At 69.9% G+C, this 55,947-nt stretch carries 53 protein-coding genes (2 of these 53 only partly in view); 28 read left to right on the forward strand and 25 right to left on the reverse strand.

The genetic code is table 11. The features are described 5' to 3' along the window. Positions 1 to 84, reverse strand: the 5' portion of a protein-coding gene (locus tag D3869_RS07465) for an ABC transporter substrate-binding protein (protein WP_137139531.1). The gene continues 1,029 nt to the left of window position 1, outside the view; only the first 84 of its 1,113 coding nucleotides appear in the window; its start codon is at positions 82 to 84; the stop codon falls past the left edge of the window. A gap of 181 nt (positions 85 to 265) precedes the next feature. Next, a complete protein-coding gene (locus D3869_RS07470; protein WP_137139532.1) occupies positions 266 to 2,761 on the reverse strand; it encodes an ATP-binding protein in 2,496 nt (831 codons plus the stop codon). Positions 2,762 to 2,955: 194 nt separating this feature from the next. On the opposite strand from D3869_RS07470, the gene murJ reads away from it, so the two are divergent. The 3 genes from murJ (at position 2,956) to D3869_RS07490 (ending at position 6,446) form a co-directional block, all read left to right on the forward strand. Then, complete coding sequence (murJ, locus tag D3869_RS07475; protein WP_137139533.1) at positions 2,956 to 4,530, forward strand: murein biosynthesis integral membrane protein MurJ; 1,575 nt, start codon at positions 2,956 to 2,958, stop codon at positions 4,528 to 4,530. A gap of 61 nt (positions 4,531 to 4,591) precedes the next feature. Then, a complete protein-coding gene (gene trpS / locus D3869_RS07480; RefSeq protein ID WP_137139534.1) occupies positions 4,592 to 5,590 on the forward strand; it encodes a tryptophan--tRNA ligase in 999 nt (332 codons plus the stop codon). A 238-nt stretch (positions 5,591 to 5,828) separates the two neighbouring features. Continuing rightward, positions 5,829 to 6,446: a pyrrolidone-carboxylate peptidase gene (locus tag D3869_RS07490; RefSeq protein ID WP_137139535.1), complete on the forward strand. Its 618-nt coding sequence runs from the start codon at positions 5,829 to 5,831 to the stop codon at positions 6,444 to 6,446. 129 nt (positions 6,447 to 6,575) lie between these two features. Here the strand turns inward: D3869_RS07490 and D3869_RS07495 are convergent, their stop codons facing one another. From D3869_RS07495 to D3869_RS07510, 4 genes are all read right to left on the reverse strand, one after another. Beyond that, positions 6,576 to 7,337, reverse strand: coding sequence for a YkgJ family cysteine cluster protein (locus D3869_RS07495; protein WP_137139536.1), 762 nt, complete (start codon positions 7,335 to 7,337; stop codon positions 6,576 to 6,578). 15 nt (positions 7,338 to 7,352) lie between these two features. After that, positions 7,353 to 7,832, reverse strand: coding sequence for a YchJ family protein (locus D3869_RS07500; RefSeq protein ID WP_137139537.1), 480 nt, complete (start codon positions 7,830 to 7,832; stop codon positions 7,353 to 7,355). 83 nt (positions 7,833 to 7,915) lie between these two features. Beyond that, on the reverse strand, positions 7,916 to 8,317 hold the full coding sequence (locus D3869_RS07505) for a winged helix-turn-helix transcriptional regulator (protein WP_137139538.1): 402 nt from the start codon (positions 8,315 to 8,317) through the stop codon (positions 7,916 to 7,918). Positions 8,318 to 8,710: 393 nt separating this feature from the next. Beyond that, entirely contained in the window at positions 8,711 to 8,911 is a 201-nt protein-coding gene (locus D3869_RS07510) for a hypothetical protein (protein ID WP_137139539.1), read from the reverse strand. A 317-nt stretch (positions 8,912 to 9,228) separates the two neighbouring features. Between D3869_RS07510 and catB the strand changes: the two genes are divergently transcribed. Beyond that, positions 9,229 to 9,864 (forward strand): type B chloramphenicol O-acetyltransferase, encoded by a 636-nt coding sequence (gene catB / locus D3869_RS07515; RefSeq protein ID WP_137139540.1) that lies wholly within the window; start codon positions 9,229 to 9,231, stop codon positions 9,862 to 9,864. 79 nt (positions 9,865 to 9,943) lie between these two features. Here catB and D3869_RS07520 read toward each other — a convergent pair whose 3' ends face one another. Continuing rightward, the gene (locus tag D3869_RS07520; protein WP_247895586.1) at positions 9,944 to 10,573 is read right to left on the reverse strand and encodes a TetR/AcrR family transcriptional regulator; all 630 of its coding nucleotides are present in this window, start codon (positions 10,571 to 10,573) and stop codon (positions 9,944 to 9,946) included. 196 nt (positions 10,574 to 10,769) lie between these two features. Between D3869_RS07520 and D3869_RS07525 the strand changes: the two genes are divergently transcribed. The 3 genes from D3869_RS07525 (at position 10,770) to D3869_RS07535 (ending at position 14,639) form a co-directional block, all read left to right on the forward strand. Further along, positions 10,770 to 11,522, forward strand: a complete 753-nt coding sequence (locus D3869_RS07525; protein ID WP_211114931.1) for an SDR family oxidoreductase — start codon at positions 10,770 to 10,772, stop codon at positions 11,520 to 11,522. Positions 11,523 to 11,727: 205 nt separating this feature from the next. Then, a complete protein-coding gene (locus tag D3869_RS07530) occupies positions 11,728 to 12,933 on the forward strand; it encodes an OpgC family protein (protein WP_137115406.1) in 1,206 nt (401 codons plus the stop codon). Between the two features lie 188 nt (positions 12,934 to 13,121). Further along, a complete protein-coding gene (locus D3869_RS07535) occupies positions 13,122 to 14,639 on the forward strand; it encodes an alpha/beta hydrolase (RefSeq protein WP_137139542.1) in 1,518 nt (505 codons plus the stop codon). An 18-nt stretch (positions 14,640 to 14,657) separates the two neighbouring features. Here D3869_RS07535 and speE read toward each other — a convergent pair whose 3' ends face one another. Next, complete coding sequence (gene speE, locus D3869_RS07540; RefSeq protein ID WP_137139543.1) at positions 14,658 to 15,533, reverse strand: polyamine aminopropyltransferase; 876 nt, start codon at positions 15,531 to 15,533, stop codon at positions 14,658 to 14,660. After that, positions 15,530 to 15,943 (reverse strand): adenosylmethionine decarboxylase, encoded by a 414-nt coding sequence (speD, locus tag D3869_RS07545; protein WP_236778146.1) that lies wholly within the window; start codon positions 15,941 to 15,943, stop codon positions 15,530 to 15,532. Before speD ends, speE begins: the two co-directional genes overlap by 4 nt. A gap of 306 nt (positions 15,944 to 16,249) precedes the next feature. On the opposite strand from speD, the gene D3869_RS07550 reads away from it, so the two are divergent. Beyond that, the gene (locus D3869_RS07550; RefSeq protein WP_137139545.1) at positions 16,250 to 17,011 is read left to right on the forward strand and encodes a gamma-glutamyl-gamma-aminobutyrate hydrolase family protein; all 762 of its coding nucleotides are present in this window, start codon (positions 16,250 to 16,252) and stop codon (positions 17,009 to 17,011) included. Positions 17,012 to 17,099: 88 nt separating this feature from the next. Here D3869_RS07550 and D3869_RS07555 read toward each other — a convergent pair whose 3' ends face one another. Further along, entirely contained in the window at positions 17,100 to 17,594 is a 495-nt protein-coding gene (locus D3869_RS07555) for a MarR family winged helix-turn-helix transcriptional regulator (RefSeq protein WP_014238979.1), read from the reverse strand. Positions 17,595 to 17,990: 396 nt separating this feature from the next. Here D3869_RS07555 and D3869_RS07560 point away from each other — a divergent pair, with 396 nt between their 5' ends. Together D3869_RS07560 and xth are read left to right on the forward strand one after the other, a co-directional pair. Further along, positions 17,991 to 18,674 (forward strand): fumarylacetoacetate hydrolase family protein, encoded by a 684-nt coding sequence (locus tag D3869_RS07560; RefSeq protein WP_137139546.1) that lies wholly within the window; start codon positions 17,991 to 17,993, stop codon positions 18,672 to 18,674. A gap of 25 nt (positions 18,675 to 18,699) precedes the next feature. After that, positions 18,700 to 19,494, forward strand: coding sequence for an exodeoxyribonuclease III (gene xth / locus D3869_RS07565; RefSeq protein ID WP_137139547.1), 795 nt, complete (start codon positions 18,700 to 18,702; stop codon positions 19,492 to 19,494). 9 nt (positions 19,495 to 19,503) lie between these two features. Here xth and D3869_RS07570 read toward each other — a convergent pair whose 3' ends face one another. The 5 genes from D3869_RS07570 to D3869_RS07590 are packed head-to-tail and all read right to left on the reverse strand — an operon-like array spanning position 19,504 to position 24,889. After that, positions 19,504 to 20,088: a histidine phosphatase family protein gene (locus D3869_RS07570; protein WP_137139548.1), complete on the reverse strand. Its 585-nt coding sequence runs from the start codon at positions 20,086 to 20,088 to the stop codon at positions 19,504 to 19,506. Further along, positions 20,085 to 21,308, reverse strand: a complete 1,224-nt coding sequence (locus tag D3869_RS07575) for a glycosyltransferase family 4 protein (RefSeq protein WP_137139549.1) — start codon at positions 21,306 to 21,308, stop codon at positions 20,085 to 20,087. The genes D3869_RS07570 and D3869_RS07575 overlap by 4 nt, the downstream gene beginning before the upstream one ends. Before the next feature lie 31 nt (positions 21,309 to 21,339). After that, entirely contained in the window at positions 21,340 to 22,320 is a 981-nt protein-coding gene (locus tag D3869_RS07580; protein WP_137139550.1) for a GGDEF domain-containing protein, read from the reverse strand. Between the two features lie 41 nt (positions 22,321 to 22,361). Beyond that, a complete protein-coding gene (locus D3869_RS07585; protein WP_137139551.1) occupies positions 22,362 to 23,636 on the reverse strand; it encodes a glycosyltransferase in 1,275 nt (424 codons plus the stop codon). Next, on the reverse strand, positions 23,633 to 24,889 hold the full coding sequence (locus tag D3869_RS07590; protein ID WP_137139552.1) for a glycosyltransferase family protein: 1,257 nt from the start codon (positions 24,887 to 24,889) through the stop codon (positions 23,633 to 23,635). The genes D3869_RS07585 and D3869_RS07590 overlap by 4 nt, the downstream gene beginning before the upstream one ends. Positions 24,890 to 25,082: 193 nt before the next feature. On the opposite strand from D3869_RS07590, the gene D3869_RS07595 reads away from it, so the two are divergent. From D3869_RS07595 to D3869_RS07635, 9 genes are all read left to right on the forward strand, one after another. After that, positions 25,083 to 27,722 (forward strand): ABC transporter ATP-binding protein, encoded by a 2,640-nt coding sequence (locus D3869_RS07595; protein WP_137139553.1) that lies wholly within the window; start codon positions 25,083 to 25,085, stop codon positions 27,720 to 27,722. Between the two features lie 28 nt (positions 27,723 to 27,750). After that, positions 27,751 to 28,206 (forward strand): cyclic nucleotide-binding domain-containing protein, encoded by a 456-nt coding sequence (locus D3869_RS07600; protein ID WP_014238969.1) that lies wholly within the window; start codon positions 27,751 to 27,753, stop codon positions 28,204 to 28,206. Between the two features lie 38 nt (positions 28,207 to 28,244). Then, positions 28,245 to 29,414, forward strand: a complete 1,170-nt coding sequence (locus tag D3869_RS07605) for a glycosyltransferase family protein (RefSeq protein WP_137139554.1) — start codon at positions 28,245 to 28,247, stop codon at positions 29,412 to 29,414. Between the two features lie 208 nt (positions 29,415 to 29,622). After that, the gene (locus tag D3869_RS07610; protein ID WP_247895587.1) at positions 29,623 to 30,429 is read left to right on the forward strand and encodes a polysaccharide deacetylase family protein; all 807 of its coding nucleotides are present in this window, start codon (positions 29,623 to 29,625) and stop codon (positions 30,427 to 30,429) included. A 3-nt stretch (positions 30,430 to 30,432) separates the two neighbouring features. Continuing rightward, positions 30,433 to 31,005 carry a hypothetical protein gene (locus D3869_RS07615; protein WP_137139556.1) on the forward strand — a complete coding sequence of 191 codons (573 nt, stop codon included), beginning with the start codon at positions 30,433 to 30,435 and terminating at the stop codon, positions 31,003 to 31,005. Continuing rightward, positions 31,002 to 32,912 (forward strand): ABC transporter ATP-binding protein, encoded by a 1,911-nt coding sequence (locus D3869_RS07620; protein WP_137139557.1) that lies wholly within the window; start codon positions 31,002 to 31,004, stop codon positions 32,910 to 32,912. Before D3869_RS07615 ends, D3869_RS07620 begins: the two co-directional genes overlap by 4 nt. Positions 32,913 to 33,183: 271 nt before the next feature. After that, positions 33,184 to 35,001 (forward strand): ABC transporter substrate-binding protein, encoded by a 1,818-nt coding sequence (locus D3869_RS07625; RefSeq protein WP_247895588.1) that lies wholly within the window; start codon positions 33,184 to 33,186, stop codon positions 34,999 to 35,001. A 4-nt stretch (positions 35,002 to 35,005) separates the two neighbouring features. Beyond that, positions 35,006 to 36,004: an ABC transporter permease gene (locus D3869_RS07630; RefSeq protein WP_137139558.1), complete on the forward strand. Its 999-nt coding sequence runs from the start codon at positions 35,006 to 35,008 to the stop codon at positions 36,002 to 36,004. Next, the gene (locus D3869_RS07635) at positions 36,001 to 37,185 is read left to right on the forward strand and encodes an ABC transporter permease (protein WP_137139559.1); all 1,185 of its coding nucleotides are present in this window, start codon (positions 36,001 to 36,003) and stop codon (positions 37,183 to 37,185) included. The genes D3869_RS07630 and D3869_RS07635 overlap by 4 nt, the downstream gene beginning before the upstream one ends. 3 nt (positions 37,186 to 37,188) lie before the next feature. On the opposite strand, the gene D3869_RS07640 is transcribed toward D3869_RS07635, so the two are convergent. Then, positions 37,189 to 38,001 (reverse strand): YcbK family protein, encoded by an 813-nt coding sequence (locus tag D3869_RS07640; RefSeq protein WP_137139560.1) that lies wholly within the window; start codon positions 37,999 to 38,001, stop codon positions 37,189 to 37,191. A 146-nt stretch (positions 38,002 to 38,147) separates the two neighbouring features. After that, positions 38,148 to 39,023 carry an MBL fold metallo-hydrolase gene (locus D3869_RS07645; RefSeq protein ID WP_137139561.1) on the reverse strand — a complete coding sequence of 292 codons (876 nt, stop codon included), beginning with the start codon at positions 39,021 to 39,023 and terminating at the stop codon, positions 38,148 to 38,150. A 267-nt stretch (positions 39,024 to 39,290) separates the two neighbouring features. Between D3869_RS07645 and D3869_RS07650 the strand changes: the two genes are divergently transcribed. Continuing rightward, positions 39,291 to 40,022, forward strand: coding sequence for a hypothetical protein (locus tag D3869_RS07650; protein ID WP_247895589.1), 732 nt, complete (start codon positions 39,291 to 39,293; stop codon positions 40,020 to 40,022). Positions 40,023 to 40,037: 15 nt separating this feature from the next. On the opposite strand, the gene D3869_RS07655 is transcribed toward D3869_RS07650, so the two are convergent. From D3869_RS07655 to D3869_RS07670, 4 genes are all read right to left on the reverse strand, one after another. After that, positions 40,038 to 41,399 (reverse strand): PQQ-dependent sugar dehydrogenase, encoded by a 1,362-nt coding sequence (locus tag D3869_RS07655; protein WP_137139562.1) that lies wholly within the window; start codon positions 41,397 to 41,399, stop codon positions 40,038 to 40,040. Further along, positions 41,396 to 41,839: a DUF2231 domain-containing protein gene (locus D3869_RS07660; RefSeq protein ID WP_137139563.1), complete on the reverse strand. Its 444-nt coding sequence runs from the start codon at positions 41,837 to 41,839 to the stop codon at positions 41,396 to 41,398. Before D3869_RS07660 ends, D3869_RS07655 begins: the two co-directional genes overlap by 4 nt. Positions 41,840 to 41,959: 120 nt before the next feature. After that, a complete protein-coding gene (locus D3869_RS07665; protein WP_014238955.1) occupies positions 41,960 to 42,649 on the reverse strand; it encodes a response regulator transcription factor in 690 nt (229 codons plus the stop codon). Between the two features lie 102 nt (positions 42,650 to 42,751). Further along, positions 42,752 to 43,255 (reverse strand): glycosyl transferase, encoded by a 504-nt coding sequence (locus tag D3869_RS07670; protein WP_137139564.1) that lies wholly within the window; start codon positions 43,253 to 43,255, stop codon positions 42,752 to 42,754. Between the two features lie 226 nt (positions 43,256 to 43,481). Here D3869_RS07670 and ribA point away from each other — a divergent pair, with 226 nt between their 5' ends. The 3 genes from ribA to D3869_RS07685 all read left to right on the forward strand — a co-directional run bounded on the left by ribA (position 43,482) and on the right by D3869_RS07685 (position 46,353). Continuing rightward, positions 43,482 to 44,654 carry a GTP cyclohydrolase II gene (gene ribA / locus D3869_RS07675; RefSeq protein ID WP_175426417.1) on the forward strand — a complete coding sequence of 391 codons (1,173 nt, stop codon included), beginning with the start codon at positions 43,482 to 43,484 and terminating at the stop codon, positions 44,652 to 44,654. Between the two features lie 179 nt (positions 44,655 to 44,833). Further along, complete coding sequence (locus tag D3869_RS07680; RefSeq protein ID WP_137139566.1) at positions 44,834 to 45,796, forward strand: hypothetical protein; 963 nt, start codon at positions 44,834 to 44,836, stop codon at positions 45,794 to 45,796. A 35-nt stretch (positions 45,797 to 45,831) separates the two neighbouring features. Next, entirely contained in the window at positions 45,832 to 46,353 is a 522-nt protein-coding gene (locus D3869_RS07685) for a L,D-transpeptidase family protein (protein WP_137139567.1), read from the forward strand. A 6-nt stretch (positions 46,354 to 46,359) separates the two neighbouring features. Here the strand turns inward: D3869_RS07685 and D3869_RS07690 are convergent, their stop codons facing one another. Then, positions 46,360 to 47,067, reverse strand: a complete 708-nt coding sequence (locus D3869_RS07690) for a YggS family pyridoxal phosphate-dependent enzyme (protein WP_137139568.1) — start codon at positions 47,065 to 47,067, stop codon at positions 46,360 to 46,362. A gap of 99 nt (positions 47,068 to 47,166) precedes the next feature. Here D3869_RS07690 and D3869_RS07695 point away from each other — a divergent pair, with 99 nt between their 5' ends. Continuing rightward, a complete protein-coding gene (locus D3869_RS07695) occupies positions 47,167 to 47,730 on the forward strand; it encodes a hypothetical protein (RefSeq protein ID WP_137139569.1) in 564 nt (187 codons plus the stop codon). A 73-nt stretch (positions 47,731 to 47,803) separates the two neighbouring features. On the opposite strand, the gene D3869_RS07700 is transcribed toward D3869_RS07695, so the two are convergent. Together D3869_RS07700 and D3869_RS07705 are read right to left on the reverse strand one after the other, a co-directional pair. Continuing rightward, on the reverse strand, positions 47,804 to 48,931 hold the full coding sequence (locus tag D3869_RS07700; RefSeq protein WP_137139570.1) for a porin: 1,128 nt from the start codon (positions 48,929 to 48,931) through the stop codon (positions 47,804 to 47,806). A 387-nt stretch (positions 48,932 to 49,318) separates the two neighbouring features. Beyond that, positions 49,319 to 50,491: a porin gene (locus D3869_RS07705; RefSeq protein WP_137139571.1), complete on the reverse strand. Its 1,173-nt coding sequence runs from the start codon at positions 50,489 to 50,491 to the stop codon at positions 49,319 to 49,321. Positions 50,492 to 50,835: 344 nt separating this feature from the next. Here D3869_RS07705 and D3869_RS07710 point away from each other — a divergent pair, with 344 nt between their 5' ends. The 4 genes from D3869_RS07710 (at position 50,836) to holA (ending at position 55,679) form a co-directional block, all read left to right on the forward strand. Further along, positions 50,836 to 51,375 (forward strand): DUF3576 domain-containing protein, encoded by a 540-nt coding sequence (locus D3869_RS07710; RefSeq protein ID WP_014238944.1) that lies wholly within the window; start codon positions 50,836 to 50,838, stop codon positions 51,373 to 51,375. Positions 51,376 to 51,486: 111 nt separating this feature from the next. Then, a complete protein-coding gene (leuS, locus tag D3869_RS07715) occupies positions 51,487 to 54,057 on the forward strand; it encodes a leucine--tRNA ligase (protein WP_137139572.1) in 2,571 nt (856 codons plus the stop codon). Continuing rightward, complete coding sequence (gene lptE, locus D3869_RS07720) at positions 54,044 to 54,607, forward strand: LPS assembly lipoprotein LptE (protein ID WP_137139573.1); 564 nt, start codon at positions 54,044 to 54,046, stop codon at positions 54,605 to 54,607. The genes leuS and lptE overlap by 14 nt, the downstream gene beginning before the upstream one ends. 49 nt (positions 54,608 to 54,656) lie before the next feature. After that, positions 54,657 to 55,679 (forward strand): DNA polymerase III subunit delta, encoded by a 1,023-nt coding sequence (gene holA, locus D3869_RS07725; protein WP_137139574.1) that lies wholly within the window; start codon positions 54,657 to 54,659, stop codon positions 55,677 to 55,679. Between the two features lie 24 nt (positions 55,680 to 55,703). Here the strand turns inward: holA and D3869_RS07730 are convergent, their stop codons facing one another. Beyond that, positions 55,704 to 55,947, reverse strand: partial view of an esterase-like activity of phytase family protein gene (locus D3869_RS07730; RefSeq protein ID WP_137139575.1) — the 3' portion only. 1,121 nt of this gene lie beyond the right edge of the window; 244 of the gene's 1,365 nt are visible here — the last part of the coding sequence; its start codon lies off the right edge, out of view; it ends in the stop codon at positions 55,704 to 55,706.

Genomic DNA, 55,947 nt, shown 5'->3' on the forward strand with positions numbered 1-55,947 from the left:
GATGTCGGCCTGGGCGGCCCCGGCCCACAGGCCGGCCCCCAGGGCGACGGCGGCGGCGGTCACAGCCAGCTTCGCACGGATCATGGGTGGATTCCTCTCTCCGGGAACAGGTTCTTTTTATCGAACGCTTTCGGGTCGGAGACCGCGGACGCTGCCTCCGAAACAGGCAAACAAGCAAAGGGACGGGTCCGGCGCAATGGGCAAACAGGCACAGGCTGCCGCACGCCCGGCGCATGACACGGGATCGGGGCGGGAAAAGGCCCGCTCAGTCGACCAGTTCGCGCGGCGCCTGTGGGGTCAATCTGGCCGGGGCCGGGGCCAGAGCCAGGGCGATGGCCCGGCGCAGGTCGTCGGCCAGGACGGGCTTGTGCAGGATGCTGAACTTGCCGGCTTCCGCCTCGGCCAGACGCTCCGGGGTGGTGTCGCCGGTCACCAGGATGCCGGGGATCGGGCGCTTCGACCGCCGGCGCACCTCGCGGATGGTTTCGGTGCCGGTGTGCCCCTCGCCCAGCCGGTAGTCCGCGATGATCACGTCCGGATCGGGGTGGCGGCGCAGGGCCTCCACCGCCTCGCCGAAGCTGTCGGCGGGAAACGCCTCGTGCCCCCATTGCCGGATCATCGCGCACAGCCCCTCGCGGACGATGGGGTCGTCCTCGACCACCAGCACGCGGGCACCGGCCCGCATGCGGGCGGTCACGGGAAAGTCCTCCGGCAGCGTCTCGGCCGGGGCCGGAGCATCGGCGAGCGGCACCTCCACCCGGAAGACCGACCCCCGCCCCGGTTCGGAGCGCAGGCTGACCGGGTGGTCCAGCATGCCGGCCAGCCGGCGCACCACGGCGAGCCCCAGCCCCAGCCCCTGGTCGCGGTCGCGGCTGGCGTTCCCGACCTGCACGAACTCCTGGAAGATGTCCTCCTGCCGGTCGGTGGGGATGCCGATGCCGGTGTCCCACACCTCGATCCGCAGCACCCCGCCGCGCCGCCGGCAGCCGACCAGGATGCGCCCCCGGTTGGTGTAGCGCAGCGCGTTCTCGACGAGGTTCTGCAGGATGCGGCCGAGCAGCATCGGGTCGCTGTCCACATGGGCGCCGCAGGGCATGATGTGCAGCAGCAGCCCCTTGCGCACCGCCACCGGGCGGCTGTTGGCGGCGATGCGGTCCAGCAGCTCGGTCACCGGAAAGACCGTGCGCTTGGGCTCCACCGCCCCGGCTTCCAGCCGCGACACGTCGAGCAGCCCGTCGAGCAGCATCTTCAGGGCGCCCAGCGCGCGGTCCATGGTGGTCAGGATCTTGCGCATCGCCGGATCGGTGGCGCGGGCGGACAGCGCCTCCATCAGCAGCATCAGCGACTGCACGGGCTGGCGCAGGTCGTGGCTGGCCGCCGCCAGGAACTTCGACTTGCCGATGTTGGCCCGGTCGGCCTCCCGCCGCGCCTCGGCCAGCGCGGCCTGGGCGGTCTTGTGCTCCGTGATGTCGCGGACGGTGGCGATCACGCTGACCAGCGTCCCCCCGGCGCCGCGCACCGGCGAGGCGCGCAGCTCCAGCCAGACCTCCGGCGCACCGCGTCCCACGGCGGCGCCCGGACGAACGAACTCGGCGCGCGTGTCCCCGGCACCCTCGGCGCCGTCGCACAGCGGGCACAGCCCCGCCTCGTCCTCCATCAGGCCGCCCAGCACCTCCCGCGCGGTGCGCCCGTCGGCGGCGCCGGGAGCGATCCCCATCAGCCGCGAGAAGGCGGGGTTGGTGTAGACCACCGGCACGCCCGGCCGGGTGGCGTCGGCGATCAGGATGCCGTCGCCGCTCCATTCCATCGCGCGGTTGCGGATGCGCAGCGCCCGGTCGCCGTGGCGCCTCCGCTGAAGCTCCACCAGGAAGGCGGTGGTGAACAGCAGGATCACCGCGGTGGCGGCGGCGGCCCAGATGATGGAATAGAAGCGGTTCTGCCGCCACGCGCCGAACACCGTGTCCACCGACTCCCCGACCACCGTCATCAGCGGGTAGTCGGCGGAGGCGCGGAAGGCGTAGATACGCTCCACCCCGTCCACCGGGCTGACGACGCGATGGTGCCGGACGGTTCCGCTGCCGGCCTCCGGCCACAGACCGGAGCCGCGGAAGCTGCGTCCGAACACCTGGTCCTGCAGGGCTTGGCGGGCCAGCAGGGGACCGTCCGCGCGGGCGATGGCGACCGAGCTGTCGCGCGGCAGGTCCAACCGGCCATAGAAGCGGGAGAAGATTTCCGCCGGGACGTCGATCACGGCGACGCCGCGGAACGTCCCGTCCGCCCCCTCCAGCCGGCGCGACACGGGAATGAACACGTCCGACGTGCCCGGGCTGACGAAGGGCAGGCCGATGACGAACCCCTTCTGGTTCCCCTTCCGGTGGGCGCCGGACTTGTGCCGGGCGAACTCCTCCCACTCCAGCACGGGATTGCGGGTGGTGGTCCGCCCCAACCCCATGGACAGCCAGCTGTTCGCGTCGTAAATCCGGATGGAGGCGGCCAAGCCTTCCTCGAACGACCGCCGGGTGGGGATCAGGAGCGGAATGTCCTTTTCGACATGGGAGGCGACGTCGATCAGAAGATCGTCCAGCCGGCGGAAGGTGGCGATGGCCTGTTCCTCGACCAACTGCGCCATCGCCGCCGTGTGCTGGCGGGTCGTCTGGTCGAGGAAGCGTTCCTCGCGGTCGATGCGGGTCAGCAGCGTCCACCACAGCGCCGCGATGGCGACGGCGACCGCGACGGCGGGAAGAACGAGACGGGCCTCCATTCCCCGCGGAAAAGCGATCCTTCGTCGCACTGCCGACCTCAAACACTGCCCAAAGGTCATTATGCGCCAGCCGATCTCCCCCTTCAATGGACAAACCGGCGACCAATGATACAAAAAGTAGAGAATAATCAAACTTTTGCGGGTTCTTTGGCAGCGCTGCCGCAGGGTTCGGCGGACAATCGGGCGGCTGCCGGATGAGTTTCGCCCGCGCCATCGCCACCGTCGGCAGCCTGACGCTGCTGAGCCGGCTGGCCGGCTTCGCCCGCGACATTCTGACCGCGGCGGTGCTCGGCGCCGGGCCGGTGGCCGACGCCTTCTTCGTGGCGCTGAAGCTGCCGAACTTCTTCCGCCGTCTGTTCGCGGAGGGGGCCTTCAGCGTCGCCTTCGTCCCGCTGTTCGCGGCGGAGCTTCAGCGCAACGGCCGCGCCGCCGCGGTGGCCTTCGCCGAGCAGGCGCTGACGATCCTGCTGACGGTGCTGCTGCCCTTCACCGCCCTGGCCATCCTGGGGATGCCCGCGCTGATGCACCTCCTGGCGCCGGGCTTCGTGGACGAGCCGGCGAAGTTCGCGCTGGCCGTGGACATGGCGCGGCTGACCTTCCCCTATCTGACGCTGATTTCGCTGGTGGCGCTGCTGGGCGGGATTCTGAACGCGCTGGACCGCTTCGGCCCCTTCGCCGCCGCCCCCATCGCCTTCAACCTGACGCTGATCGCCGCCTTGCTGACCGCGCCGCGGCTGGGGCTGGAGCCGGGGCGGGCGATGGCCGCGGCGGTGACGCTGTCGGGCGTGGTGCAGCTGGTCTGGATGGGCTGGGCCTGCCGGGCGGCGGGGGTGACGCTGCGCCTGACCCTGCCGCGGATGACCGAGGGGATGCGCCGCCTGTTCCGGCTGGTCGGGCCGGGGGCCGTCGGCGCCGGAGTCATGCAGATCAACCTGTTCCTGAACGTCGTGCTGGCCTCGCTGCTGCCGTCGGGGGCGGTGTCCTTCCTCTATTACGCCGACCGGCTGAACCAGATGCCGCTGGGCGTCATCGGCATCGCCATCGGCACCGCGCTGCTGCCCGTGCTGGCCCGCCACGCCGCGGCGGGGGACGAGCGCATGGTCCGCCACTACCTCAGCCGTGCCTTGGAATTCAGCCTGCTGCTCGGCCTGCCGGCGGCGGTGGCGCTGGGGGTGGCCGGGGCGCCCATCGTCTCGGTGCTGTTCGAGCGCGGCGCCTTCGGCCCGGCGGAGGCGCAGGCGACCGCCTGGGCGCTGGGCGCCTACGCCATCGGCATCCCCGCCCACGTCATCGTCAAGGCGCTGAACGCCGCCTTCTTCGCCCGCCAGGACACCGCGACCCCGGTGCGCGTCGCCGTGGTGGTCACGGTGGCCAATCTGGCCCTGGGCGTCGCGCTGATGCCGGTGCTGGGCCATGTCGGGATCGCGCTGGCGACCGGGCTGACCGCCTGGTTGAACCTCGCTTTGCTGGCCCACGCGCTGCGCCGCCGCGGATTCCTGCAGCTGGACGGGCGCTTCCTCGGCCGCGCGCCGCGCATCGCCGCGGCGGCGCTGGGCATGGGGGCGGCGCTGCTGGTCGGGGCGTCGGCCCTGGCGCCATGGCTGGAGGCGGCGTCCACCCTGGTCCGCTTCGGCGCGCTGGCCCTGCTGGTCGGCGCCGGCGTGGCGGTGTTCGGGGCGCTGGCGCAGCTGACCGGCGCCACCGATCTGGCCGACCTGAAGGGCTTCCTGCGCAAGGACACTCCGGAATTGGAGCCGCCCGTGTCTTGACCCCGCCCGGTTCCGGCGCGATAACAGCCGCCTTCCAGAAGTTTCGAGCGAGAGTCCTCCCGTGAACCGCATCTTCTCCGGCATGCAGCCGACCCGGCAGCTTCACCTCGGCAACTATCTGGGGGCGCTGCGCAACTGGGTCGAGCTGCAGAACAGCTACGAGTGCATCTTCTGCGTCGTCGACCTGCACGCGCTGACCATCGACCAGGACGCGGAGGTCCTGCGCAACAACATCCGCGAGGTCACCGCGGCCTACATCGCCGCCGGCATCGACCCGGAGAAGAACATCCTCTTCAACCAGTCCTTCGTCCCGGCCCATTCGGAACTGGCCTGGATCCTCTCCTGCCACACGCCGCTCGGCTGGCTGAACCGCATGACGCAGTTCAAGGAGAAGGCCGGCAAGCAGAAGGACATGGCGAACCTCGGCCTCTACTCCTACCCGGTGCTGATGGCCGCCGACATCCTGCTCTACAAGGCCACCCACGTCCCGGTGGGCGAGGACCAGAAGCAGCATCTGGAGCTGGCCCGCGACATCGCCGGCGCCTTCAACCGCCGCTACGACACCGAGTTCTTCCCGCTGCCCGAGCCGCAGATCCTGGGCGAGGCGACGCGCGTGATGTCCCTGCGCGACGGCACCAAGAAGATGAGCAAGTCGGACGAGTCCGAATATTCGCGCATCAACATGACCGACGACGCCGACACCATCGCGACGAAGATCCGCAAGGCCAAGACCGATCCGGAGCCGCTGCCGGACACTGTGGCCGACCTGGAGAAGCGTCCGGAGGCCGACAACCTCGTGACCATCTACGCCGCCCTGTCCGGCCAGACGCGCGAGCAGACGGTGCAGCAGTTCGCGGGCGCCCAGTTCTCCGGCTTCAAGGCGGCGCTGGTCGACCTGTCGGTCGCCAAGCTCGCCCCGATGACCACCCGCATGAAGGAGCTGCTGGACGACAAGGCGGAGATCGACCGCCTGCTGCGCCGCGGCGGCGAGCGCGCGGCGGCCATCGCCGAGGCGAACCTGAACGGCGTGAAGGACATCATCGGCCTTCTGCGTCCCTGAACCGTAACCCTCTCCCCTCCGCTCACGCGCAAACGAAGTTTGCGCTGACGCGACAGGCGGACCTTCGGTCCGCCGAAAGCGGGGAGAGGGTGGCCCGAAGGGCCGGTGAGGGGGGTGCGCTTTTGCCGGACACATCGACACGCGCACCCCCCTCACCCTAACCCTCTCCCCAGAGGGGAGAGGGGATTTGGAACGCGATAGCTTTGGTCCCTGCCCCACCGACCGAAAGGCGTCCGCCGTGACGGCTCCCATCCTGCTCACCGGGTTCCAGCCCTTCGGGGATCACGCCGTCAACCCGACGGCGCTTCTCATGGAGCGGCTGGCCGGCGAGCCGGGGATCGTCACCGCGGTCCTGCCCGTCGAGTACGACGCCTGCGGCGCGGCCTTCGCCGCGCTGCTGGAGGAGCACCAGCCCGCCGCCGCCCTGTGCTTCGGGCTGGCCGCCGGGTCCGAATACATCAAGATCGAGCGGCTGGCCTGGAACCGCGACGAGAGCGAGCAGGCCGACAACGCCGGGGTGGTGCGCACCGACGACGCCATCGAGCCGGACGGGCCAACCGCCTACGGCTCCACCCTGCCCGTCCCCACGCTGGTCCGCGAGCTGGCCATCGCCGGCCTGCCGGTGACCTTCAGCGACCATGCCGGCGGCTTCGTCTGCAACCACCTGTTCTACCGCGCCCGCCACCTGATCGAGACGGCGGACCTCGACATTCCCATGGGCTTCATCCACCTGCCGCCGCTGCCGGAGCAGGTCGCCGACCAGCCCGGCCGCTCCGGCCTGACGCTGGATCAGCAGGAACGGGCGGTGCGCGCGCTAGTCGGGCTGCTGCGCCAGGGGCTGGGGATCGCCGCCTGATTGAAAAGATGCGGATTTTTCACGGATTTCGCGGATTCAGGAACGGATGGACCGGATAAAGAGATTTCGTGAAATCCGTGTTCAAATCCACGAAATCCGTGAAGACCCTGTTGTCTGACGACGGAGCGATCACCCCCGCTGCGCCAGCCGCTCCATCTCCTTCGCCCAGCCCGCGTAGTTCTTGTGGAACTCCGCCAGCGCCGGATCGGTCCGGGTGCGCTCGGCCATCGCCTGCATCAACGGCGCCTGGGCCGCCGCCAATTCCCGCGCGTCGGTGCGCCGCGTCGCCGTCAGGAAGGAGGACAGGCTGGTGACCAGCTTTCCCCCCGCCGGGGCTGCCGCCATCTTCGCCAGATCGTTGACGATCCAGGGCATGTATTTCAGCACATAGTCGGCGTAGGTGCGCATGACCGGCGCCTGCTCCAGCAGGTCGGCACGCTCGCGGTCGAAGTCCTTGCGGTCGAGGATGGCGTGGTTGCGATAGACGACCGGTGCCTCCGCCGAGACGTCGCACTCCCAGCCCTTGCGCGGGACCAGCAGGTCGGCCTGATCCTTTTCCTCGCGGTAGGGGTAGAAGGGCATGGTCCGGCAACGCGACGGCTTGTCGGCGTGGATGCCGCAGAGGTTGTCGGCCTGGAGCGCCGGGCAGGGGAAGTGGTTCGGCAGATAGGCGGTGGGCTGGATCAGCACCGCCACCGTCTTGCGGTTGGGCAGCCGCACGCTGGTGCCCAGCCGGGTGGCGAGGTCGTAGGATTTCGCGTTCGACCGCACCACCGTCCAGACCAGCGCCAGCGGGAAGCGGACGGCGTGGGCCACCGCGTCCGTGAGCGTCAGCGGCAGCAGCCCGTGGCAGCATTTTCCGCAGGCGGTGCAGGCGAAGCGTGGTTCCATGGTCCGGGTCCGCCCTCAGCGGCCGCAGCAGGCCTTGAACTTCTTCCCCGACCCGCAGGGGCAGGGTTCGTTGCGGCCCACCTTGACGACCCGGCGCGGCTCGCCCTTCGGGTTCACCTCGCCCGCGCTGTAGAGCCACTGGCCGTCGACACGGCGGAAGGACGCGCGCTCGTGGTGGCGCATGTCCTGGCCGTCGCGGCGGAAATGGATGAGGAACTCGACAGTGCCCTCGTCGCCCTCCTCCGTCGCGCGCAGCACGTCGAGCCGCTGCCAGTCGCACTCCTCGGCCACCCGCTCCGCCTCGGCGCGGTTGAAGTCCTCGCGGATCTCCGGCGCGTGGGTGCGCTCCACATGGTCGAGGTCGTGGCGCACGAAGGCGGTGTAGCGCGACCGCATCAGCGCCTCGGCCGTCGCGGCGGGCGCGCCGGCCAGGATCGGGCCGCAGCAGGTCTCGAAGGAAAGGCCCGAACAGCAGGGGCAGGCGGAGGAGGTCATGGCGCGCGGGTCCGTCGGTGGGTCCGGGGCTGGTGTGGCAGGATGGGCCACCCCGGTCAAGCGCTGCTGACGGACAGGGTATTTCAGGCCGAACGGGCGCGGCGCGGTTCGGACGGGGTGTGGACGGTCGGCTTCACGATGGCGCGCAACTCCTCGAGGAAGGCGCGGCCGGAGTCGGTGAGCGTGACGATCTTGCGGCGGCGTTCGCGCGGGTCTTCCTGGGCCTGGACGAGGTCGAGCCCGGCCTTCCCGAAGCTGTGCCAGCGGCTGAGCGCGGCGACGTTGCGCGACGCGGAGGATTGGGCGATGCCCAGGCGTTCCGCAAGCTCGCCGATGGAAATCCCTTCGTTCTGCGCGATCGTCATGAAGGACAGCGCGTACTGGATCGGCAGGTCGGGATCGAGCTTGCGAAACGCCTCGAGCACATGGACGACGGTGGTCACCTCGTCAGGGCGAACCACGTCAGGGCGAATATGGGCCGGCATCAGCGACCCTCCCCGAGCGAGGACCCCATCGGGCCGGTGTGTAGATGATGTTCAGGCGTCCAAGCCATACCACGAATTCCCCGTTATCCCGCCGGGCGTCGAAAAAACGATCCGGAGAGGCCCAGTGGGCGTGCTCAACGAAGACCGAACGACCGCAAAACCCCAAAAAGACACACATGGCTTCCTCTCGATATCCGGAATTCGCGTTCCAATGCGCTGGGTTGAAGAAGGGAGCCGGTAGCTCGCTTGGTGGTATGGTTGGACCAATCGCCCTGTCGGCGATTCGGGGTGGTGGGTACGATGGCTTTCATCGTGGTCTCCGTGGGTTGAAGAAGGCAGGGGTTGAAGGAAGGCGCGGGCCCGAAGGGAAACCGCAGGATCGGGTATCGCCTGTCAGCGATACGCTTGCAACGTCAAAAATGACCGGGCATCCGAAAGGTTCCGTTCCCGGATATGTTGGGCCGGGACATAGCCCGCTTCGGTTCCGTCCAGCCCGATGTCGCGCCGCAGATGGGCGCTCAGCGTCTCCACGCCGGCATCGTCGCCGTCGCGGTCCAGCCACTGCCGCAGCAGGGCGTTCCACAAGGTCTGCATGACTCCTCTCCTTGGTGCAGAGGAGCAATTAATCCGTTATCGGATGATTTCCGTCAAGCGTGATTCCCGACTGCCGGACCAAACGGTTGGGTTGCTCCCCGTTCGCCCTTGTCGATCCGCCTTGTCGATCCGCTTTGCCCGCCCTATAGAGTTCCGTCATGAAGGCGAGCCCAAGTACCACCGGCATCCTGCTCTGACGCGCCCGACGCGCAGAGCCTGAACGCGCGCGCCCTGGATGGGAGCCCGCGGTGTGTGTCTGCGCCCGCGCGCAGGCAGAAAGCCGCCGGATCGGCGGCTCACAAGCCGTGAGTGGTTTGATGGAAAACGTCTTCGAAAGCCCGTTCAAGGGCATGGTGCTGGAGCAGCAGGTCACCAACCCGAACATCATCGTCGGCCGGTACAGCTATTATTCCGGCTATTATCATGGTCACAGCTTCGACGACTGCGCCCGGTTCCTTCTCCCGGACGAGGGCGTCGACCGGTTGGTGATCGGCAGCTTCTGCTCGATCGGGTCCGGCGCGGCCTTCATCATGGCGGGCAACCAAGGCCACAGGAACGACTGGGTCAGCACCTTTCCCTTCTTCTGGATGCCCGAAGTGCCGGCCTTCGCTGGCGCGCGGAATGGCTATCGGCCCGCCGGCGACACGGTGGTCGGCAATGACGTCTGGATCGGTTCGGAGGCCATCGTCATGCCCGGCGTCACCATCGGCGACGGCGCTGTGATCGGCACGAGGGCGCTGGTGACGCGGGACGTCGAACCCTACGCGATCGTGGGTGGCAACCCCGCCCGGGTAATCCGCAAGCGCTTCGACGACGATCTCATCGCGCTGCTGCTTGAGATGAGGTGGTGGGATTGGTCCGATGACCAGTTGCAGGAGGCGATGCCGATCCTGACCAGCGGCGACGTCGCGCGTCTGCACCGCCATTGGCAAGAGGTGATCAAAGCCACCTGACGGCAACCTTGTCGGCTTCGCCTGTTCATTGGCAGGCGAAGCCACTCCCCGTGGGTGACACCGGGCGCGTCCGGAACGCTCAAGCGGCCGGGCGGCCGCCGACGCGGGCGTCCCAGCCCAGCATCGCGACCTCGGCCACGGCCTCCAGTTCGGCGCGCTCCGCGCCGTCGCGGGCGAGGATCGACATGCCGGCCTGCACCGTCTGCACGAAACGGGCGAGCGCGTGGAGATCGACCGAGGCCGGGATCTCGCCCTCGGTCACGGCCCGCGCCAGACGCTCCGTCAGGATGCCGACCGCCGAGGCGCGCGCCGACCGCACCACCTCGCCCAGCTCGGCGTGCCCCTCGCTGCCGACCGCGGAGAGCGTCACCATGCAGCCGCGCGGGATGTCGCCGCGACAGCCGGTGAGCGCCGCGGCCGAGTCCATCAGCAGCGCCATCACCGCCTCGCGGGCCGTGGCGGCGGCGAAGAAGCGCCCCCAGACCAGACCCTCGTAGCTCTTGCGGTAATGGTTCACCGCCTCGACGTAGAGCGCCTCCTTGGAGCCGAAGGCGGCGTAGAGGCTGGGCGAGGCGATCCCCATGACCTCCGTCAGGTCGGCGATGGAGGTCGCCTCGTAGCCCTTGCTCCAGAACAGGCGGGTCGCCTGGGTCAGGGCGGCCTCGCGGTCGAAGGCGCGGGGTCGTCCGCGCCCGCGTGCGGGCGGCATTGCCGTGGTCCTGTCTTCGGTGGGCGGGGTCGGGGGTGATTTCTGCATCGATCACTATTTAATCCCGCCGCGGCGTGGGGGCAATGGCCGCGGGCGGCGGCGTTCCATTTTTGTATCGATCATCATAAAAATCATTGACCGGAGCACCGGCAGCCTCTAGCTATTTCTGTATCGAACGACACAGAAAGGATGGGTCATGGGTCAGCCGATGGGTGAATTGGTTGGAAAGCGCGCCCTGGTGACGGGCGGTTCGCGCGGCATCGGCGCCGCCATCGCTCTGGCGCTCGCCGACAAGGGCGCGGATGTGGCGATTTCCTACGAGCGGTCGGCGGAGCGCGCCGCCGAGGTCGTCCGGGCGATCGAGGCGAAGGGCCGGCGCGCCGTCGCCATCCAGGCCGACAGCGCCGATCCGTCGGCCATGGCGGTCCTGGTCGGCCGGACGGTGGAGGCGCTCGGCGGCCTCGACATCCTGGTCAACAACGCCGGCATCGCCCGCCAGGGCTTGGTCGCGGAGATGAGCCTCGCCGACATCGACGCGCTCCTGGACGTCAACGTACGCGCGGCGGTGCTCGTGGCGCAGGCGGCCATCCCGCATCTCAAGGACGGGGGGCGCATCGTCTTCATCGGCTCGTGCCTCGCCGACCGCATCACCGCCCCGGGCGTCACCGTCTATTCGATGACCAAGTCGGCGCAGATCGCCCTGACGCACGGCCTCGCCCGCGAACTCGGCCCGCGCGACATCACGGTGAATCTGGTCCAGCCGGGCGCGACCGACACCGATATGAATCCCGCGAACGGCGACCATGCCGAAATCCTGCGCTCGCAGACGCCGCTCGGCCGGTACGGCCAGCCGGAGGACGTGGCGGCGGCGGTGGCCTTCCTGGCGAGCCCGGCGGCGCGGCAGATCACCGGGGCCACCCTGACGGTGGACGGCGGCCTGAACGCTTAGCCGAATCCGGAACAGGTCCGGGGAAGCCTTTGGTTGAAAAGGCTCCCCGGACGGCAGCGGTCAAGGATTAACGATCCGTTAACGGCGAATATGGGGCGACCCGAGGAGCGCCAACGCCAGCAACGGAGACGCCACAGATGCGGCACGCACCGATGAAAACGGCCGATTCCCCCGCCACCCGGCCGCCGCCGCAGGGTGCCGCCCGATGAGCCGTTCCGCGACGCTCGACGGGCTGCGGGGGTATTTCCTCGTCTTCATGATGGTGAACCACGTGGTGCTGGCCGGCGGCGTCCTGCTCGCCAAGGTCAACCACGCCGAACTCGGCTATGTGCAGGACGCCCAGGGCTTCGTGCTGCTGTCGGGCATCGTCGCCGGGATGTACTACACCCGCGTCTGGACCCAGCGCTCGCCCGAGGCGGCGCGGCGCCGCCTGTTCGCCCGCGCCCGCGAGCTGTACGTCTCGACCATGCTGGTGATCGCGCTGGTCACCGCCATGGTGGTGCTGGTCCCCGGCGCGCGGGAGCCGCTGGGCGGCTTCCTCGGGCATCTGGCCTGGCTGGAGCCCGGCACCCTGCTGGCGAGCGCGCTTCTCCTGCACTCCCCGACCTTCACGGATCTGCTGATCCAGTACATCCTCTACCTCGCGGCGACGCCGCTGCTGCTCCGCCTGATCCTCGACGGCCATGCCCGCAAGGTCGCGCTGGGCAGCGCCGCGCTGTGGGCCGCCGTGCAGATGGGCCTGCATGTGCCGGTGCTGAGCGCGCTCGACGACGGGCTGGGGCGGCTCAGCGACGGTCTGGCGGTGCGCGGGCCGTTCAACCCGCTCGCCTGGCAGGTGCTCTACGTCGCCGGGCTGCTGATCGGCAGCGCGGTGCAGCGGGGCCGCTTCGACACCGACCGCTGGTTCCCGGTCGAGCGGCCGCCCTGGCTGGTTCCGGCGCTGGCGACCGTGGTGGTCTGCGCGGCCTGGCACCTGTCCTTCGTCCATGAGCTGGTCAGCCCGATCGTCGGCGAGCGTTTCCTGCGCTACGTCGACCGCACCGAGTTCAGCCTCGTCTACCTCGCGAACTTCGCGGCGCTGGCCTATGCCGTGTCCTGGCTGCTCATCGCCGGGCCGCGGTCGTCCCACCCGGTCGCCGCCGGCACCGCCCGGCTGCTCACCGCGCTGTTCAACCTGCCCTTCCTCCGGCTGCTGGGGCGGCACTCGCTGCAGGTCTATCTGTTCCACGTCCTGGTCGCCTACGCGATCCTGCTGATCGACCTGTTCGGCGGCCCCTTCAACCAGCTCACCAAGGCGGTCCTGCTGCTCGCCAGCGTCGCCAGCCTCGCCATCCCCGCCCTGTGGCGGGAGCGGAGCCGCGCCAAGCCGGCGGAGCGGGGCGCCGTCCGGATGGGCTCGTCGCGGGGCTGAACGCGCCCAGGCCCGGAGGGATGGGGGCCTGGAGGGATGGGGGCCTGGACGGACGGGACCCCTCTTGTCCTGGACAAGCCCGCCCCGCTGGGTCAAAGAGAAAGCATCAAAAGGGGTGGGACCGGTGGACGGGCCATCGCCCGGCCGATCCCCGCCCGCCCTTTCGCTGCTGAGGACAATCGACCCGCGTGACGAGACGCGCCCATCATCGGTGGTTCGGAACCCTGGCCGCCGCCCTGCTGGCGGTGGCGCTGGCGCCCACGCTGACCCCGGCGCCGGCCCGGGCCGACCCCCGCTTCGTGCCCGGCCCCTGCTCGTTCTCCGTGCCGGAGGGGGAGGCCGCGCTGTGCGGGACCGTCGGCGTGCCCGACCGGCGCGACCGGCCGGCGACGCGGGCCTTCCGACTGCCGGTCGTCGTCCTGCTGTCCACCGCCAAGCAGCCGTCCCCCGACCCGGTCCTGTTCCTGGAGGGCGGCCCCGGCGCCTCCCCCTTCGGCAGCGGCGAGGCGGTGGAGGAGCGGATGGAGGTGTGGTGGTCGCTGACCGCCGGGTTCCGCCGGTCGCGCCACGTCGTGCTGTTCGACCCGCGCGGCGCCGGGCGGGCCGAGCCGGACACCGACTGCCCGGAGCTGGACGTGCTGGGCGCCTCGCCCCGCCTGCGCCCGGTGTCGCGGGACCGCCGCGCCGCTCTGGAACGGACGGCCATCGCCGCCTGCCGCGACCGCTTCACCGCCGCCGGGCTGGACGGCGCCATGTTCACCACCCCCATCGCCGCCGACGACGCCATGGACGTCGCCGCGGCGCTGGGCGCGCAGCGGGTCAACCTGTTCGCCGTGTCCTACGGCACGCGGGTCGCGCTGGAGATCCTGCGCCGCCACGGCGGGCGGGTGCGCACGGCGGTGCTCGATTCCATCTACCCGCCCGACGTCAATGCGACGGAGGAGGCGCCTTGGCTGGTGCACCGCGCGTTCAAGCGGCTGTTCGATGACTGCGCGGCCAACCGCGTGTGCCGCGCCGCCTATCCGGACCTGGAGCGCCATCTGCTGGAGCTGGCGGAGCGGCTGGGCAAGGCCCCGGTGGACGTGCCGGTGGGCGATCCGGAGATTCCGCGCTGGGCGCGCATGGACAGCGCCGCCGCCCTGTCGGCCCTGCTGGAGGCGATGGCCGAGGGCGAGAGCGTGCCCCGCCTGCCCGCCTTGATCGAACGGGCGTGGCGCGGGCGGTACGACCGCCTGACCGACTGGGTGCCCGCCCCTTGGCTGGGCGACCCCGACTCGGCGGAGGGCATGGCCTTCTCCATCGAATGCCGGGAGACGGTGAATCCCGCCGACCCGCTGCGGCTGGCCGACGCCGCGCGCCGCTTCGCCCCCTACGGCGCCGTCACCGCCGACGACCCCGGCCGGCGCGTCTGCGCCCAATGGCCCGCCGCCGCGCAGGAGGCGTCGGAGCGGCTGCCGGTGGCCAGCCCGGTGCCGGTCCTCCTGCTGTCCGGAGCCTACGACCCGCTGACCCCGCCGGAGTGGGCGGAGCGCGCCGCGGCGACCCTGCCGAAAAGCCGGCATCTGGTCTTCCGCAGCGCCGGGCATCTGGTCACCGCATCGGACGACTGCGCGGTCGCAGCCGCCACCCAGTTCGTGGATTCGGAAACCCTGCCCGCCAACGCCTGCCCGGCGGCGGCCAAGCCGCCGGGGTTCCAGCCGCCCTGAGCCCTGTTTCAACGAGCCCTATTTCAATGAGCCCTGCTTCAGCGCGTCCAGCATGAAGGCCGGCAGGGCGAAGCAGGCGACGTGGATGTCGGGCGTGTAGTAGCGGGTGGCCAGCCCCGCCGCGGCGAAGCGCGGGCGGATCGCCTCCGCCGTCTGGCGGCGCAGCGCCGCGTCGTCGGTGGCCCAGCCGAAGGCCATGAAGCCGCCGTAGTAGCTGGGCACCGGCGCCACGAAGAAGCTCGCGTCCGCGAACAGCCGGCCCAGCCGCCGATGGCTGTCCGTCAGCTCGCCCGGCTGGAGGAACGGCACGCCGTTCTGGGTGACCAGCACGCCGCCGGGGGTCAGCCGGGCCTTGCAGTCGGCGTAGAAGTCCTCGGTGAAGAGGACGGCGCCCGGCCCGTGGGGGTCGGTGGAATCGACGATGATGACGTCGAACCGCTCCGCCGTCTCCTTGACGAAGGCGCAGCCGTCGGCGATCACCAGATCCGTGCGCGGGTCGTCGAAGGCGCCGGCGCTGATCGACGGCAGATGGGCAATGGACAGGTCGACCACGGATCGGTCGATCTCCACCATCGTCACCCGCTCCACCGCCTTGTGCTCCAGGCAGCGGCGCAGCATCCCGCCGTCGCCGCCGCCGACGATCAGCACGCGGCGGACGCGCCCATGCGCCAGGATCGGCACATGGGTCAGCATCTCGTGATAGACGAACTCGTCGCCCTCGGTGGTCTGGACGACGCCGTCGAGCGCCATCACGCGGCCCAGCACCGGGTTCTCGAAGATCACCAGGTCCTGGAGGCCGGTGCGGTCGCGGTGCAGGACGCGGCCCATGCGCAGGCGCTGGGCCACGTCCGTATGCAGCGTCTCGTCGTACCAGCCGGAGCCGGAGTCGCTCATGACCCGGTTTCGCCGCGCAGCAGCTCGTCGCACTTCACGCCGGTGGGCTTGAAGGCGCGCTCCAGCACCGGGATGGCCTTCATGGGCTGGGCGTCGCCGCACATGAAGATGTCCAGCGCGGCGTAACCGCGTTCCGGCCAGGTGTGGATGCTGATGTGCGACTCGGCGAGCACCGCCACGCCGGAGATGCCGCCGTTCGGCGTGAAATGGTGCAGGTGGATGTGCAGGAGCGTCGCCCCCGCCACCTCGACGGACTCGATCAGCGTGGAACGGACATGGTCCAGCTCGTCCAGACGTTCGGCGCCCCACAGATCGACGATCAGGTGGGTGCCGGCGCAGACCTTGCCATCGCGGACGATGAAATGGTCCTTGCGGTCGTCTTGAGATTCCCTCCAGGGACCAGAAGTCACGTTGGTCCGGTTGGAGTTTTGACCTTCCGTTTGGGCTTTCCTTGGATCGCTTCCCAAGTCCATCCCCAATTGGAAGAGAGAAGCGGTCTTCGCCATCGTTCTCCCCCATCAGCAGATGTTCCGCGCAGGTGGCGCGGAGGAGGGGGCATATGGGACAAATTCGCATGCGAATCAACACAATTCTGTCCCCGCATCCCCTTTGTGCTTGGCGGCGGGCCTCTGGCGCGGCGCGCGGCGGCGGCGCATAATCGCCTGTCCGCCGCCTTCCGGAGCGGTCCGGAATCCTGTCTGGAGGTCCTCCCCACCATGAACCGCAAGCCGCTGATCGGCGTTCCCGCCTGCGCCCGCATGATGGGCGAGCATCCCTTCCACGTCGTCGGCGACAAGTATGTCCGCGCGGTGTCGGACGGGGCCGGGGGCATGCCGCTGCTGATCCCGGCGCTGGGGACGGCGCTGGACATGGACGAGGTGGCCGGCCGGCTCGACGGGCTGCTGGTCACCGGAAGCCCGTCGAACGTCGAGCCGCACCGCTACGGCGGATCGCCCAGCGAGCCGGGCACCCTGCACGATCCGGAGCGCGACGACACCACCCTGCCGCTGATCCGCGCCGCGCTGGAGATGGGCGTTCCGCTGCTGGGCATCTGCCGCGGCTTCCAGGAGTTGAACGTGGCGCTGGGCGGCACGCTGCACCAGCGGGTGCACGAGGTGCCGGGCTATTCCAACCACCGCGAGGACAAGGAGGCGCCGCTGGCCGTGCAGTACGGGCCGTCGCACAGCGTGCGGCTGACCCCCGGTGGTCTGCTGGAACGGCTGGCCGGCGGCGAGGCGGCGGTGACCGTCAACTCCCTGCACGGTCAGGGCGTCGACCGGCTGGCCGACGGGCTGATCGTGGAGGCGATGGCCGAGGACGGGCTGGTCGAGGCGGTGCGGGTGGCGGGGGCGCCGGCCTTCGCGCTGGCCGTGCAATGGCACCCGGAATGGCGGTTCTGGGAGAACCCGCTGTCGGCGGCGATCCTGCGCGCCTTCGGAAGCGCCGCCGCCGACCGGGCGCGGCGGCGCCTTTCCTGAAAATTTGTTTCAGGACAATAGATTAGGTCAACAATCGGTGGGTGCCGCGTGCCCAGGAATTGGGCACGCCGCCCTTGCCCCGACGGCCTCAGCCGGCCCGCGAGATGCGGCGCAGGAAGTCGATGAGCTGCGCCTGCTCCTCGGCCGAGAGATCCTTCACCATGGCCTTGTCGTGGGCCTGGATGCGCGGAATCAGCTCGTCCAGCAGCTTCTCCCCTTCCGGGGACAGGCGGAGCGCGTAGGAGCGGCGGTCGTTGGGCGAGGGCGCCCGGATGACGAGGCCGCGCGACTCGAGCCGGTCGATGACCGCGACCATGGTCGAACGGTCGATGCCCACCGCCGAGCCCAGGTCGGACTGCGACAAGCCCTCGTTCTCCTTGATCATGATCAGGACGCCGAATTGCCCCGGCGTCATGTCGTGGGGCGCCACGGCGTTCTGGAAGCTCTGGAACACAGCCACCTGCGCCTTGCGCAGATTGTAGCCGACGAGCTCCGGCAGAGGGCCGAGGGCCATCTTTCCGGTCTTGCTCGGACGCTGGCGGGTGCGCCGGTCCGAGGGGGTGGGGCGGTCGATGTCGGTCAACGTGAAAGCCGTCGTTTATTGACTAGTCTATTGGTCGTGTAAAATGCAGGCAGGTGCCGATTTTGTCAGCAAGAACCACACAATCCGCATCATATGCATAGCACCCATTCCTGCTACGCATTGGTTCCGCCCGGAAGCGGCTCCACCTCTAGCCCTATGAAGTGATCGCGCTCCTGACCCCGGACCCCCGGAAACAGGCATGCCGGCGCGGTTGCCCGCCAACGGTTCATTCCCCTGCCGCAGACGGGTTCCGAACACGGAGCTTCCGACGCCCGGTCCCCCCCAGACCGGGCGTCTTCGCGCCAAAGCCCCGGCCCAACGGCTGGGGCTTTTTTCTGGTGCTCTTTCCGGTAGGGTGGTTGCCCGAACCGCACCCCTCCGAAAGAAAGGCGCGCCATGGCCTACGCCATTCCCCTGTGGCCCCAGCCCACCGTTCCGGTCGCCGGCGGCGATCCGTTCCCGGTCCGCCGCATCTACTGCGTCGGCCGCAACTACGCCGCCCACGCGCGCGAGATGGGCGCCGATCCGGACCGCGAGCCGCCGTTCTTCTTCATGAAGCCGGCCGACGCCATCGTCGCCGACGGCACCGCCATCCCCTACCCGCCCCGGACCGCCAACCTGCACCATGAGATCGAGCTGGTCGTGGCCATCGGCACCGGCGGGCGCGACATCCCGGTGGAGCGCGCGCTGGACCATGTCTACGGCTATGGCGTGGGGCTGGACATGACCCGCCGCGACCTGCAGAACGCGGCGAAGAAGGAAGGCAAGCCCTGGGACATGGGCAAGGGCTTCGACCAGTCCGCTCCCTGCGGCACGCTGCGCCGCGCCGCCGACATCGGCCACCCGGACAAGGGATCGGTGACGCTGTCGGTCAACGGCGAGCTGCGCCAGAAGGGCGATCTGGCCGACCTGATCTGGTCGGTGTCCGAAACGATTTCCTACCTGTCGGGTCTGGTCGAGCTTCAGCCGGGCGACCTGATCTACACCGGCACGCCGGAGGGCGTCGGCCCGGTGGTCGCCGGCGACCGGCTGGAAGGCGCGGTCGAGGGCGTCGGCAGCATCGCCGTCACCATCGCCTGACCTCGGCAATACGGATCACTGGACGATGCGCATCGCCACCTGGAACATCAACTCCGTCCGCATGCGGATGGACCTGCTGCTGCGCCTCATCGACGAGGCGCAGCCGGACGTCATCTGCCTGCAGGAGACCAAGGTCGTCGACCCCGACTTCCCGATGGCCCCGCTGGCCGAGAAGGGCTACGTCCACGCCCACATCCACGGGATGAAGAGCTACAACGGCGTCGCCATCCTGTCGAAGCTGCCCTTCGCGTCGCGCGACGTGCAGCACTGGTGCGGCAAGCAGGACTGCCGCCACGTCTTCGCCGAGCTGCCCGGCGGGATCGAGCTGCACAGCGTCTACATCCCGGCGGGCGGGGACATTCCGGACCCGGAACAGAACGACAAGTTCGCCCACAAGCTTCAGTTCGTGGACGAAATGACCGAGTGGTGGACGACCCGGCGCAGCCCGGACCGCCGCATGGTCATGGTCGGCGACCTGAACATCGCGCCTCTGGAGAACGATGTCTGGAGCCACAAGGAGCTTGTGAAGATCGTCTCCCACACGCCCGTGGAGGTGGCGAAGCTGACGGCGATGCAGGCGTCCATCGGCTGGGTCGACGCGCTGCGCCACTTCGTTCCGCCCACGGAAAAGCTCTACACCTGGTGGAGCTACCGCGCGAAGGACTGGGCGGCCTCCGACCGCGGCCGGCGGCTGGACCACATCTGGGTCACCCCGCCGCTGAAGGACGCGCTGACCGGCCACCGCGTCCTGCGCGAGGCCCGCGGCTGGGAGCCCAAGCCCTCCGACCATGTGCCGGTGATGGTCGATCTCGCCGTGTGATGGGCTGAGTTACATCACCGTCAGAGGCACGTTCATCGCCACGACCGACGGCGTCCCATCTTCCGCGACCCGGAAGCGATGGGCGCAGCCGTCGGTCAGGCGGTGGGTCGGCTTGCCCACCATGTCCCAGCCGGTGGCCAGCGCGTAGAGCGCCCGCATCACCCCGTTGTGGGCCACCGCCCCGGTCGGCACGCCGCCGGCACCGACCTCGGCCAGCCAGGGGATCAGCCGGCTCTGCACGTCGCGCGGGCTTTCCCCGCCCGGCGCCCGGAAGTCGAGGCCCATCCGCTCACGGTCCGCGGTCAGGGCGCCGCTCGACCGCAGCTCCTCCAGCAGGCGGCCTTCCCACTCGCCCCAGCCCATCTCGACGAGGCGCGGTTCGGGCGCCGGGTCGAGGCCGAGCAGCCGGGCGGTCTCCCAGGCCCGCCGCTTCGGGCTGGCGACCCAACGATAGCCCAACACGTCCGGCGGCAGCCTCCAGGTCGCGACTCGGGCGCGGCCCGCGTCGGACAGCGGCTCGTCGATGCCGCCCTGGAGACGGTGCGCGGCGTTCCAGGCGGTCGGCCCGTGGCGCAGGATGATGAGGTCGGTCATGGGTTCCCTTTCCGCACGGCGCGCCGGACGACGGTGTCCAGAACCTCCACCGCGTTGGTCAGATCGTGCTCCGCCGCGGCGATGCGGCGCGCCGCCTCGCCGAAGCGGCGGCGTTTCCCCGGGTCGTCGAGCAGCGCCCGGACGGCGGTGCCGAAGGCCTCCGCGTCGCCCACCGGCGGCAGCAGCCCGGTCACCCCGTCGCGCACGACGTCCGGAACGCCCCCGGTGCGCCCCGCCACAACCGGCAGCCCGGCGGCCTGGGCCTCCAGCAGGGCCATGCCGTAGGCCTCGTTCACCGCCGGCCAGACCATCAGGTCGGCGGCGGCGTAGAGCGCGGTGAGATCGGAAGAGCCTTGCTGGCCAAGGATCAACACGCCCTCCCCCGCCCAGCGGGGGAGGGCCGGGGGGAGGGCCGGGGTGGGGGCAGGTGCACCTCCCCCAAACAGCGCCTCGATCCGGGGGCGAGCGGGGCCGTCACCGGCTATGAGGAGGTGATGGGGAGGCAAGGCACTCGCCCCCACCCCGGCCCTCCCTCGCCGGGCGGGGAAGGGAGAGAGGGCTTCGGCCAGGATCTCGTAGGAACGCTCCTTGTCGCCGCCGCGCATCATGCCGACCGCCAGCAGCCACGGAACGTCCGGGTCCAGGCCGTAACGCGCCGCCAGCGCCGCCCGGTGCCGGTCGCGCTCCGCGGCGGCGTCCGCGAAGGGGCGCGTGTCGAGGAAGGGCCGCAGCCGCACCAGCCGGTCCGGCGACTGCAGCAGCGGCAGCACCCCCTCGGCGTCGTGGCCGGCGAGGTTGATGACCGCCGCCGCCTGCCGGATCGCCGCCTCGGCGGCGCGATGGCCGGCGGCGAAGGGGCCGGTGACCCGCTTGGCCGCGAAGGACGCCTCCGCCACCACATAGGGGATGCCGAAACGGCGGCTGACCGCCGGGCCGATCCAGTCCGGCGCCTTGTGGTACAGGTGGTAGGTGAACCAGAGGTCCGGCGGGTCGTCCCGCCAGCGCGCCGTCAGGCGGTCGGCGCAGCGCGCGCCCAGCGCGGCCAGACGCTCCGCCCGGCCCGGACGGCGCCCGTCGTCCCAACTGCGCAGGGTGCTGGCCAGGGTCACCCTGTGCCCGGCCCCCTCCAGCGCGGCCATCAGCAGCCGGGCCATGCGCCGGTCGCCCGAAGGCACCGGGTGGGTCGGGGATTTCAGCGGGGCGTAGAAGGCGATGCGCATCGCGGCCCCGGTGTCAGGGTGGAAAGGACGCTCAGAACGGGGTCGGTTCGCGCGCGCAGACGACCCGGTTCCGTCCGGCGGCCTTGGCGCGGTACAGCGCCTCGTCCGCGCTGGACAGCATGGCGTCCACGTCGCGCGTCCCGGCCGCGCAGCAGGCGACGCCGATCGATACGGTGAAACGCACGGTCTCCGCGCCCGATGGTACCGTCAGTTCCGCCGTGCGGCGCCGGATGCGCTCCGCCACCATGCGCGCCCCGGCGATGTCGGTCTCCGGCAGCAGGATGGCGAACTCCTCGCCGCCGGTGCGGCCCAGCAGGTCGTTCTCCCGCAGCAGGGCGCGGCAGGCGGCGGTGAAGGTGCGCAGCGCCTCGTCCCCCACGGCGTGGCCGTGGGTGTCGTTGATGCTCTTGAAATGGTCGAGGTCGAGCATCAGCAGGGTGACCGGCCGACCATAGCGGCGGGCGCGGGCCAGCTCCTGCTCCGCCGCTTCGACGAAGTGGCGGCGGTTGGACACGCCGGTCAGGGGATCGGTGATCGAGAGCCGGCGCAGCCGCTCCTCCGACTCCTTCAGCGCCGTCACGTCGTTGATCAGGACATAGATGACCGGCAGCCCGTCCCAGGGCAGGGGCGACATGCTGACCTGGACGCAGGTGCGCCGCCCGTCTGCGGACATCATCACCCCGTCCTGGGACCGCACCAGCTCGCGGTTGCGCAGGCAACGCAGAAAGGCGTCCCGCTGGTCGTCGATGCCCGATTCCTCGACGAAATCCAGGAAGTGGCGCCCGACCAGGGCGTCGCCGCTCTGGCCCAGAATGCGCGCGGCCTCCTGGTTGGCGAAGACGATGCCCATTTCCTGATGGATCAGGAGCCCGGCGGGCAGCAGGTCGAGCATGTCGCCCAGCTTGCTGCGCGTCAGCGACAGCTCGTGGCTGGTCGCCACGGCGTCCCTGTCGTCGTCGAAGTCGATGAAGGAGAGGGCGTCCGGTTCGGAAGAGGCGTACAGACTCGACATGACGTCGCAAAGGTGGAGCAAAGCCGCACTCTATCCCGTCATCAGCCGCCGTGCAATGCACAGCATCCTCCGAATGGCATAAGAGTTGTCTGGCTATTTCCGATTGTGAAACGATCGTGCAGCCGGTCGATGCCCGAATCGCTGCCGAAGTCACGCCGCACCCGCGCGGCACCCGCCGCACCCAGCGCCGCGCGGCGGGCCGGTTGGCGGATCAGCGACTCGAGCGCGCCGGACAGCGCGACGGGGTCTTCGGGGGCCACCAACGTGCCGGTGACCCCATCCTCGATCAGCTCCGCCACCGCCGCGGCGCGGGTGGACAGGCAGGCCAGCCCCTGGCTCTGCGCCTCCATCAGCACGTTGGGCAGCCCGTCGCGGTCGCCGTCGCGCGCGGTGCGGCAGGGCAGGACGAACAGGTCGGCGCGGCGGTACTGGACGATCACCGCGTCCTGGGCCTTCGCCCCCTGCCAGTCGAGCCGCCCCTCCAGCCCCAGCGCCGCCGCCTGCGCCTTCAGCGCGGGCAGCCGGTCGCCGCCGCCGATGTGGGTCCAGCGCCAGTGCAGCCCGGCGGGCAGGCGGGCCAGCGCGTCGAGCAGCAGGTCGAAGCCCTTCTTCTCCACCGCCCGCCCGACCGACAGCAGCCGCACCGGGTCGGCGGGGTCGGCCCCGTCGCGCGCCGGGCGCGCGTCCGGCGGGGCTGGGAAGCGGCTGAAGTCCAGGCCGTGGTAGAGCAGCTCCACCCGCTGCGGCTCCGGCGCCAGTTCGCGCAGGCGGGCGAGGCCGAGCGCGGTGCAGGTCACGCCCCAGCGCGCCTCGGCCAGCTTGTCCCGCAGGTCCCAGTCCGGCGAGGTCCAGATGTCCTTGGCGTGGGCGGAGAAGCTCCAGGGCAGGCCGGTCAGCAGCGCGGTGTAGCGCGCGACGCTGGCCGGGGTGTGCAGGAAATGGGTGTGCAGCCAGGTGACGTCCGCCGGCAGCTCCGCCGCCAGCACGCAGGCTTGGCCGAAGCGGCGCGCGCGGTTGCGGCTGGGGTCGCGCCGCAGGTCAGCCAGCCAGGCGGCCCGCGCCGCCGGCCAGCCGGGGAGCCGCCGCGCCGCGGCCAGGGCGCGCAGCACGCGGGCGGGCGCGTCGTGCAGATATTCGGGCAGGTAGGTCACCGGGGCGGTGACGCGGCGGTTCAGCTCGTGCACCGCCTTGTCGGTCGGTTGACGCAGGCTGACGATCAGTTGACGCAACCCCCGCCGCTCCAGCCCCAGGATCTCCTGCGCGATGAAGGTTTCCGACAGGCGGGGCCAGCCCTTGACGATGACGGCAACGGTCACGCGGCGTCCCCGGCGGCCATCTGGCGTTCGGGCGCGCAAGGGGGCTGGGACGGACCCTGGGTCGGGGCCGAGGCCGACTCCGGCAGGTAGCGCGCCGACAGGCGGTTGACGCTCTCCAGCCCGCCGAGCAGGCCCGGCACCACCACCGAGGAGGGCGGCGCCTGCCAGGGCAGCCGGCGCAGCGCCGCCGCCATCGCCGCGGCGTCGCGCACCCCGTCGTCCATCAGGACGGAGACCAGCCCCAGCTCCTGCGCGCGGGCGGCGCGGATGGTCTGCTCGCGCCGCGGCACCTCGCGCGGGACGATCAGCGCCTTCTTGTCGAAGGACAGGATCTCACAGAAGGTGTTGTAGCCGCCCATGGCGACCACCCCCACCGCCCCCTGCATCAGCCGCTCGATCCGCGCCTCGAAGGCGGTGGCCTCGACGTTGGGCAGGGCCTCGGCGCGGGCCAGGAACTCGGCCTGGAGGTCGGGCTGCATGAAGGGGCCGAACACCAGCACGGCGCGGTAGGGGATGCCGGGATCGCTCTCGTAGGCGCGCAGCACCCAGTCGACCAGCGCCTCGCCATCGCCGCCGCCGCCGGGGGTGACCAGGATGTAGGGCTCGTCGGGCAGGCCGGGGCCGTGCGGGACCGCCGGCGGCACGGTGCGGTGCAGGTAGCCGGTGTAGACCATCTTGTCGCGCACCGACTGCGGGACCTCGATCCCCTCCAGCGGGTCGCAGATCTGCGGCAGGCCGTAGGCCCAGATCTCGTCGTACAGGTTCTCCAGCGCCGGCAGGACCTTCTTGCGCTCCCACTCCGGGGCGAGCAGGGCCGGCTCGTCCATCACGTCGCGCAGGCCCAGCACCAGCGGCACGCCGCGGCCCTTCAGAAGCTCCAGCGTCTCCCGCACCTCGCCGCGCAGGCCGAGCGGTTCCTTGTCCACGATGAACAGGTCGGGCTGGTAGATCTCCGCCGTGTGGCGGATCAGCGAGGCCCGCATCGACAGGATCTCGTCGATGTCCAGATGCAGGTTCAGCGCCGTGTACTCGCCGTTGCGCAGCTTGATGACGCCGGGGATGCGCACGAAGTCCACCCGCGTGCGGAAGTCGAAGCTGCCGACGATGGGCGAGCCGGACAGGATCAGCACGGACAGGTTGCCGTAGCGCTCCACCAGCGCATGAGCGATGGCCCGGCAGCGGCGCAGATGGCCGAGGCCGAACGTGTCATGGCTGTAGATGAGCACGCGGCCCGAGGTCGGACGTTCGCTCATAGACTTCCTACCTCTCCCGATTGGCCTCTTGTGTCCGGCCGCGGCTTGGCCGATGAACGGGTGTGCGTCGTGCCGCCGCCGGATTGGCGGCGGACCGCTTGCGGGCTCACCATATCCTCAGCGGCCAAGCGGCAGAGGGGGTAAGGTGTCTGCCTGCTCCCGGCACCGGCGTCCCCTTGCGTAGAATGGCGCTATGGAATCCAGCATCTTCCGATTCATCCTTCGGCACAGCGTCCGTCAGCAGATCGTGCTGACCCTGATGACCCTGGCGTCCTTCCCCTTCCTTTACGCCTCGCTCGACCTGCCGAAGCGGATCGTCAACGAGGCGATCGCCGGGAAGAAGCTGCCTGAATCCTTCCTCGGCTTCCATCTCGATCAGGTGACTTACCTGTTCGTCCTATGCGGACTGTTCCTGACTTTGGTGCTGGTCAACGGCGCGTTCAAGTATGTCATAAACACCTACAAGGGCCGCCTGGGCGAGCGGATGCTGCGACGCCTGCGGTACGAGCTGTACGTGCGCGTCCTGCGCTTCCCCCTGCCCCGCTTCCGGAAGATGTCGTCCGGGGAGATCATCCCCATGATCACGGCGGAGGTGGAACCGCTGGGCGGCTTCATCGGGGACGCCATCGCCATCCCGGTGTTCCAGGGCGGCACGCTGCTGGTCTACATCGCCTTCATCTTCGTCCAGGACCCGGTGCTGGGAGCAGCGGCGGTGTCGCTGTACCCGTTCCAAGGCTGGCTCATCCCACGGCTTCAGCGCAAGGTCAATCAGCTTGGCAAACAGCGCGTACGTGCCATGCGCCAGATTGCCGATCGCATCGGCGAGACGGTGTCCGGCATCCAGGAGGTTCACACCCACAACACGGCGTCCTGGCACCTCGCCGACCTCAGCCACCGCCTGGGCGACGTGTACCGCATCCGTTTCGAGATTTACCAAAGAAAGTTTTTTGTCAAATTTTTGAACAATTTCATAAACCAACTCACCCCGTTCTTCTTCTATTCGATCGGCGGTTATCTGGTGATCCACGGCCAACTCTCCTTCGGCGCGCTGGTCGCGGTGCTGGCCGCCTACAAGGACTTGGCGGCTCCTTGGAAGGAACTCCTCGACTGGTACCAGCAGAAGGAGGACAACCGGATCAAGTACGAGCAGGTGGTGGAGCAGTTCCACGTCCCCGACCTGCTGGCCGAACGCCTGCTGCGCGAGGAGGAGGACGTCCCCTTCACGGGCAGCCTGTCCTTCCACAACGTCGGGTTCGGGGAGGACGGCGGATCGCCCATCCTGGAGGGGGTGACCTGCGACATCCCGCTGGACGGCCACACCGCGCTGATCGGCGTCGGCTCCGGGCGGGACGAGCTGGCGCAGCTCGCCGCGCGCGTGCTGCTGCCCTCGTCGGGGCAGATCCGGCTGGGCGAGCATGATTATGCGGAACTGCCGGAGAGCGTGACCGGGCGGCGCGCCGCCTATGTCGGGGCCGCCCCCTACCTGTTCTCGGCCTCGCTCTACGACAACCTCGTCTACGGGCTGCGCCACCGGCCGCTGCGCGAGAATGGCGAAAGCGAGGAAGCCGAGGAGCGGCGCAAGAAGCGGATGGCCGAGTCGGTGCTGTCCGGCAACGCCACCGACGACGTGCACGCCGACTGGATCGACTACGCGGCCGCCGGCTGCGACGGGCCGGAGGATCTGAAGGCGCGCATCCTGCGGGTGGTGACGATGGTCTCGCTGCAGGACGACGTGTACGGCATGGGCCTCAACCGCACCGTCGATCCGGAGCACCGCCCCGACGTGGCCGCCCGCGTGTTGGAGGCCCGCGACGCCATGCGCGCCATGATGCTGAACAACCCGGAGCTGGGGCGGCTGGTCGAGCGCTTCGACCCCGACCGCTACGCCGTGAACGCCACGCTGGCGGAGAATCTGCTGTTCGGAACGCCGGTCGGGCCGATCTTCCAGACTGACGCGCTGGCCTCCAATCCCTATATGTTGCATGTGCTGGACAAGGTGGGGCTGATCGACACCATCCTGGAGACCGGCCACAAGGTGGCGGAGACCATGGTCGAGCTGTTCGCCGGCCTGCCGCCCGGCCACGAGTTCTTCGAGCGCTTCTCCTTCATCGGCTTCGCCGAGCTGCCGGAGTACCAGGCCATCCTGGCGCGCACCGCGAAGGAAGGGCTGGGCGCGCTGCGGCCCGAGGAGCGGACGCGGCTGATGACCCTGCCCTTCAAGCTGATCGGCGCCCGCCACCGTCTGGGCCTGATGACGCCGGACCTGGAAAAGAAGCTTCTGCAGGCGCGGCATCTCTTCGCCAGCGACCTGCCGGCCGACCTGAAGCACGCCGTCGCCTTCTTCGACCCGGACGCCTACAACGCCGCGGCCAGCATCCAGGACAACATCCTGTTCGGCAAGATGGTCTACGGGCAGGCGCAGGTGCAATCCAAGGTGGGCCGCATCGTGGCGGAGCTGGTGGACCAGCTTCACCTGCGCGACACCATCGTGGAGGTCGGGCTGGAACACCCGGTGGGGGTGGCGGGGTCGCGCCTGTCCGCCGCGCAGCGCCAGAAGGCGGCGCTGGCCCGCGCCTTGCTGAAGCGCCCCGACCTGCTGGTGCTGAGCGAGGCGACCAGCGGTCTGGACACCAGCAGCCAGAGCAAGGTGCATTCCGCGATCCTGGGGGAACGCAAAGGGTGTGGTCTTGTGTGGGTTCTGCAGCGTGCCGGCTTGGCACGGGCGTTCGAGCGAGTCATTGTGATGAAGGACGGTCGAATCGCCGAGCATGGCCGCTTCGATGAGTTGAACAGGCCCGGCACGTTGTTGCATGAATTGGTGTCCGCCGAATAAATCCGGCGACGTTGAGGAGGCAGACGGCATGAGCATCGCCGAAGAAGTCAATTGCCTGCGCAGGATTCCCCTGTTCGCCAACATCGACACTTCCAAGCTCAAGCTTCTCGCCTTCACCAGCGAACGGCTGAGCTTCCGGTCGGGCGACATCCTGTTCGAGCAGGACGAGATGGGCACCTGTGCCTACATCCTGCTGCGTGGAGAAGCCGAGGTGATCGTGACCGGCCCCGGCGGGCCGCTGACCGTCGCGACGCTGGGCTCCAACGAAATCGTCGGCGAGATCGCCATCCTGTGCGACGTGCCGCGCACCGCCACCGTCCGCGCCAGCTCCGATCTGGAGGCGCTGTGCGTGCCGAAGGATCATTTCCTCCAGATGATCGCCGACTTCCCGCAGATGGGGCTGGAAATCATGCGCTCCCTGGCCCACCGCCTGGAGCAGACGACCACGCGCCTGCGTGAGGTGCTGGCCGCCCAGGCGATCTGAAGATTTGGCAACCTGACCTTTTGGCGACCGGACACCCCATGCATGTTCTCTTCCATGTCCAGCATCTGCTGGGCATCGGCCACGACCGCCGCGCCGCGCTGATCGCCCGCGGGCTGGCCGAGGCGGGCATGGCGGTGACGGTGCTGCGCGGTGGGCACCCGGTGCCGGGGATCGATTACGGCCCGGCGGCGGAGATCGTCCAGCTTCCCCCCGCCCGCGCCGCCGACAGCAGCTTCAAGACCCTGCTGGACGAGCATGACCGGCCCATCGACGACGCGTGGCGCGCCCGGCGCCGCGCGGCGGTTCTGGAGACCCACGAGCGGGTGCGGCCCGACGCGCTGCTGGTCGAATCCTTTCCCTTCGGGCGCCGCGCCTTCCGGTTCGAGCTTCTACCGCTGCTGGAGGCCGCCAAGGCCGGCGGGGCGGTCACCGCCGCGTCGGTGCGCGACATCCTGGTGACCAAGGCCAAGCCGGAGCGGCTGGAGGAAACCGTTTCGACGGTGGAACGGCTGTTCGACCATGTGCTGGTCCATGGCGACCCCGAGTTGATCCCCTTTGCGGCGACCTTCCCCGCCGCCGCCCGGATCGCCGACCGCATCCGCTACACCGGCTATGTCGCGGCCCCGCAAGGCAGCGACAGCGAGGGCGCCGACGGCACCGGCGAGGTGATCGTGTCGGTGGGCGGCGGAGCGGTCGGCCTGCCGCTGCTGCGGGCGGCGCTGGCGATGCGTGCGTCAACTCTGGCCGGACTTGACGCACCATGGCGCCTGCTGGCCGGGCCGGACGTGCCGGAGGAGGATTTCCGCGCGCTCGCCGCCGACGCCCCGCCGGGCACCGTCGTGGAGCGGGCGCGGCCCGACTTCCCAGCCCTGCTCCGCCGCTGCCGCCTGTCGATCAGCCAGGCCGGCTACAACACCGTGCTCGACGTGCTGCAGGCCGGCTGCCGGGCGGTCCTCGTCCCCTTCGCCGCGGGCAGCGAGACGGAGCAGGCCACCCGCGCCCGCCTGCTGGAGGAGCGGGGCCGGCTGGCCGTGGTCGACGAAGCCACCCTGACCCCGGAGACCCTGGCCGCGGGCGTGGCCAGGGCGCTCGCCCTGCCCCCGCCGCCCGCCATCCCGCTGCGCCTGGACGGCGCCGCCGCCACCGCCCGATTGCTGCGGGACGCGGTGGCCGACCGCCAAGGAAACGATCCGGGCCACCGGCGCTAAACCAATCAGGACGCTTGGATTTTTCCAGTGCGGGGGCCATGCTGATGACGGCCATCGCGCACGCTTTCTTTAACCCTCTCCCCCTGGGGAGAGGGTGGCCCGGAGGGCCGATGAGGGGGTGTGCGTGTGCCGGACGTAACGACACGCGCATCCCCCTCACCTTAACCCTCTCCCCGGAGGGGAGAGGGAACAAGAACAGGCGATGACCATGACCGCCCCTTCCGACAGCCGGCCGCGCGCCGGTTGGGACGCGCTGACCGCCGAGCTGGACGCCTGGGCCGCCGCCGGGCGCACCGCCACCCTGTGGTGGCGCGACGACGACGCGGTCGAGCCGACGCCCGCGCTCGACCGGATGACCGCGCTGTCCGTCGAGACCGGCGCGCCGCTGGCCCTGGCGGTCATCCCGGCAGACGTCACCGACGCCCTCGCCCCCGTTGTCGACGCGGCTCCCACCGTCACGGTGCTTCAGCACGGCTGGTCGCACGCCAACCACGCCGCTCCCCCCGCAAAGAAGGCGGAGCTGGGCGCGGACCGGTCCGCCGCGGCCGTCCTGGCGGAGCTGGCCGAAGGACGGAGCGTGCTGGAGCGCCTCTTTGGGCCGCGCGCCCTGCCCGTCCTGGTGCCGCCCTGGAACCGCGTCGCGCCCGGCGTGGTGGCCGGTTTGCCCGGTGCGGGTTTCGCCGGCCTGTCGGTGTTCGGGCCGCGACGTGTGTCAACCGTCAACATGATGTGTGTCAATACACACATCGACCCGGTGGCCTGGAAGGACGGCAAGCGCTTCCTGGGCGACGCCGAGTCGCTGGGCATGGCGGTCGCCCATCTGCGCGCCCGGCGGCTGGGCGCGGTGGACGCGGCGGAGGCGACCGGCCTGCTGACCCATCATTTGGCGATGGACGGCGAAACCTGGGCCTTCACCGCGCGTTACCTGACCGTGACCCGCCGTCATCCGGCGGTCCGCTGGCTATCCGCCGACACCCTGTTCGCCACCGCGTTCGCCGCAGAAGGACTTCGCTGAGACATGGCCGAGCTGCCCATGGCCCGACCCTCGACCGGGGAGACGCCGACCGTCGCGGAGATGCGCTACCCCGCCGGGGCGCTGGCCGGCGACTACGCGCGGGCCGGGGCGGGGCTGGCGCTGACGGTGCTGCCGCTGGCCTTCCTGCCGGTCATTCCCTGGATCGCCGTGCCGCTGGGTGCTTGCGCGCTGCTGTTCGCCGTCTTCGCGGCGCGCACCCTGCAACGCCAGTTGACCCGCATGACCATGGACGGCGAGGGCCTGCGGGCCGACGGGCCGCTGGGCGGCGCCATCCGCTGGGACGCGCTGTCCGGGCTGAAACTGCGCTATTACGCGACCAAGCGGGGGCGCGACGACGGCTGGATGCAGGCGGCGCTGACCGGCGGCGGCACGACCCTCCGCTTCGACAGCAACCTGGAGGGCTTCGACGCGGTGATCGAACAGGCCGCCCTCGCCGCCGGGCGCAACGGCGTGGCGCTGACCCCGGTGACGGTGGACAACCTGATCGCCCTCGGCATCGAGCCGCCGGAGGACCCCAACGAGGAAAGCGCCAACGAGAAGAGGCCGGCGCCATGAGCCGCACGCTGCTCCGGGTGGAGGACCTGAAGGTCGATTTCCAGGTGCCGGGCGGCGTGGTCCACGCGGTGCGCGGCGTGTCCTTCCGGGTGCGGGCGGGGTCCACCGTCGCCCTGGTCGGGGAGTCCGGATCGGGCAAGTCGGTGGCGGCGCAGTCGATCCTGCGCATCCTGCCCCGCAACGCCACCATCGCGGACGGGAAAATCCTGTTCGACGACGGAATCGTCAACGAGGGCGCCGGTCCCGTCGACATCGCCGGGCTGAAGGCCGACGGCACGGCGATGCGGGCGCTGCGCGGCGGCCGCATTTCGATCATCTTCCAGGAACCGATGACCTCGCTGTCGCCCCTGCACACGGTGGGCGATCAGGTAAGCGAGGCGGTGCGGCTGCACCAGCGGGTGACCGCCCGGCAGGCCCGCGCGCAAGCCGAGGACATGCTGCGCCGGGTGCGCTTCCCCGACCCGAAGCGGGCGCTGGACACCTACCCGTTCGAACTGTCGGGCGGCCTGCGCCAGCGCGCGATGATCGCCATGGCGCTGGTCTGCCGCCCCGCCCTGCTGATCGCCGACGAGCCGACGACCGCGCTGGACGTCACCATCCAGGCGCAGATCCTGAAGCTGATCAAGGACCTCCAGGCCGATCTCGGGATGGCCGTCCTGCTCATCACCCACGACCTGGGGGTGGTCGCCAACCTCGCCGACGAGGTGGTGGTGATGCACCGCGGGCGGATCATGGAATCCGGCACGCGCGAGGACATCTTCGCCGACCCCCGTCACCCCTACCTGAAGGCGCTGCTGCGCGCCGTTCCGCGCTTCCACATGGCGCCGGGCGAACGGCTGGTGCCGATCCGCTCCATCTCAATCGGGGGCACGTCGGAAGGCGGCAGCCTGCTGGAGAAGGACCACCAGCCCTGGCCACCCGGCGCCGACGCGGCGGGGCCGCTGCTGGCGGTGGAGGGGGTGCGCAAGCGCTACGGCGCGCGCAAGGCCGGCTGGTTCGGCGCCAAGGCCGGGGCGGGCACGCTGGCCGTGGACGATGTCAGCTTCGCCATCGCGCGCGGCGAATGCGTCGGGCTGGTCGGCGAGTCGGGCTGCGGCAAGACCACCCTGTCGAAGATCCTGATGCGCGCCCTGACCCCGGATGCGGGCAGCGTGCGCTTCAACGACCATGGCCGGATTGTCGACGTGCTGGGGCTGGAGGGTGCGGCCCTGACCGCCTTCCGCCGCAAGGTGCAGTTCGTCTTCCAGGACCCCTTCGGCTCGCTGAACCCGCGGATGACCGTCTTCGACATCATTGAAGAACCGCTGGTCATCCACGGCATCGGCGACGAGGCGGAGCGCGCGGCGCGGGTCAAGGAGCTGATGGGGCTGGTCGGGCTGGACGCGCGGCATCTGCGCCGCTACCCGCACAGCTTCTCCGGCGGCCAGCGCCAGCGCATCGGCATCGCCCGCGCGCTGGCCCTGCGGCCCGAGCTTCTGCTGCTCGACGAGCCGGTGTCGGCGCTCGACGTGTCGATCCAGGCGCAGGTGCTGAACCTGCTGAAGGACCTGAAGGAACGGCTCGGCCTGACCTACCTGTTCGTCAGCCACAATCTGGCCGTGGTGGACTACATGGCCGACCGCATCCTGGTGATGTGCCGCGGCCGGATCGTCGAGTCGGCGCCGCGCGAGGCGCTGTTCCGCAACCCGGTCCACCCCTACACCCGTGCCCTGCTGGCCGCCGTGCCGGAGCCGGACCCCAGCCGCCCGCTGTCGCTGACCGACCTGGAGGAGGGCCGCGCCTCCGACCCCGCGCGCTGGCCCGCCCCCTTCACCATCGACGACGACCACCAGCCCCATCTGGTCGATCTCGGCGGCGGCCATTGCGTGCGCGCCGACGCCGCTGTCCGCGTGCGGGAGGTGGCGTGATGATGTGGACTGTTCCCACTCTGATGCCCAATACCCTCTCCCCCCGGGGAGAGGGAAGGGTGAGGGGGTTGACCGTGGCGCGGCGTTCCGCACACGGGCGACCCCCTCACCCCGACCCTCTCCCCGCTTTCGGCGGACCGAAGGTCCGCCTGTCGCGTCAGCGCAAACTTCGTTTGCGCGTGAGCGGGGGCGAGAGGGAGAATGGCGGCGACGTGCCCTGCTCCTTCTCGCCTTCCTGGCGCTCAGCGCCTTCGACGCGGTCGAGACGCCGATGCTGGAGAACGCGGTCGGCGCCGGGTCGCTGCCACCGGTGGAGAAGCGGCTGCCGCTCACCCCGCTGGTCGAGCCGATGGATCGGCCCTGGCAGTCGCCGGGGCGCCATGGCGGCGACCTGCGCCTGCTGATGGCGCGGACCAAGGACACGCGGCTGATCTACGTCTACAGCTACGCCCGGCTGGTCGCGCTGACCCCAAGCCTGCGCATCGTGCCCGACATCCTGGAGCGGGTGGATGTGGAGGAAGGGCGGATCTTCACCTTCACGCTGCGCCGCGGCCACCGCTGGTCGGACGGCCATCCCTTCACGGCGGAGGACTTCCGCTACTGGTGGGAGGACATGGCGAACAACCCCAAGCGCTACCCCGGCGGGCCGCCGCCGGAGATGCTGGTGGCCGGGGAGGCGCCGAAGTTCGAGGTGCTGGACGCCGCCGCGGTGCGCTACACATGGACCCGCCCCAACCCCTTCTTCCTGCCCATGCTGGCCGGGGCCAAGCCGGTGGAGATCTACGCGCCCGCCCATTACCTGCGGCGCTTCCACCCCCGCTTCACCGAGCCGCTGGAGCTGAAGCAGCGGGTGGAGGCGGAACGGCAGAAAAGCTGGCAGCAGCTTCACAACCGCAAGGACAATCTGACCGAGTTCGATAACCCGGACCTGCCGACCCTGCAGCCCTGGGTGCCGACGACCGCGCCGCCGGCGGACCGTTTCATCTTCGTAAGGAACCCTTATTTCCATCGGGTTGACCCGGCGGGGCGGCAGTTGCCCTACATCGACCGGATCATCATGACGGTGGCCGACGCCAAGATCGTCCCGGCCAAGACGGGGGCGGGCGAGAGCGACCTCCAGGCGCGCTATCTGCGGTTCGACAACTACACCTTCCTGAAGCAGGGGGCGAAGCGCAACGACCAACGGGTCACACTGTGGCGCACCGGCATCGGGGCGCAGATGGCGCTGTTCCCCAACCTGAACTGCAACGACCCGGTGTGGCGCGCGCTGAACCGCGACGTACGCTACCGCCGCGCCCTGTCGCTGGCCATCGACCGTGAGGAGATGAACCAGGTCATCTATTACGGCCTCGCCATCCCCACCAACAACACGGTGCTGGAGGTCTCGCCGCTCTGGACGCCGGCCTACCGCGACCGCTGGGCGCAGTTCGACGTCCGGCAGGCCAACCGGCTGCTCGACGAGATCGGCCTGACGACGCGCGACGTCAACGGCGTCCGCCTGCTGCCCGACGGCCGCCCGCTGGAGATCGTGGTGGAGACCGCCGGGGAGAGCACGGAGGAGACCGACGCGCTGGAGCTGATCGCCGACGGCTGGCGGCGCATCGGGGCGCGGCTCTACATCCGCTCCTCGCAGCTCGACGTGTTCCGCAACCGCATCTTCGCCGGCGACACCTGCATGTCGATTTCGCGCGGGCTGGACAACGCCATCGCCACCGCCGACATGAGCCCGGCCGAGCTGGTGCCGGTCGATCAGGCCAAGTACCAGTGGCCGAAATGGGGCCAGTTCTTCCAGACTATGGGCAAGGACGGCGAGCGCCCCGACATGCCCGAGGCGCGCGACCTGCTGGAGGCCTTCCGCGCCTGGCGCGACGCGCCGGACGAGGCCGGGCGGGCGGCGGCCTGGACGCGCATCCTGACGCTCAACACCGAGCAGGTCTTCACCATCGGTACGGTGGCCGGGGTGCCGCAGCCGGTGGTCGCGCGCCGCACCCTGCGCAACGTGCCGGAGGAGGGTCTGTTCAACTACGACCCCGGCGCGCATTTCGGGCTCTACCGGCCCGACGGCTTCTGGTTCGACGGAAAGGGGTGAGGCCATGCTGGGCTACGTGATCCGCCGCATCCTCATCATGATCCCGACGCTGCTGGCGATCAGCGTCATCACCTTCGTCATCATCCAGCTTCCCCCCGGCGACTATCTGACGACGCTGGTCAACGAGATGCAGAGCCGGGGCGAGAGCATGGACCAGGGCCGGCTGGCCATGCTGCGCGAGACCTACGGGCTCGACCGGCCGATGCACGAGCAGTACGCGCTGTGGCTGGCCGGCATGCTGCGCGGCGACTTCGGCTATTCCTTCGAATACAACCTGCCGGTATCGGACGTGGTGGGCGACCGGCTGTCGCTGACCGCCATCGTGTCCTTCGCGACCATCCTGTTCATCTGGGTGGTGTCCTTCCCCATCGGCATCTATTCGGCGACGCGGCAGTACAGCCTGGGCGACTATGTCCTGACCTTCCTGGGATTCCTGGGGCTGGCGACGCCGAGCTTCCTGCTGGCGCTGGTGATGCTGTATTTCGCCAACGTGTGGTTCGGCACCTCGATCGGCGGGCTGATGGACCCGCGCTACATCGGCCAGCCCTGGAGCTGGGCCAAGGCGATGAGCGTGTTCGAGCACATGTGGATTCCGGTGATCGTCATCGGCACCGCCGGCACCGCGGCGATGATCCGCCGCCTGCGCGCCAACCTGCTGGACGAGCTGCACAAGCCCTACGTCGTCACCGCGCGGGCCAAGGGCCTGCCGCCGGGCCGGGCGCTGGTGAAGTACCCGCTGCGCGTGGCGCTGAACCCCTTCGTGTCCGACATCGGCAACCTGCTGCCGCAGGTCGTCTCCGGCGCCGCCATCGTGTCGGTGGTGATGTCGCTGCCGACGACCGGGCCGATGCTGCTCCAGGCGCTGCGCAGCCAGGACATGTATCTGGCCGGCTCCTTCCTGATGTTCCTGGCGGTGCTGACGGTGATCGGGGTCTTCCTGTCCGATCTGGCGTTGGCCGCCCTCGACCCGCGCATCCGCCTGAGCGGGGGAGCCAGCCGATGAGCGCCTCCCTTCCCAACAGCCCCTTGGCCAACACCCCCTTGCCCCACACCGTCGACACCGCTCCCTGGGACCCCGACGAGGTCGAGCGGCTGTCGCCGGAGCAGGAGCGCTTCACCACCGCCTCGCAATGGCGGATGGTCTGGTGGAAGCTGCGGCGGCACAAGCTGGCGGTGGCGTCGGGAATCGTGCTGCTGCTGCTCTACGCCTCGACCCTGGTCAGCGAGGTCCTGGCCCCCTACGCGGTGGACAGCCGCAATTCCCACTTCATCCACGCCCCGCCGCAGGCCGTGCATCTGTTCCACGAGGGGCAATTCGTCGGCCCTTTCGTCTACGGCTACACCTACCGCCTGGACATGGAGATCCTGAAGCGGGAGTACACGCCCGACCCCACGAAGGTGCAGCCGATCCGCTTCTTCTGCCGCGGCGACCGCTACGCGTTCTGGGGGCTGGTGGAGACCGACTGGCACCTCGCCTGCCCGGCCGAGGGCGGGACTCTGTTCCTCATGGGCACCGACCGGCTGGGGCGGGATTTGCTGTCGCGGATGATCTACGGGACGCGCATCTCGCTGACCATCGGGCTGATCGGCGTCGCGGTCAGCTTCGTGCTCGGGATCGTGATCGGCGGCATCGCCGGCTATTACGGCGGCTGGGTGGACAACCTGATCCAGCGGCTGATCGAGATCATCCGCTCCTTCCCCGAGCTGCCGCTGTGGATGGCCCTGTCCGCCGCCCTGCCCGTCACCTGGAACCCGATCTTCATCTATTTCGGGATCACGGTGATCCTCGGCCTTCTGGAATGGACGGGCCTCGCCCGCGCCGTGCGGTCGAAGCTGCTGGCCCTGCGCGAGGAGGACTTCACCACCGCCGCCCAGCTGATGGGGGCCAGCCCGGCGCGCATCATCGGGCGGCACCTGCTGCCCAGCTTCATGAGCCACCTGATCGCCTCGGCGACTCTGGCCATTCCCGGCATGATCCTGGGCGAGACGGCGCTGAGCTTCCTCGGCCTCGGCCTGCGCCCGCCGATCACCAGCTGGGGGGTGCTGCTGACCGAGGCGCAGAACATCAACGTGGTGGCGCTGTATCCCTGGCTGATGCTGCCGGTGCTGCCGGTGATCGTGACCGTGCTGAGCTTCAACTTCCTCGGCGACGGCCTGCGGGACGCCGCGGACCCGTATCGGTAAAGCTCAAGGCTTCTTCTTCGCCGACGCGTCCGGCTGCTCCTTGAGGGAGGCCAGCACCATGCGGACGCGAGCCAAGTCGCCGTCGCCGCCCTTCGCCGGGGCGGAGGCGGGCGCGGCCTTGGCCAGGGTGCGCTTCGGCGGGGCGGGCTCCGCCGCCGCGACCTGCGTCCGCGGAGCGGGTGATGCCTTGGCGGCGACCGCCTTGCCCGACGCGGCCTTCGCCGGGGTCGCCCTGGCCTCCAGGATGCGGGGATCGCCGCCCTTCGGGCTCCAGGTGCGGACCGGGCCGGTGTCGACGTGGACGTGGCCGGTGTGGGGGTAGAGCGCGTAGCCGCCACGCTGGAGGGCCGCGGCCTCGTCGGCGAGGCGGCGGGGCGGGACGCCGGGGATGGAGATGTCGGCGGCCTGCCCGCGCAGGTGATAGCTGTTTTCCGCCACGTTCGGGTTGCTGCGCGCCAGCGTGACGTTGGTCAGCGGCGAGCGGTAGCCCGAGGTGATGTGGACCGGCGTGTCGGGGCCGGCGCCGCAGCGGTCCCGCAGGTCGGCGAGAAGCTCCACCAGCGTGGGATCGACGGGCACCGTCTCGCCGGTGCGGCGGTCGCGGAACAGGGTGGCGATGCGGTCCAGGGCCTGCGGGTCATAGCCGTCGGCGCGGCGGTAGGTGACGCTGACCGTCTCGCCGCTGGCGGGATGGTGCAGGGTGATCGAGCGGGGGCCGCCATCGAACGAGGCCTGGGGACCCGGAGTGGAGGCGCAGCCGGCGAGCGTTCCGCCGGCGAGCAGGCCCAGCAACGATAAGCGCAGAAGATGCCGCATGCGTCTCCCCAGAGTTCTCTCTGCGGTTGCAGGCGGTTTTCATACCATAATTGTCACACGATCCGGCAGTGACAACGGGCCACGGGACGCGAACGGAGGCTTGGCCGTGTCGTCGGCGCATCACTGTCCAACGGGATAGTTGCCGATCAGAGGGGAAGCGCCATGCCTTCGCGGGCGACCAGCGTGCCGGGGCGCCGGGCCTCGGCGGCGGTGGCGATGACGTCCAGCTCGGCATCGCTGCGCCGGGGATCGTGGTGGAAGATGACCGCGCGCTTCACATCGGCCTCGTCGGCGATGCGCAGGCATTCCTCCCAGGTCGAATGGCCCCAGCCGACGCGGGCGGCGTATTCGGCGTCGGTGTAGGTGCAGTCGTAGATCAGCAGGTCGCTGCCGCGCACCAGCTCCATCACGGCGGGGTCGCGCCCGGCGGCGGGATGCTCGGTGTCGGTCACGTAGCACAGGCTGCGCCCGGCGAACTCCACGCGGTAGCCGGTGGCCCCGTCCGGGTGGTTCAGCGCGGTGGTGCGCACGGTGATGCCCGGCTTGACCGTCAGCGTCTCGCCGCTGACGAAGTCGTGGAAGGTGCAGTCGGCCCGGAAGATCTCCACCGGGACCGGGAACAGCGGCGCCGACATCATGCATTCCAGGACCGAGCGCATCGTCCGCTCCCGCTCCAGATGGCCGGCCCTGATCCGCACGCGGCTGGCCGCGTCGAAGGCCGGCGCGAAGAAGGGCAGGCCGCAGATGTGGTCGAGATGGCTGTGGGTCAGAAGCAGATCGACGTCCACCGGCTCCCCCCGGCGCATCAGCGCCTCGCCCAGCGGGCGCAGGCCGGTGCCGGCGTCGAGGACCAGGAGAGCGTCCCCGCAGCGCAGCTCGACGCAGGGGGTGTTGCCGCCGTAGCGGACCGTGTCCGGCCCTGGGGAGGCGATGCTGCCACGCACGCCCCAGAAGCGGACGGTGAAGTCCGGCGGGGTGTCGGGCGCACCGGAACAGGCGTCGGAAACGGTTCGTGCCGTCATGGTACCGACAATTTGGCGGTAGGACCCTCGCGAGTCGAGTGAAAAGGTTGTTTCACGAAACGACCCTCCGGCGCGTCCATAGGCCGGTCCGACGGCAGGCAGGCGGACATTCTGCCTCGATAGAAGGGGGACGGCGCAAGACGGGGGTAAGAGGAAAAGGCGTGCCGCACCGCCGAGATGCGGAGGTGCCCAATCCAATAAGATGTGGTAGTTTGCGCCCGTTCGCCCATCGACGCGAAAACTCGCCTCCGGACCCCGCCCCCTCGGATGGACCCAGACAAACTCGCCAAAGTCCTCGCCATGGCCGAGTCGGAGCATCAGGGCGAGGCCCAGTCCGCTCTGCGCGCCGCGCGCATCATGCTGTCGAGGGCCGGCCTGTCGTTCCGCGATCTCGCCCGCGGGGCCCGTCCGGTCTCGACCGCCCCGGAGCCGCCGCCCACCGCCAGCGCCCCGCCGCCCGACCGTCCGCCGCCGCCCGACCAGCTCGTCCAGGGTCTGCGCCGGCAGGTGCGCGACCTGGAGCTGGAAGTGGCCGGGCTGAAGCGGCAGCTGGAAAAGAGCAACGGCGACATGGAGCGTCAGCGCGAGGAGGCCGACCGCTGGCGCGGCCTCGCCCGCGAAACCGCGGAAAAGCTCTGGGACCTCGGCAAAGCACTGGAGCGCAAGCACAGTCGCCACACCAGCCTGGACAAGCGCCGCGCCATCCTCGACCTGCTGCAGGACCCCAACAGCGCCCTGCTGGCCGATCACGAGATCGCGCGGCGGGTCGGCACCTCGCCCAAGCTGGTCGCCCACTGGCGCCGCCGGCTGGCCATCGTCGGGCGCAAGATCCGTCTGCTGCCCGTCGTGCCGCGCGGCCGCGGCCTGTGGGGCGGCGGCCGGCCGGCCGGGCCGACCCGCGGCGGGGCGGCTCTGGAAGGCAAGCGCCAGCGCTGGATGGGCTATCCGGTCGCCGTCACCATCTCCGACCGGTCAGGACCGCCCGGCAAGCGGCCCTGACCCGGTTCCCCGGAGTCAGTTGGACGAGCCGTTCCCATCGGTCGTCGCGCTGCCCAGATCCGCCGGTCCTTCCGCAGTGGGCGAGCGATCGCTCACCGCGACGCGCCAGACCGTGTTCGACAGGTCGTCGGCGACGATCAGAGCTCCCTTCGGGTCCACCGTGACGCCGACCGGCCGGCCGTAGGTGTGGCCGTCCTCGCCCATGAAACCGGTCACCACCTCGACCGGATCGCCGGCGGGGGCGCCGTCGCGGAAGGGCACGAAGATCACCTTGTAGCCGCTGGGCACGCTGCGGTTCCAGCTGCCATGCTCGCCGACGAACACGCCGTCGGCGAAGCGCTCGCCCATCGCCGGCGAGGAAAAGGCCACGCCGAGCGCGGCGACGTGCGAGCCCAGGGCGTAGTCCGGCTTGATCGCCGCGGCGACCATCTCGGGCTTCTGCGGCTGGGCGCGCGGGTCGACGTTCTGGCCCCAATAGCTGTAGGGCCAGCCGTAGAAGCCACCCTCGCGGACCGAGGTCAGGTAGTCGGGGACGAGGTTGGGGCCAAGCTCGTCGCGCTCGTTCACCACCGCCCACAGCGTGCCGGTTCCCGGCTGGATGGCCAGCGCGGTGGGGTTGCGCAGGCCCGTGGCGTAAGGCCGGTGCGCGCCGGTCTGGGCGTCGATCTCCCAGACCATCGCGCGGTCGGCCTCGGCGGGCATCCCGCGTTCGGTGATGTTGCTGTTGGAGCCGATGCCGACATAGAGGAACCGCCCGTCCGGGCTGGCGGCCAGCGACTTGGTCCAGTGATGGTTGATGTAGGAGGGCAGGTCGGTGACCTTCTCCGGCGGCCCCTCGGCGCGGGTCTGGCCGTCGCGGTAGGGGAAGCGCACCAGCGCGTCCTGGTTCGCGACGTAGATCTGGCCGTTCACAAAGGCCAGCCCGTAGGGGGCGTTCAGGTGGTCGGCGAAGACCGTGCGCTCCTCGTACCGGCCGTCGCCGTCGGCGTCGCGCAGCAGGGTGATGCGGTTGCCGCTGGGAACCGGGGTCGTGCCCTTGGCCTTGATGATGCCGGCAATGAAATCCTTGGGCCGCAGCGGCGGGGCCGAGCCGCCCCGGCCTTCGGCGACCAGGATGTCGCCGTTGGGAAGGACGAGGGTCTGGCGCGGGATGCCGAGGTCGGTGGCGATCGCCGTGACGGTGAAGCCCTCCGGCACGGTCGGCTTCCGGTCCCCCCAGTTGGCGGGGTTGGCGATCTTCATGCTGGGCAGCAGCCCGTACTGCTGCTCGGGCAGAGGCGGGTTGGCGCCGTAGACGGGCGGCGACGGGTTGTTGTCGTCGCAGGCGGCCAGCAGGGCGACGAGCGCGGCGGCGGCCAGCAGGCTGGAGCGTGTCATCGCGTGTCTCCCGTGCGCAGGCCCATGCGGAAGCTGGAGAAGCCGAACCAGGTCGCCAGGAGGGCGGTGACGGTGACGACCGCCGAGAGGATCAGACCGTCCGGCATGATTCCCCAGGCGTCCCGCGCGTGCACGAAGGCGTTGACGAGGCCAAGCGCGACGGTGACGAGCAGCAGGACGAAGTAGACGAGCCCGCGACCGCGGCGCCGGCCGGCGCGGAACAGGTCGATGAAGGCCCAGAGGAGCGAGAAACCGGCGAAGACCATGCCGCCGGCGATCAGCCAGGCGGCGAAGTTGCTCCACTGGATCTCGAAGCTCCTGGAATAGGCGACGTCGCAGAGCAGGCCCCCCAGGAACAACGGAAGGGAGGCGGCGAGCAGCACCGCGTGCAAGGGATGGATGGCCCTTGCCGGTCTGCCGTGATCGACGATGGCTACCAAGACGTCATCTCCTTGCCCGACGGGGGTCCGCGCCGGGGCGGCGCGGAAATCAATCTTTTCAATGGGCAAGCAGGAAGATGGTTCCGCGCGGTGGCGGGCCGGGGATCGGCGAACCGGGGATCAGGGCACCAGCCGGTAGCCGCCGGGCTCCGTCACCAGGATCTCGGCGTTGGACGGATCGCGCTCGATCTTCTGGCGCAGGCGGTAGACGTGGGTTTCCAGCGTGTGGGTGGTGACCCCGGCGTTGTAGCCCCACACCTCGCCGAGCAGCGTCTCCCGCCCGATCACCGCGCCGCCGGCCCGGTACAGGTATTTCAGGATCGCCGTTTCCTTCTCGGTCAGGCGGATCTTGCGGGCGCCGCCGTCCGCCAGCAGCAGCTTGCCCGCCGGGCGGAAGCTGTAGGGGCCGATGGCGAAGACGGCGTCCTCGCTCTGCTCGTGGACGCGGAGTTGGGCGCGCAGCCGGGCCAGCAGCACCCCCATGCGGAAGGGCTTGGTGACGTAGTCGCTGGCCCCGGAATCAAGCCCCAGGATGGTGTCGGCGTCGGAGGCCGCCGCGGTCAGCATGATGATCGGGCAGCGCACCCCCTCGCGCCGCAGCAGGCGGCACAGGTCGCGCCCGTCCATGTCCGGCAGCCCGACGTCGAGCAGGATGGCGGCGAAACCGCCCTCCCGCGCCACGGCCAGGGCGGAGGCGCCGTCCCCGGCCTCCACCGTCTCGAATTCCTCCAGAAGCTGGAGCTGCTCGGCGAGGGACTGCCGGAGGGCGGTGTCGTCGTCGATCAGAAGGATGCGTTTCGCAAGCGTCATTCGGGGGCGTTCACCGGTGGCTCCGGGCGCGGAACTTATCATGGCCCGCGCGGGATTGCCCTAGCCTTATCGGAAGGTCCGAAGACAAGCGGGGGACAAGCGTCAGGCGCCCCACAGGCTACCCAGCCGGGCCGCCGCCGCCGCGTCCGGGGGAAGGACGACCGCCGCCTCTGTGGCGAGGCCGAGCTCCGCCACCGCCCGCGCCGCCGCCGCGTCCGGCACGGCGAGGGCGCGCATCAGCGCCAGTGCGCCCTGCTCGAGATGGCGGCGGGCGGCGGCCTCCTCCTCGGTCAGGCCGGGCTCCAACCAGAGCAGCCGTTCCACCAGCGCGACGAGCCTCAGGCGCCGGCTGTCCATCGCCAGGGCGGCGGCGAGGCCGGGCAGGGCGCCGCCGTCCACCAGCACCCGCGTGCCGTCCGGCAGGCGCGACAGCGCGATGTCCGCCGCCAGCACCGCCGAGGGGTCGAGCCGCGGGTAATCGCCCGGCAGGGCGTGGCGCAGGACCTTTTGCCCCTGCGCCTCCAGCGCCAGCGCCAAACGGTCCGCGTAGCCGTCCGGCGCCCGGTTGGCGGGGAGGAGGAGATGCAGGGCCGGCTGGTCCGCCATGGCGATGGCTCTCGCGTGCAAGGGGGGAAGGAGAGGGGACGGCGAGCATAGCGCAAGCCGGATTCGCCCGCACCGGCGGCGCTTTGCGCCATCGTTGCACCCTCGGCAACGGTGTGGCGCGCGGGATTTGCTGGACAGGGGTGCGCCACCTGCGCTTTGCTTCCGGCGCTCTCCGACCCATGTCGGGATTTTCGCCCTTCGGGGCGCAGCACGCGAAGCCTCCGTTATGTACGCCGACGCTCCTTCCGACTCCGCCCCGCCCGAAGCCGTCCTGCCCATGGACGAAGCCGCCATGCGCGCGGTGGACCGGGCCACGGCCGCCCTGCGCCGGGGCGAGGCCGTCGCCATCGAGACCGCCGACGGCAGCGTCGGCGCCGCGGTGTCGGTGGAATCCGTGGCGATCGACGCCGTGCAGCGGCTGGTGCAGCTCACCGGCGCCGCGCCGGTCCTGGCCGTCACCCGCCGCCGCGCCACGGTGCTGAAGCTGATGGGCGAGGGGACGGGCGTCGTCGCCCTGTCGCTTCCCCGCTGCCTGACCGCGGACGAGGCCCATGCGCTGGCCGATCCGGAACACCGCCCGGACGGCGACATGCCGGACGGCCTGACCGCCACGGCCATGGACCCCGGGTCGCGGGAAACCGCGGCGGTGGACCTCGCCCGGCTGGCGCGTCTGCTGCCGGCGGCCATCGTCGCACCGGCTACTGGACACACGGCCGCCGGTCACACCGGCAGCGCCGCGGAATGGGCGGCACGGCACGACCTGCTGCTGGTCCGCGCCCGCGACATCGCCGATTACCGCGTCCATGTGGTGCGCACGCTGCGCCGGGTGGCCGAGGCCCGCGTCCCGCTGTCCGGCGCCGAGAACACCAGCATCGCCGCCTTCCGCCCCATCGACGGCGGGCCGGAGCATCTGGCGATCATCGTCGGCAACCCGGTGGCGGGCGAGCCGGTGCTGGCCCGCCTGCATTCGGAATGCTTCACCGGCGACCTGCTGGGGTCTTTGCGCTGCGACTGCGGCCAGCAGCTGCGCGGCGCCATCGCCGAGATCGCCCGGCAGGGCAGCGGCGTCCTGCTCTATCTGGCGCAGGAGGGGCGGGGGATCGGCCTCGTCAACAAGCTGCGCGCCTACCGCATCCAGGACCGCGGCTTCGACACGGTGGACGCCAACGAGATCCTGGGGTTCGAGGCGGACGAGCGGGTCTATCTGCCGGCGGCGGAGATGCTGCGCCAGCTCGGCTTCACCGCCGTGCGGCTGATGACCAACAACCCGGAGAAGCTGCGCCAGCTCGCCCGCTGCGGGATCGAGGTGGTCGAGCGCGTTCCGCACATCTTCCCGTCCAACGGCCACAACGAAGGCTATCTGCGCACCAAGGCGGAGCGCAGCGGGCACATGTTCTGAAACCACATCTTCTGAGAATCGAGTCTTCAGGGGGCAGGAAACGCCCCTTGCCCGGCAGCTCTTGCCGGGTCACGGTCCGGACCGGAACCGAAGGCGCCCGTGGCGACGGGATTCCAGCCCGAAGAACTGGCACGCCGGTTGCTTAGGACAGGGCTGGACACCGCGACGGGAGACCGCCCATGGCCATCGACGCCACCACCATCGACGCCACCGCCGCTTCGCGGCCGGTGCAGCGCGAGCGGTCGCCGGCCCAAACGACGTCTTCCGTGACGGTGATGGAAAGCCGGGACAGTCCCGACCGGTACGAGGCCGAAGCCGAGATGTCCTTCGGCGACTTCCTGGACATCATCAACCCGCTCCAGCACATCCCGCTCGTCAACACCGTCTATCGCGAGATCACCGGCGACACGATCAAGCCGTCGTCCAAGGTCATCGGCGGCATCCTGTTCGGCGGCCCGCTGGGCGGCATGGCGTCCATCGCCAACGCGGTGGTGGAACAGGCCCAGGGCAAGGACATCGGCGGGCAGATCATGGCGTCGCTTGGCTTCGACGGGGACGCCGCCGCCGGCCATCCGCCCGTCGGCACATCCGGAGCCACTGCGGTCGCCGCCCTGCCGGACTCCGCCGCCGGCACCTCGGCACCGGCCATGGCCGCTGCGGCGCCGGCCGCACAGCCGGCCCGCACCGTCACGGCGGAGCTGCCGGACGCCAAGCGCGCCGCAGCGCCGTCGCATGGGGTGGGGGCGGCGGTGACCGGATCCGGGCGCGATGGCCTGACGGACGCGCCGCATCCCTCGCGCATGCCGGCGCGCGACACCCCGCTGGCGAACAGCCTGATGGCCAAATACGCCGCGAAGCCGCATCCTTCCACCATCGGCTTCGCCGCAACGGCGGCCCCCTCCGGCGCCCGGAAGGCCACGGAAGCCGCGGCGCCGGCGGCCCAACCGGACGCCACCGCCGGAAGCGCGCCAGCCAACGCGCCGGCACAGGCGAACGCCGTCCCGGCCGCCGCCAACAGCAACGCCTTCGCGCCCGTGACACCGGACATGCTGTCTGAGACGATGATGCGCAATCTGGCCAAGTACGAGCAGGGTCGGCGGGCCGCGCAGACCCAGGCGCCCAGCCTGCGGGTGTCCGGCTGAGCGCGGTGCCCTCGGAAACGGGTGAGGGAAGGGCGATGGAGATCACGGTTCGTCTTGAGGACCCGCCGTCCGCAGGCCGTCTCGACTGGCCCGGCGGGTCGTTCCGCTGCGTGCTGGGCCGCGGCGGCATCCGCGCCGACAAGCGGGAGGGCGACGGCGCCACCCCGGTCGGGCGCTTCGCGCTGCGCCGCGTGCTGTGGCGCCCCGACCGGCTGGAGCGGCCGGAGACGGGCCTGCCGGCGTCGCCCATCGCGCTCGACGACGGCTGGTGCGACGATCCGGCGGACCCCGCCTACAACCGCCCGGTCAAGCGTCCCTACACCGCCAGCCACGAGGAGCTGTGGCGCGACGACCATGTCTACGACGTCATCGTGGTGATGGGGCACAACGACGACCCGGTGGTGCCGGGCCTGGGCAGCGCCGTGTTCATGCATGTGGCGCGGCCCGACCGGGCGCCGACGGCGGGCTGCGTCGCGCTGCCCCTGCCGGACCTGCTGCGGCTTCTCAAGGACTGCGCGCCGGGCACCGCGCTGACCGTGGCTGACCCGGCGGGCTAGGCGGCGCTATCCGGCGGCGGGATAGGGGCGGGCGCCGAAGATCGCCGTGCCGACCCGCACATGGGTGGCGCCGAAGCGGATCGCCGTCTCGTAATCGCCGCTCATCCCCATGCTGACCTCGGGCAGGCCGGCGCGGCGCGCCATGTCGGCGAGCAGGGCGAAATGCATCGCCGGCTCCTCGTCGACCGGCGGGATGCACATCAGCCCGGTCACCGGCAGGTGCCAGCGGTCCCGGCAGGCGGCCAGGAAGGCGTCCAGCTCCGCCGGTGGGATGCCGGCCTTCTGCGGCTCCTCGCCGGTGTTGACCTCGATCAGGCAGCGCGGGCGTCGCCCGCTGCGCACCATCTCCTCGGCGAGCGCCTCGGCCAGCTTGGGCCGATCCACCGTCTGGATCACGTCGAACAGCGCCACCGCGTCCTTGACCTTGTTGGTCTGGAGCGGGCCGATCAGGTGCAGCTCCAGGTCCGGGAAGCGTTCGCGCAGCGCGGGGAACTTCGCCTTGGCCTCCTGCACGCGGTTCTCGCCGAACACGCGCTGGCCGGCGGCCAGAGCCTCCTCCACCGCCTCGACCGGGTGGGTCTTGGAGACGGCGACCAGGGTCACCGCGCCGGGAGCGCGCCCGCCGGCGGCGCAGCCGTCCTGGATGGAGCGGCGGACGGCTTCGAGCCGGGCCGTGACGGTGCCGTCTGGTGTGTCGGTGTGCGAAGCGGACATGCCGGTCCTCCCCCTTTTATGGCGCCTGCCTGTACAGGAACCGGAGGGCGTGGTAACGGACGGGCCGACGAAACGCAAGCACCCCGAGGAGAACACGGCATGCGTGGTTGGATGCGTCCCCTGATCCTGTCGGCGCTGATTCTGGGGGCCGCGCCGTTCACGGCCGGCAGCGCCCTTGCCCAAAACGCTGGAAATCCGAACGCCGGGAGCCAGAATGGCGGCAAGCCCGCCGCCGGCAAGGAGGCCGCCACGAAGGAGGCCCCCAAGGAAGCTCCCAAGACGGCGGCGGGGTCGGCCATCGCCCAGGCGCCCTTCGCCGTGCAACCGTTCCCGCTGCAGGACGACGGCACCTACAAGGACTTCATGGGCGCCGCCGCCGCCGACCTCAACCGGCGCTGCACCAAGCAGGAAAATTATGGTTGGGAGTTCAAGAAGGACGACGACGCCCGTCGTGACCAGATCCTCGAATCCACGCTGGGCGGCTTCCGCAAGGCTGGCTGGAAGCTGGGCGAGGTGAAGGTCCGCTCCATCCGCGATCCGGGAACCACCGCCTACACGGCGGAGAAGGCCAAGCAGCGCCTGCTGGCCGTCTGGACCCCGATGGAGAACGCGGCGATCCTGCTGCTCTGCGAGACCGAAGCGGCGCCAGCGACCAAGAAGTAAGAACCAGCGACCAAAGAAAACGGCGGCGGATGGGTATCCGCCGCCGTTTTCGTCAGAGCTGCCGCAAGGCCGATCAGAAGGCCAGACGGGTGTCGATCATGACGATGTGCGCGCGGTCGTCGAGCCCCACGGCATCGGTCTTCAGGTCGAGATAGCTGTACTCCAGACCCGTGGTCAGGCCGGGCGCGACGGTGTAGGTAACGCCGGCCTGATACAGGTCAGCCTTGGCCGGAGTCGTTTGGGTTTCGACGTCGTTGCCACGCGAATGCGAGTAGTTGGCGGCCAGGATCAACGGACCCGTGGTGTACTGGGCGCCGACGATCCAGATATCCTGCTTCTGCTTCGTCGTGATCGACTTGTCGTAGCCGCTGTCGCCGCTGTAGGCGTAGCTGCCGCCGATCTTGAAATCGCCGTAGCCGACGTTCAGGCCGGCATGAACCGAGCTGAGCTTCTCGAAGCGGGTGGCGGCGGCGCCGACGCCGTTATCGACCGCATCGCCAAACTGGTAGAAGGCGCTGGCCGCGACGCTGAAGCCGCCGAACTCGTTGGTGTAGGTGCCGCCGGCCTCGACGACATCCTGGAAACCGCCGTTGTCCTGGCGACGGTTGATCGAGGTGTGCGAGTCGCCGGAGCGCGGCATGTAGGAGACGCCGCCCTGGAAGCCGGCGATGGTCGGGGTCAGGTAGATGATCTTGGTGCCGACATCGCCTGAGGCGAGGGCGCGGAAGTTGTTGGTGGTGGTCGGCAGCAGGCCGTAGGTCGACGAGCCGTTGAGGAACTCCACCGTGTTGTTGTCCGGACCGCCGGCGATGCCCTCGACGTTCGGGCCGATGATGCCGAACTCGTCCGACAGGCCGTTGATCGTGCCGGCCTGCAGGGTGCCGAAGCCGCTGTTCACGAAGATGAAGGCGCGGTCGGCGTCCATCGTGCGGACGTTGCTGGCGCCGTTGGCGGCGCGCATGCGGACGCGGCCGCCGTACTCCAGCCCGTTGTCGGCCGTGGCGACCGGCGTGACGACCACGCGGAAGCGGTTGGCGAACTCCGTAGAGCGGGTGCCTTCGTCACGGTCCTGTTCGACATAGGCGCCCTGGAAGAAGGCGTCGCCGCCGATCTTGACCTCGAACTTGGTCTGGGCGGAAGCCACGCCGCTGCAGGCGATGATCGCGATGGCTGCGCAGCCCGTAACAAGAGAACGCTTCATTGATGGTCCATCCTTCTAGCAGGCCCCCAAGGAGACTGGAGCCGTGCGGTTGTGCTTCCCACCAATTACTAAGCCACCCGTTCGTTTACCCGGCAAGGGCGATTTAACAGGGGAAACGGTTCAACTGTAACACAGTGGCCATTCTGACACAGTCATAAGTATTTGATCATCAACTGTTTTTCCCGCATGCCGTAAATATAGCACATTGACCGTCCAGATTTTGAGCGCGGTGAACAAACTTTACGCACAGAAATGCGCCATCTGGGCAGCGGGCCGGACGCGGACGGTGCACGGAAAAGGCGCAGCGCGACGAACACGAGGAAAGCACAAAGAAAAAAGGGCGGTGGCCGAAGCCACCGCCCTTCTCCATCCACGGATGACCGCAGATTAGAACGCCAGGACCGTACGGAGCAGGACGACGTGACCGTCGTTGTCCAGGTCCACAGCGGCCGTGCTCAGGTCGCTGTCGGCCTTGAAGTAGTCGTACTGAGCCTGCAGGGTCAGGCCCGGAGCGACGGTGTAGCCCGCGCCGAACTCGTAGACTTCCAGCTTGCGGCTGCCGGCGGTGTAGAGGCTGCCAGCGTCCTTGCCGTTCTTGTAGTTGGCGCCGACGACGATCGGGCCGGCGGTGTACTGAGCGCCGACAACCCAGAGGCGGCTCTTCTCGTTGTCCGAGGTCGCGGTCTGGATCTGGCCCGACTCACCGAAGTCGGTGTACGAACCGCCGAGCGAGAAGCCGGCGTAGCCAACCTGGGCGCCAACCTGCCAGGCGTTCAGGTCCTCGACGCTGGCGCCGACCGTGGTCGTGCCGGCGGCGTTGCCCCAGTAGTAGCCAGCGCTGGCCTTCAGCGAAACGCCGCCGAAGGTGTTGCTGTAGTTGGCACCGACTTCGACGAGGTCCTCGAACGTGGTCGAGAAGCCGCGGCCGGTGGCGGTGACCGGGGTCAGGTCGGCGCGGTTGACCGAGGCGTGCGAGTCGTCGTTGCGCGGGGTGTAGCTGGCGCCCACCTGCAGGCCGGCGAAGCGCGGCGAGAAGTACACGATCTTGGTCGCGTTGTTCTCGACGACCAGCGACTGGCTCAGGAGCGAGCCGTTCAGACCGGCGAGGCCGCCACCGATGTCCGAGGTCTGGCCGATCCAGGCCGCGACGCCGTCATAGATGCCGAGCTGCAGGTAATCCTGCGGAGCGGTGACGTAGGTGGCGTCGTTGAAGGAGTTGGTCACGCCCATCTGGACCTGACCGAACGCGCCCTGCGCGAAGATGTAGCCGCGGTCGGCGTCCATCGTGCGGGCGTTGTTGGCGCCCGAGTTGGCGCGCATACGGATGCGGCCGCCGTACTCCAGGCCGTTGTCGGCCTTGGCGGTCGGGGTCACGATGACGCGGAAGCGGTTGCGGAAGTCAACCGAACGGGCACCCTCGTCGCGGTCTTCGTTGACGTAGCCGCCTTCGAAGTAGGCGTCGCCGCCGACCTTGACTTCAAACTTGGCCTGAGCGTTGGCGGCGCCGGCACCCAGAGCCAGAGCGGCAGCGGCGCAGCCCGCGAGCAGATAACGGTTCATGATTGTTGCCTCCATCCTGGCAGCAGAATTTTCAGCCCGGTTAACGTCCTGGCTGGCTCTGTGGTACGCAGATGCGGGGACGCCAGCAAGCCGGAAATCGCAAAGTTGCAGCAATGAAGGAACAGTGTGTCCGACGGAACACACCTTGATTGTGCGCCGCGGTCGGGATTCCGCGGCGCACAGGGACCCGCGCCGGGGGGGCCGGCCCCGCCCCCGGACACAGCAAAGGCACAGGCGGCGCCCCGCATCGGCTGTTGCCGCGGGCGGGCTTTTATGGTCTTTTCACCCGCATCCGCCGCGGTATCGTGCGCGGTACCCCGAATTTATTGATCCAGGTTCCGACCATGCGCCGTTCCCGTGTCCTTCGCCTTGCCCCCGTCGTGCTCGCGGCGTCGCTCGCCGTGGCCGGTTGCTCCAGCTGGGGCGGCCAGACGGAAACCGTCGATGAGCAGATCAAGAAGGAATACAAGTTCGGCAGCCTTCTCGGCACCGACGGCGGCTTCAGCCTGTTCGGCAAGAACAAGCGCAACGGCGCCGAGCAGGGCGATCCCAACGGCATCGGCGTCAACAGCTTCCTGTGGCGCGCCTCGCTGGACACGCTGTCCTTCATGCCGATCGTCTCCGCCGACCCGTTCGGCGGCGTCATCCTGACCGACTGGTACACCCCGCCGGACACGCCGAACGAGCGCTTCAAGGTCAACCTCTACATCATGGACCGCCAGCTCCGCGCCGACGGCGTGCGGGTGTCGGTGTTCAAGCAGCAGCGCGCCGGATCGGATTGGCGCGACAGCGCGGTCGGCCCGGAGACGGCGACGACGCTGGAGGACGCGGTGCTGACCCGCGCCCGCCAGATCCGCGTCGCCCAGCAGGCCGCGGCGCGCTGAACGGGGGCGCCGGGCGGGGTGGGGCGCGGGCATCGGTCCGCCGCCTGTTGCCCCGCCGTCGGCGCCTTATGTGTCTAGATCCACGAAATTCACGGAACGGCGTCTGCGGTCATGTCGCGTTACAATGTCAAGGAAACCGAAGCGAAGTGGCAGGGCGAGTGGGAGCGGCAGGGCTGCTTCACCGCGCGCGAGGACGCTTCCCGTGAGAAGTACTATGTGCTGGAGATGTTCCCCTACCCGTCGGGGCGCATCCACATGGGGCATGTCCGCAACTACACCATCGGCGACGTGATCGCGCGCTACAAGCGGGCCCGCGGCTTCAACGTTCTGCACCCGATGGGCTGGGACGCCTTCGGCCTGCCGGCGGAGAACGCCGCGCTGGAGAAGAAGACCCACCCGGCCAAGTGGACGCGCGAGAACATCGCGGCCATGCGCGCCCAGCTGAAGACGATGGGCCTGTCCATCGACTGGGACCGCGAGATCGCCACCTGCGACGTGGAGTATTACCGCCACGAGCAGAAGATGTTCCTGGATTTCCTCAAGGAAGGCCTGGCCTACCGCAAGGAGTCCTGGGTCAACTGGGACCCGGTCGACAACACGGTCCTCGCCAACGAGCAGGTGATCGACGGCCGCGGCTGGCGCACCGGAGCGCTGGTCGAGAAGCGCAAGCTGTCGCAGTGGTTCCTCAAGATCACCGCCTACGCCGACGAGCTGCTGAAGGGGCTGGACACGCTGGACCGCTGGCCGGAGCGCGTGCGCCTGATGCAGGAGAACTGGATCGGCAAGTCCACCGGCGTGCGCTTCCGCTTCGACCTCGTCGGGCGGGCGGACAAGCTGGAGGTCTTCACGACCCGGCCCGACACGCTGTTCGGCGCCTCCTTCGCGGCGATCTCCGCCAACCACCCGCTGGCCGCCGAACTGGCCGCCGGCAATCCCGCGCTGGCCGACTTCATCGCCGAGTGCAACCGTCTTGGCACCAGCGAGGAAGCGATCGAAACCGCCGAGAAGCGCGGCTTCGACACCGGGCTGAAGGTGGTGCATCCCTTCGACCCGTCCTGGGAACTGCCGGTCTACGTCGCCAACTTCGTGCTGATGGAATACGGCACGGGCGCCATCTTCGGCTGCCCGGCCCACGACCAGCGCGACCTGGACTTCGCCCGCAAGTACGGCCTGCCGGTCACGCCGGTGGTCGTTCCGGCGGACGCCGATCCCGCCACCTTCACGGTCGGCGACGAGGCCTACACCGGCCCCGGCCTGCTGCGCAACTCGCGCTTCCTCGATGGGATGGAGGTCGAGCAGGCCAAGCAGGAGGTCGGCAAGCGGCTTGAGGAGCAGGGGCAGGGCGAGCGCACCACCCAGTACCGCCTGCGCGACTGGGGCGTTTCCCGCCAGCGTTACTGGGGCTGCCCGATCCCGGTCATCCACTGCGAGAGCTGCGGCATCGTCCCGGTCCCGCAGCAGGATCTGCCGGTCGTCCTGCCCGAGGATGTGACCTTCGACAAGCCCGGCAACCCGCTGGACCACCACCCGACCTGGAAGCACACGAGCTGCCCGACCTGCGGCAAGCCGGCGGTGCGCGAGACGGACACCTTCGACACCTTCATCGAGTCGAGCTGGTACTTCGCCCGCTTCTGCTCGCCCAAGGCCGAGGATGTCGCCTTCACGCGCGAGGCGGTGGACTATTGGCTGGCCGTGGACCAATACATCGGCGGCATCGAGCACGCCGTGCTGCATCTGCTCTACTCCCGCTTCTGGACGCGGGCGATGAAGCAGTGCGGCTACCTGAACGTGGAGGAGCCCTTCGCCGGCCTCTTCACTCAGGGCATGGTCAACCACGAGACCTACAAGGACGCCGGCACCGGCGCCTGGCTGGCCCCGACCGACATCCGCAAGAACGATCTCGGCGACTACATCCGCAACGACAACGACGGCCCGGTGACGGTCGGCCGCGTCGAGAAGATGTCGAAGTCGAAGAAGAACGTGGTGGACCCGGCGCACATCATCGGCACCTACGGCGCCGACGCCGCCCGCCTGTTCATGCTGTCCGACAGCCCGCCGGAACGCGACCTGGAATGGACGGAAGCCGGCATCGACGGCGCCTGGCGCTACATCAACCGCCTGTGGCGCATGGTGACGGAATCGCCGGTCGCGCTGCCGCCCGCCGGTGCGCCGAAGCCGGACGCCTTCAGCGCCAAGGCCGAGGCCACGCGCCGTCTGGTCCACAAGGCCATCGCCGGCATTTCGGAAGACCTGGAGAAGTTCCGCTTCAACAAGGCGGTGGCCCGCGTGCGCGAGCTGTCCAACGCCCTGGCCGAGCTGGACGGCGCGGGCGAGGGCGAGGCCTGGGTCCTGCGCGAAGGCTTCGAGGCCACCGTCCGCCTGATCGCCCCGATGATGCCCCATCTCGCCGAGGAGCTGTGGGCGCAGCTCGGCCATGCCACGCTGCTGGTCAACCAGCCCTGGCCGCAGGCCGACGCGGCCCTGGTGGTCGAGGATTCGGTCACCATGGCGGTGCAGGTCAACGGCAAGCTGCGCGCGACGCTGGAGCTGCCGCGCGACATGGCGAAGGACGCCGCGGAGCAGGCCGCCCTGGCCGATCCGAACGTCCAGCGCGCCCTGGAGGGCAAGCCGGTGCGCAAGGTCATCGTCGTCCCGAACCGGGTGATCAATGTCGTCGTCTGACCTCCATAACGACAATAGCCACAACGGCAAAGCCGGCGTCCGGCGGCGGGGGCTTCTGACCCTCGCCCTGATCGCGCCGGCGGTGCTCGCCACGGCGGCCTGCGGCTTCCAGCCCATGTATGGAAACCTCGGGGCGAACAGCATCGGCACCGCCGAGCTCCAGCAGGTCGAGATCGGCGGCATCAAGGACCGCTACGGCCAGAAGCTGCGCAACCTTCTGATCGACCGCTTCTACGCCGATGGCCGCCCCGCCGCCCCGCGCTACCGGCTGGAAACCGCGCTGACCGCGTCGGAGCAGAAGCTGTCCCTTCAGAAGGACGCGACCGCCACCCGGGCCCAGCTCGTCGTGAACGCCCCCTACCAGCTCATCGACGCGGCGACGGGAAAGATCCTGTTCCAGGCCAACGCGCGATCCTACATCAGCTACAACGTGCTGGAGCAGCAGTACGGCGCCCTGGCCACGGTCGAGAACGCCTACGACCGCGCGATCCTGGAAATCTCCAACGAGATCACCACCCGCGTGTCCGCCCAGCTCGGCCGCAAGCTCTGATCCGCACTGGACAACCGGAGGCCGGTCCTCCGCCACCGACGGTGTTTTCGTGAAGCTGCAAGCCCGGGCGATCGACGGCTTCCTGCGCAACCCCGATCCCAAGATCCGCGCGGTCCTGCTCTACGGCCCGGACACCGGTCTGGTGCGCGACCGCGCCATGGGTCTGGGCCGCACCGTGGTCGCCGACCTGTCCGACCCCTTCCGCGTGACCGAGATGCTGGGCCGCGCCGTCGCCGACGATCCGGCGCGTCTGGCCGACGAGGCCGCCGCCCTGTCCTTCACCGGGGGCCGCCGCCTGATCCGCGTGCGCGAGGCGGAGGACAACGTCACCGCCGCCTTCACCGCCTTCCTGGCCGCCTTGCCGCCCGGCGACAGCCTCGTCCTCGTCGAAGCCGGCGACCTCGGCAACCGGTCGAAGCTGCGCACCCTGTTCGAAGGGGCCGACGGCGCCGTCGCCATTCCCTGCTACGTGGAGGAGGAGGCCGCGCTTGGCCGGGTCATCGCCGACATCCTGCACGGCCATGGCCTGACCGCCGATCCCGACGCGCTGACCTTCCTCGCCGGCAACCTGGTCGGCGACCGCATGGTGGCGCGCGGCGAGATGGAGAAGCTGGCGCTCTACATGGGCACGGAGACGCGCGTGCGGCTGGAGGATGCCCAGGCCTGCGTCGGCGACAGCGCGGCCCTGTCGCTGGACGAGCCGATCTGGGCGGCGGCGGAGGGCGACTTCGCGACGCTCGACCGCTCGCTGGCCCGTCTGTTCGCCGAGGGCATGTCCCCGGTGCCGATCCTGCGCGCCGCCCAGCGCCACTTCCAGCGGCTGCAGCTGGTCGCCGGGCAGGTGGCGGCGGGCAAGTCGGCGGACGCCGCGGTGGAGGCGCTGCGCCCGCCGGTGTTCTTCAAGATGAAGCCGCGGCTGACCGGTCAGGCCCGCCGCTGGCCGGCGCCGCTGGTCCGGCAGGCGCTGGAGCGGCTGGTCGAGGCCGAGGCGGACTGCAAGCGCACCAACATGCCCGACCAGACGCTCTGCGCCCGCGTCCTCTTCCAGCTCGCCTCGCTGGCGCGGCGCTGAGGTTCGTCCTTACTTCGCCGGCCCTTACTTCGCGGCCAGGAACTGCGGCACGCGCAGCAGGATCAGCTCGTTGTGGTCCTGCTTGCCCAGCGCGCGGCCTGACGAGTAGGGGAGGTTGTTGTCGTTGCCGACGACGATGTGCTCGGCGTCCACCACATCGACATTCTCGATGGTGACAAAGGGGAAGGTGAACGTGCCCTTGCCGCCGCCAAGCCGGGCGACGCCCTTCGGATCGTCGATGTCCATCAGGTCGACGTAACCGACCTTC

The sequence above is a fragment of the Azospirillum brasilense genome (assembly GCF_005222205.1).
Lineage (GTDB): Bacteria > Pseudomonadota > Alphaproteobacteria > Azospirillales > Azospirillaceae > Azospirillum > Azospirillum brasilense_G.

Coding starts and splice junctions, on each gene's coding strand:
- D3869_RS07470 (WP_137139532.1), bottom strand. CDS start 2,761: ATGGAGGCCCGTCTCGTTCTTCCCGCCGTCGCGGTCGCCGTCGCCATC.
- murJ (WP_137139533.1), top strand. CDS start 2,956: ATGAGTTTCGCCCGCGCCATCGCCACCGTCGGCAGCCTGACGCTGCTG.
- D3869_RS07495 (WP_137139536.1), bottom strand. CDS start 7,337: ATGGAACCACGCTTCGCCTGCACCGCCTGCGGAAAATGCTGCCACGGG.
- D3869_RS07500 (WP_137139537.1), bottom strand. CDS start 7,832: ATGACCTCCTCCGCCTGCCCCTGCTGTTCGGGCCTTTCCTTCGAGACC.
- D3869_RS07505 (WP_137139538.1), bottom strand. CDS start 8,317: ATGCCGGCCCATATTCGCCCTGACGTGGTTCGCCCTGACGAGGTGACC.
- D3869_RS07510 (WP_137139539.1), bottom strand. CDS start 8,911: ATGCAGACCTTGTGGAACGCCCTGCTGCGGCAGTGGCTGGACCGCGAC.
- catB (WP_137139540.1), top strand. CDS start 9,229: ATGGAAAACGTCTTCGAAAGCCCGTTCAAGGGCATGGTGCTGGAGCAG.
- D3869_RS07520 (WP_247895586.1), bottom strand. CDS start 10,573: ATGCCGCCCGCACGCGGGCGCGGACGACCCCGCGCCTTCGACCGCGAG.
- D3869_RS07525 (WP_211114931.1), top strand. CDS start 10,770: ATGGGTCAGCCGATGGGTGAATTGGTTGGAAAGCGCGCCCTGGTGACG.
- D3869_RS07530 (WP_137115406.1), top strand. CDS start 11,728: ATGAGCCGTTCCGCGACGCTCGACGGGCTGCGGGGGTATTTCCTCGTC.
- speE (WP_137139543.1), bottom strand. CDS start 15,533: ATGAGCGACTCCGGCTCCGGCTGGTACGACGAGACGCTGCATACGGAC.
- D3869_RS07550 (WP_137139545.1), top strand. CDS start 16,250: ATGAACCGCAAGCCGCTGATCGGCGTTCCCGCCTGCGCCCGCATGATG.
- D3869_RS07560 (WP_137139546.1), top strand. CDS start 17,991: ATGGCCTACGCCATTCCCCTGTGGCCCCAGCCCACCGTTCCGGTCGCC.
- xth (WP_137139547.1), top strand. CDS start 18,700: ATGCGCATCGCCACCTGGAACATCAACTCCGTCCGCATGCGGATGGAC.
- D3869_RS07570 (WP_137139548.1), bottom strand. CDS start 20,088: ATGACCGACCTCATCATCCTGCGCCACGGGCCGACCGCCTGGAACGCC.
- D3869_RS07575 (WP_137139549.1), bottom strand. CDS start 21,308: ATGCGCATCGCCTTCTACGCCCCGCTGAAATCCCCGACCCACCCGGTG.
- D3869_RS07580 (WP_137139550.1), bottom strand. CDS start 22,320: ATGTCGAGTCTGTACGCCTCTTCCGAACCGGACGCCCTCTCCTTCATC.
- D3869_RS07590 (WP_137139552.1), bottom strand. CDS start 24,889: ATGAGCGAACGTCCGACCTCGGGCCGCGTGCTCATCTACAGCCATGAC.
- D3869_RS07595 (WP_137139553.1), top strand. CDS start 25,083: ATGGAATCCAGCATCTTCCGATTCATCCTTCGGCACAGCGTCCGTCAG.
- D3869_RS07600 (WP_014238969.1), top strand. CDS start 27,751: ATGAGCATCGCCGAAGAAGTCAATTGCCTGCGCAGGATTCCCCTGTTC.
- D3869_RS07605 (WP_137139554.1), top strand. CDS start 28,245: ATGCATGTTCTCTTCCATGTCCAGCATCTGCTGGGCATCGGCCACGAC.
- D3869_RS07610 (WP_247895587.1), top strand. CDS start 29,623: ATGACCGCCCCTTCCGACAGCCGGCCGCGCGCCGGTTGGGACGCGCTG.
- D3869_RS07615 (WP_137139556.1), top strand. CDS start 30,433: ATGGCCGAGCTGCCCATGGCCCGACCCTCGACCGGGGAGACGCCGACC.
- D3869_RS07620 (WP_137139557.1), top strand. CDS start 31,002: ATGAGCCGCACGCTGCTCCGGGTGGAGGACCTGAAGGTCGATTTCCAG.
- D3869_RS07625 (WP_247895588.1), top strand. CDS start 33,184: ATGCTGGAGAACGCGGTCGGCGCCGGGTCGCTGCCACCGGTGGAGAAG.
- D3869_RS07630 (WP_137139558.1), top strand. CDS start 35,006: ATGCTGGGCTACGTGATCCGCCGCATCCTCATCATGATCCCGACGCTG.
- D3869_RS07635 (WP_137139559.1), top strand. CDS start 36,001: ATGAGCGCCTCCCTTCCCAACAGCCCCTTGGCCAACACCCCCTTGCCC.
- D3869_RS07640 (WP_137139560.1), bottom strand. CDS start 38,001: ATGCGGCATCTTCTGCGCTTATCGTTGCTGGGCCTGCTCGCCGGCGGA.
- D3869_RS07645 (WP_137139561.1), bottom strand. CDS start 39,023: ATGACGGCACGAACCGTTTCCGACGCCTGTTCCGGTGCGCCCGACACC.
- D3869_RS07650 (WP_247895589.1), top strand. CDS start 39,291: ATGGACCCAGACAAACTCGCCAAAGTCCTCGCCATGGCCGAGTCGGAG.
- D3869_RS07655 (WP_137139562.1), bottom strand. CDS start 41,399: ATGACACGCTCCAGCCTGCTGGCCGCCGCCGCGCTCGTCGCCCTGCTG.
- D3869_RS07665 (WP_014238955.1), bottom strand. CDS start 42,649: ATGACGCTTGCGAAACGCATCCTTCTGATCGACGACGACACCGCCCTC.
- D3869_RS07670 (WP_137139564.1), bottom strand. CDS start 43,255: ATGGCGGACCAGCCGGCCCTGCATCTCCTCCTCCCCGCCAACCGGGCG.
- ribA (WP_175426417.1), top strand. CDS start 43,482: ATGTACGCCGACGCTCCTTCCGACTCCGCCCCGCCCGAAGCCGTCCTG.
- D3869_RS07680 (WP_137139566.1), top strand. CDS start 44,834: ATGGCCATCGACGCCACCACCATCGACGCCACCGCCGCTTCGCGGCCG.
- D3869_RS07685 (WP_137139567.1), top strand. CDS start 45,832: ATGGAGATCACGGTTCGTCTTGAGGACCCGCCGTCCGCAGGCCGTCTC.
- D3869_RS07690 (WP_137139568.1), bottom strand. CDS start 47,067: ATGTCCGCTTCGCACACCGACACACCAGACGGCACCGTCACGGCCCGG.
- D3869_RS07695 (WP_137139569.1), top strand. CDS start 47,167: ATGCGTGGTTGGATGCGTCCCCTGATCCTGTCGGCGCTGATTCTGGGG.
- D3869_RS07700 (WP_137139570.1), bottom strand. CDS start 48,931: ATGAAGCGTTCTCTTGTTACGGGCTGCGCAGCCATCGCGATCATCGCC.
- D3869_RS07705 (WP_137139571.1), bottom strand. CDS start 50,491: ATGAACCGTTATCTGCTCGCGGGCTGCGCCGCTGCCGCTCTGGCTCTG.
- D3869_RS07710 (WP_014238944.1), top strand. CDS start 50,836: ATGCGCCGTTCCCGTGTCCTTCGCCTTGCCCCCGTCGTGCTCGCGGCG.
- leuS (WP_137139572.1), top strand. CDS start 51,487: ATGTCGCGTTACAATGTCAAGGAAACCGAAGCGAAGTGGCAGGGCGAG.
- lptE (WP_137139573.1), top strand. CDS start 54,044: ATGTCGTCGTCTGACCTCCATAACGACAATAGCCACAACGGCAAAGCC.